General features: G+C 34.1%; 61 protein-coding genes (2 of these 61 cut by a window edge). 27 read left to right on the forward strand and 34 right to left on the reverse strand.

The window, feature by feature from the left end; all coding sequences use genetic code 11:
• Together B5X55_RS12880 and B5X55_RS12885 are read left to right on the forward strand one after the other, a co-directional pair.
• Nucleotides 1-518, forward strand: partial view of a sugar O-acetyltransferase gene (locus tag B5X55_RS12880; protein WP_079513045.1) — the 3' portion only. Its footprint begins 79 nt before the window's first position; 518 of the gene's 597 nt are visible here — the last part of the coding sequence; its start codon lies off the left edge, out of view; its stop codon occupies nucleotides 516-518.
• Nucleotides 519-528: 10 nt separating this feature from the next.
• Nucleotides 529-1,026 (forward strand): cupin domain-containing protein, encoded by a 498-nt coding sequence (locus tag B5X55_RS12885; RefSeq protein WP_234999733.1) that lies wholly within the window; start codon nucleotides 529-531, stop codon nucleotides 1,024-1,026.
• Nucleotides 1,027-1,882: 856 nt separating this feature from the next.
• Here the strand turns inward: B5X55_RS12885 and B5X55_RS12890 are convergent.
• Complete coding sequence (locus B5X55_RS12890) at nucleotides 1,883-2,395, reverse strand: lactoylglutathione lyase family protein (RefSeq protein ID WP_079513046.1); 513 nt, start codon at nucleotides 2,393-2,395, stop codon at nucleotides 1,883-1,885.
• 117 nt (nucleotides 2,396-2,512) lie between these two features.
• Between B5X55_RS12890 and B5X55_RS12895 the strand changes: the two genes are divergently transcribed.
• The 3 genes from B5X55_RS12895 to B5X55_RS12905 are packed head-to-tail and all read left to right on the forward strand — an operon-like array spanning nucleotide 2,513 to nucleotide 3,978.
• Nucleotides 2,513-2,833, forward strand: coding sequence for a winged helix-turn-helix transcriptional regulator (locus B5X55_RS12895; protein ID WP_079513047.1), 321 nt, complete (start codon nucleotides 2,513-2,515; stop codon nucleotides 2,831-2,833).
• Complete coding sequence (locus B5X55_RS12900) at nucleotides 2,834-3,247, forward strand: GNAT family N-acetyltransferase (protein ID WP_234999734.1); 414 nt, start codon at nucleotides 2,834-2,836, stop codon at nucleotides 3,245-3,247.
• A gap of 2 nt (nucleotides 3,248-3,249) precedes the next feature.
• Nucleotides 3,250-3,978 (forward strand): class I SAM-dependent methyltransferase, encoded by a 729-nt coding sequence (locus B5X55_RS12905; RefSeq protein WP_079513049.1) that lies wholly within the window; start codon nucleotides 3,250-3,252, stop codon nucleotides 3,976-3,978.
• A gap of 22 nt (nucleotides 3,979-4,000) precedes the next feature.
• Here B5X55_RS12905 and hisIE read toward each other — a convergent pair whose 3' ends face one another.
• The 22 genes from hisIE to B5X55_RS13015 all read right to left on the reverse strand — a co-directional run bounded on the left by hisIE (nucleotide 4,001) and on the right by B5X55_RS13015 (nucleotide 24,750).
• The gene (gene hisIE, locus B5X55_RS12910; protein ID WP_394332843.1) at nucleotides 4,001-4,624 is read right to left on the reverse strand and encodes a bifunctional phosphoribosyl-AMP cyclohydrolase/phosphoribosyl-ATP diphosphatase HisIE; all 624 of its coding nucleotides are present in this window, start codon (nucleotides 4,622-4,624) and stop codon (nucleotides 4,001-4,003) included.
• Between the two features lie 170 nt (nucleotides 4,625-4,794).
• Nucleotides 4,795-5,487: an aspartate/glutamate racemase family protein gene (locus B5X55_RS12915; RefSeq protein WP_079513050.1), complete on the reverse strand. Its 693-nt coding sequence runs from the start codon at nucleotides 5,485-5,487 to the stop codon at nucleotides 4,795-4,797.
• A gap of 208 nt (nucleotides 5,488-5,695) precedes the next feature.
• Nucleotides 5,696-6,451, reverse strand: a complete 756-nt coding sequence (gene hisF, locus B5X55_RS12920) for an imidazole glycerol phosphate synthase subunit HisF (protein ID WP_079513051.1) — start codon at nucleotides 6,449-6,451, stop codon at nucleotides 5,696-5,698.
• A 59-nt stretch (nucleotides 6,452-6,510) separates the two neighbouring features.
• Nucleotides 6,511-6,861: a four helix bundle protein gene (locus B5X55_RS12925; protein WP_143814498.1), complete on the reverse strand. Its 351-nt coding sequence runs from the start codon at nucleotides 6,859-6,861 to the stop codon at nucleotides 6,511-6,513.
• Between the two features lie 61 nt (nucleotides 6,862-6,922).
• A complete protein-coding gene (locus tag B5X55_RS12930) occupies nucleotides 6,923-7,438 on the reverse strand; it encodes a DinB family protein (protein ID WP_079513053.1) in 516 nt (171 codons plus the stop codon).
• Nucleotides 7,431-8,195: a 1-(5-phosphoribosyl)-5-[(5-phosphoribosylamino)methylideneamino]imidazole-4-carboxamide isomerase gene (hisA, locus tag B5X55_RS12935; protein ID WP_079513054.1), complete on the reverse strand. Its 765-nt coding sequence runs from the start codon at nucleotides 8,193-8,195 to the stop codon at nucleotides 7,431-7,433. Before hisA ends, B5X55_RS12930 begins: the two co-directional genes overlap by 8 nt.
• 4 nt (nucleotides 8,196-8,199) lie before the next feature.
• Nucleotides 8,200-8,622 carry a GNAT family N-acetyltransferase gene (locus tag B5X55_RS12940; protein WP_079513055.1) on the reverse strand — a complete coding sequence of 141 codons (423 nt, stop codon included), beginning with the start codon at nucleotides 8,620-8,622 and terminating at the stop codon, nucleotides 8,200-8,202.
• Entirely contained in the window at nucleotides 8,622-9,203 is a 582-nt protein-coding gene (gene hisH, locus B5X55_RS12945) for an imidazole glycerol phosphate synthase subunit HisH (protein ID WP_079513056.1), read from the reverse strand. The genes B5X55_RS12940 and hisH overlap by 1 nt, the downstream gene beginning before the upstream one ends.
• 84 nt (nucleotides 9,204-9,287) lie before the next feature.
• Complete coding sequence (gene hisB, locus B5X55_RS12950; RefSeq protein ID WP_079513057.1) at nucleotides 9,288-10,430, reverse strand: bifunctional histidinol-phosphatase/imidazoleglycerol-phosphate dehydratase HisB; 1,143 nt, start codon at nucleotides 10,428-10,430, stop codon at nucleotides 9,288-9,290.
• The gene (gene hisC / locus B5X55_RS12955; RefSeq protein WP_079513058.1) at nucleotides 10,420-11,478 is read right to left on the reverse strand and encodes a histidinol-phosphate transaminase; all 1,059 of its coding nucleotides are present in this window, start codon (nucleotides 11,476-11,478) and stop codon (nucleotides 10,420-10,422) included. Before hisC ends, hisB begins: the two co-directional genes overlap by 11 nt.
• A gap of 48 nt (nucleotides 11,479-11,526) precedes the next feature.
• Entirely contained in the window at nucleotides 11,527-12,807 is a 1,281-nt protein-coding gene (gene hisD, locus B5X55_RS12960) for a histidinol dehydrogenase (RefSeq protein WP_079513059.1), read from the reverse strand.
• 89 nt (nucleotides 12,808-12,896) lie between these two features.
• Nucleotides 12,897-13,754, reverse strand: a complete 858-nt coding sequence (hisG, locus tag B5X55_RS12965; protein WP_079513060.1) for an ATP phosphoribosyltransferase — start codon at nucleotides 13,752-13,754, stop codon at nucleotides 12,897-12,899.
• A gap of 228 nt (nucleotides 13,755-13,982) precedes the next feature.
• Nucleotides 13,983-14,795 carry a prohibitin family protein gene (locus tag B5X55_RS12970; RefSeq protein ID WP_079513061.1) on the reverse strand — a complete coding sequence of 271 codons (813 nt, stop codon included), beginning with the start codon at nucleotides 14,793-14,795 and terminating at the stop codon, nucleotides 13,983-13,985.
• Nucleotides 14,796-14,804: 9 nt separating this feature from the next.
• Nucleotides 14,805-16,832, reverse strand: coding sequence for a hypothetical protein (locus B5X55_RS12975; RefSeq protein WP_079513062.1), 2,028 nt, complete (start codon nucleotides 16,830-16,832; stop codon nucleotides 14,805-14,807).
• 69 nt (nucleotides 16,833-16,901) lie between these two features.
• Nucleotides 16,902-17,651 carry a 3-oxoacyl-[acyl-carrier-protein] reductase gene (fabG, locus tag B5X55_RS12980; protein ID WP_079513063.1) on the reverse strand — a complete coding sequence of 250 codons (750 nt, stop codon included), beginning with the start codon at nucleotides 17,649-17,651 and terminating at the stop codon, nucleotides 16,902-16,904.
• Nucleotides 17,652-17,758: 107 nt separating this feature from the next.
• Nucleotides 17,759-18,631: a succinate--CoA ligase subunit alpha gene (sucD, locus tag B5X55_RS12985; protein ID WP_079513064.1), complete on the reverse strand. Its 873-nt coding sequence runs from the start codon at nucleotides 18,629-18,631 to the stop codon at nucleotides 17,759-17,761.
• A 71-nt stretch (nucleotides 18,632-18,702) separates the two neighbouring features.
• Nucleotides 18,703-19,638 carry a UDP-3-O-(3-hydroxymyristoyl)glucosamine N-acyltransferase gene (locus B5X55_RS12990; protein ID WP_079513065.1) on the reverse strand — a complete coding sequence of 312 codons (936 nt, stop codon included), beginning with the start codon at nucleotides 19,636-19,638 and terminating at the stop codon, nucleotides 18,703-18,705.
• Between the two features lie 36 nt (nucleotides 19,639-19,674).
• Nucleotides 19,675-20,241 carry an elongation factor P gene (gene efp, locus B5X55_RS12995; protein ID WP_079513066.1) on the reverse strand — a complete coding sequence of 189 codons (567 nt, stop codon included), beginning with the start codon at nucleotides 20,239-20,241 and terminating at the stop codon, nucleotides 19,675-19,677.
• Between the two features lie 49 nt (nucleotides 20,242-20,290).
• Nucleotides 20,291-21,076: an acyl-ACP--UDP-N-acetylglucosamine O-acyltransferase gene (gene lpxA, locus B5X55_RS13000; RefSeq protein WP_079513067.1), complete on the reverse strand. Its 786-nt coding sequence runs from the start codon at nucleotides 21,074-21,076 to the stop codon at nucleotides 20,291-20,293.
• Between the two features lies 1 nt (nucleotide 21,077).
• Complete coding sequence (locus B5X55_RS13005) at nucleotides 21,078-22,478, reverse strand: bifunctional UDP-3-O-[3-hydroxymyristoyl] N-acetylglucosamine deacetylase/3-hydroxyacyl-ACP dehydratase (RefSeq protein WP_079513068.1); 1,401 nt, start codon at nucleotides 22,476-22,478, stop codon at nucleotides 21,078-21,080.
• A 2-nt stretch (nucleotides 22,479-22,480) separates the two neighbouring features.
• Nucleotides 22,481-23,497, reverse strand: a complete 1,017-nt coding sequence (gene lpxD / locus B5X55_RS13010; RefSeq protein WP_079513069.1) for a UDP-3-O-(3-hydroxymyristoyl)glucosamine N-acyltransferase — start codon at nucleotides 23,495-23,497, stop codon at nucleotides 22,481-22,483.
• A 23-nt stretch (nucleotides 23,498-23,520) separates the two neighbouring features.
• Nucleotides 23,521-24,750 carry an HD domain-containing protein gene (locus B5X55_RS13015; RefSeq protein ID WP_079513070.1) on the reverse strand — a complete coding sequence of 410 codons (1,230 nt, stop codon included), beginning with the start codon at nucleotides 24,748-24,750 and terminating at the stop codon, nucleotides 23,521-23,523.
• An 86-nt stretch (nucleotides 24,751-24,836) separates the two neighbouring features.
• On the opposite strand from B5X55_RS13015, the gene porX reads away from it, so the two are divergent.
• The gene (porX, locus tag B5X55_RS13020; protein WP_079513071.1) at nucleotides 24,837-26,381 is read left to right on the forward strand and encodes a T9SS response regulator signal transducer PorX; all 1,545 of its coding nucleotides are present in this window, start codon (nucleotides 24,837-24,839) and stop codon (nucleotides 26,379-26,381) included.
• A 63-nt stretch (nucleotides 26,382-26,444) separates the two neighbouring features.
• Here porX and B5X55_RS13025 read toward each other — a convergent pair whose 3' ends face one another.
• Nucleotides 26,445-26,828: a hypothetical protein gene (locus B5X55_RS13025; RefSeq protein ID WP_143814499.1), complete on the reverse strand. Its 384-nt coding sequence runs from the start codon at nucleotides 26,826-26,828 to the stop codon at nucleotides 26,445-26,447.
• A 405-nt stretch (nucleotides 26,829-27,233) separates the two neighbouring features.
• On the opposite strand from B5X55_RS13025, the gene tsaE reads away from it, so the two are divergent.
• The 5 genes from tsaE (at nucleotide 27,234) to B5X55_RS13045 (ending at nucleotide 30,518) form a co-directional block, all read left to right on the forward strand.
• Nucleotides 27,234-27,653: a tRNA (adenosine(37)-N6)-threonylcarbamoyltransferase complex ATPase subunit type 1 TsaE gene (gene tsaE, locus B5X55_RS13030; protein WP_079513073.1), complete on the forward strand. Its 420-nt coding sequence runs from the start codon at nucleotides 27,234-27,236 to the stop codon at nucleotides 27,651-27,653.
• A gap of 217 nt (nucleotides 27,654-27,870) precedes the next feature.
• Entirely contained in the window at nucleotides 27,871-28,002 is a 132-nt protein-coding gene (locus B5X55_RS19145) for a hypothetical protein (protein ID WP_262494159.1), read from the forward strand.
• Nucleotides 28,003-28,097: 95 nt separating this feature from the next.
• Nucleotides 28,098-28,757: a hypothetical protein gene (locus B5X55_RS13035; RefSeq protein ID WP_079513074.1), complete on the forward strand. Its 660-nt coding sequence runs from the start codon at nucleotides 28,098-28,100 to the stop codon at nucleotides 28,755-28,757.
• Nucleotides 28,758-28,856: 99 nt separating this feature from the next.
• On the forward strand, nucleotides 28,857-30,056 hold the full coding sequence (locus B5X55_RS13040) for an alanine dehydrogenase (protein ID WP_079513075.1): 1,200 nt from the start codon (nucleotides 28,857-28,859) through the stop codon (nucleotides 30,054-30,056).
• Between the two features lie 78 nt (nucleotides 30,057-30,134).
• A complete protein-coding gene (locus B5X55_RS13045) occupies nucleotides 30,135-30,518 on the forward strand; it encodes a DUF4258 domain-containing protein (RefSeq protein WP_079513076.1) in 384 nt (127 codons plus the stop codon).
• Between the two features lie 7 nt (nucleotides 30,519-30,525).
• Here B5X55_RS13045 and B5X55_RS13050 read toward each other — a convergent pair whose 3' ends face one another.
• On the reverse strand, nucleotides 30,526-31,692 hold the full coding sequence (locus B5X55_RS13050; protein WP_079513077.1) for a proline dehydrogenase family protein: 1,167 nt from the start codon (nucleotides 31,690-31,692) through the stop codon (nucleotides 30,526-30,528).
• A 112-nt stretch (nucleotides 31,693-31,804) separates the two neighbouring features.
• Between B5X55_RS13050 and aroB the strand changes: the two genes are divergently transcribed.
• Both aroB and B5X55_RS13060 read left to right on the forward strand, forming a co-directional pair.
• On the forward strand, nucleotides 31,805-32,866 hold the full coding sequence (gene aroB / locus B5X55_RS13055) for a 3-dehydroquinate synthase (protein WP_079513078.1): 1,062 nt from the start codon (nucleotides 31,805-31,807) through the stop codon (nucleotides 32,864-32,866).
• A 109-nt stretch (nucleotides 32,867-32,975) separates the two neighbouring features.
• On the forward strand, nucleotides 32,976-33,305 hold the full coding sequence (locus B5X55_RS13060; RefSeq protein WP_079513079.1) for a hypothetical protein: 330 nt from the start codon (nucleotides 32,976-32,978) through the stop codon (nucleotides 33,303-33,305).
• Nucleotides 33,306-33,307: 2 nt separating this feature from the next.
• Here the strand turns inward: B5X55_RS13060 and B5X55_RS13065 are convergent, their stop codons facing one another.
• The 3 genes from B5X55_RS13065 to B5X55_RS13075 all read right to left on the reverse strand — a co-directional run bounded on the left by B5X55_RS13065 (nucleotide 33,308) and on the right by B5X55_RS13075 (nucleotide 35,614).
• A complete protein-coding gene (locus B5X55_RS13065) occupies nucleotides 33,308-33,826 on the reverse strand; it encodes a DinB family protein (RefSeq protein ID WP_079513080.1) in 519 nt (172 codons plus the stop codon).
• A gap of 88 nt (nucleotides 33,827-33,914) precedes the next feature.
• Nucleotides 33,915-34,394, reverse strand: a complete 480-nt coding sequence (locus B5X55_RS13070; protein WP_027066901.1) for an Lrp/AsnC family transcriptional regulator — start codon at nucleotides 34,392-34,394, stop codon at nucleotides 33,915-33,917.
• Between the two features lie 116 nt (nucleotides 34,395-34,510).
• Nucleotides 34,511-35,614, reverse strand: coding sequence for a M14 family metallopeptidase (locus B5X55_RS13075; RefSeq protein WP_079513081.1), 1,104 nt, complete (start codon nucleotides 35,612-35,614; stop codon nucleotides 34,511-34,513).
• A gap of 261 nt (nucleotides 35,615-35,875) precedes the next feature.
• Here B5X55_RS13075 and B5X55_RS13080 point away from each other — a divergent pair, with 261 nt between their 5' ends.
• The 4 genes from B5X55_RS13080 to B5X55_RS13095 all read left to right on the forward strand — a co-directional run bounded on the left by B5X55_RS13080 (nucleotide 35,876) and on the right by B5X55_RS13095 (nucleotide 39,082).
• Entirely contained in the window at nucleotides 35,876-36,238 is a 363-nt protein-coding gene (locus B5X55_RS13080) for a helix-turn-helix transcriptional regulator (protein ID WP_079513082.1), read from the forward strand.
• 71 nt (nucleotides 36,239-36,309) lie between these two features.
• Nucleotides 36,310-36,687, forward strand: coding sequence for a hypothetical protein (locus B5X55_RS13085; RefSeq protein ID WP_079513083.1), 378 nt, complete (start codon nucleotides 36,310-36,312; stop codon nucleotides 36,685-36,687).
• Nucleotides 36,688-36,689: 2 nt separating this feature from the next.
• A complete protein-coding gene (locus B5X55_RS13090) occupies nucleotides 36,690-37,499 on the forward strand; it encodes a TerC family protein (RefSeq protein WP_079513084.1) in 810 nt (269 codons plus the stop codon).
• A gap of 113 nt (nucleotides 37,500-37,612) precedes the next feature.
• Nucleotides 37,613-39,082 carry a Gfo/Idh/MocA family protein gene (locus B5X55_RS13095; RefSeq protein ID WP_079513214.1) on the forward strand — a complete coding sequence of 490 codons (1,470 nt, stop codon included), beginning with the start codon at nucleotides 37,613-37,615 and terminating at the stop codon, nucleotides 39,080-39,082.
• A 79-nt stretch (nucleotides 39,083-39,161) separates the two neighbouring features.
• Here B5X55_RS13095 and B5X55_RS13100 read toward each other — a convergent pair whose 3' ends face one another.
• The 4 genes from B5X55_RS13100 to B5X55_RS13115 form a co-directional block, all read right to left on the reverse strand.
• On the reverse strand, nucleotides 39,162-40,118 hold the full coding sequence (locus tag B5X55_RS13100; protein WP_079513085.1) for a sterol desaturase family protein: 957 nt from the start codon (nucleotides 40,116-40,118) through the stop codon (nucleotides 39,162-39,164).
• A gap of 108 nt (nucleotides 40,119-40,226) precedes the next feature.
• Complete coding sequence (gene mscL, locus B5X55_RS13105; RefSeq protein ID WP_079513086.1) at nucleotides 40,227-40,655, reverse strand: large-conductance mechanosensitive channel protein MscL; 429 nt, start codon at nucleotides 40,653-40,655, stop codon at nucleotides 40,227-40,229.
• A gap of 8 nt (nucleotides 40,656-40,663) precedes the next feature.
• A complete protein-coding gene (locus B5X55_RS13110) occupies nucleotides 40,664-43,327 on the reverse strand; it encodes a DNA gyrase/topoisomerase IV subunit A (RefSeq protein WP_079513087.1) in 2,664 nt (887 codons plus the stop codon).
• Between the two features lie 25 nt (nucleotides 43,328-43,352).
• Nucleotides 43,353-45,215: a DNA topoisomerase IV subunit B gene (locus tag B5X55_RS13115; RefSeq protein WP_079513088.1), complete on the reverse strand. Its 1,863-nt coding sequence runs from the start codon at nucleotides 45,213-45,215 to the stop codon at nucleotides 43,353-43,355.
• A gap of 240 nt (nucleotides 45,216-45,455) precedes the next feature.
• Between B5X55_RS13115 and B5X55_RS13120 the strand changes: the two genes are divergently transcribed.
• Nucleotides 45,456-46,352, forward strand: a complete 897-nt coding sequence (locus B5X55_RS13120) for a DnaJ C-terminal domain-containing protein (protein ID WP_079513089.1) — start codon at nucleotides 45,456-45,458, stop codon at nucleotides 46,350-46,352.
• 2 nt (nucleotides 46,353-46,354) lie between these two features.
• Complete coding sequence (locus B5X55_RS13125; RefSeq protein ID WP_079513090.1) at nucleotides 46,355-46,648, forward strand: chaperone modulator CbpM; 294 nt, start codon at nucleotides 46,355-46,357, stop codon at nucleotides 46,646-46,648.
• On the opposite strand, the gene ychF is transcribed toward B5X55_RS13125, so the two are convergent.
• The gene (ychF, locus tag B5X55_RS13130) at nucleotides 46,645-47,739 is read right to left on the reverse strand and encodes a redox-regulated ATPase YchF (protein WP_079513091.1); all 1,095 of its coding nucleotides are present in this window, start codon (nucleotides 47,737-47,739) and stop codon (nucleotides 46,645-46,647) included. The two genes, B5X55_RS13125 and ychF, sit on opposite strands and share 4 nt — an antisense overlap.
• A 200-nt stretch (nucleotides 47,740-47,939) precedes the next feature.
• Between ychF and B5X55_RS13135 the strand changes: the two genes are divergently transcribed.
• From B5X55_RS13135 to B5X55_RS13150, 4 genes are read left to right on the forward strand one after another with little or no spacing between them, the layout of a single operon-like run.
• Complete coding sequence (locus B5X55_RS13135) at nucleotides 47,940-48,518, forward strand: RNA polymerase sigma factor (protein WP_079513092.1); 579 nt, start codon at nucleotides 47,940-47,942, stop codon at nucleotides 48,516-48,518.
• 57 nt (nucleotides 48,519-48,575) lie between these two features.
• Complete coding sequence (locus B5X55_RS13140) at nucleotides 48,576-49,589, forward strand: FecR family protein (RefSeq protein ID WP_079513093.1); 1,014 nt, start codon at nucleotides 48,576-48,578, stop codon at nucleotides 49,587-49,589.
• A gap of 15 nt (nucleotides 49,590-49,604) precedes the next feature.
• A complete protein-coding gene (locus tag B5X55_RS13145) occupies nucleotides 49,605-52,697 on the forward strand; it encodes a TonB-dependent receptor (RefSeq protein ID WP_262494161.1) in 3,093 nt (1,030 codons plus the stop codon).
• A 57-nt stretch (nucleotides 52,698-52,754) separates the two neighbouring features.
• A complete protein-coding gene (locus tag B5X55_RS13150; protein WP_079513094.1) occupies nucleotides 52,755-53,498 on the forward strand; it encodes a class I SAM-dependent DNA methyltransferase in 744 nt (247 codons plus the stop codon).
• 14 nt (nucleotides 53,499-53,512) lie between these two features.
• Here the strand turns inward: B5X55_RS13150 and B5X55_RS13155 are convergent, their stop codons facing one another.
• Nucleotides 53,513-53,863, reverse strand: coding sequence for a 4Fe-4S dicluster domain-containing protein (locus B5X55_RS13155; protein WP_079513095.1), 351 nt, complete (start codon nucleotides 53,861-53,863; stop codon nucleotides 53,513-53,515).
• Between the two features lie 89 nt (nucleotides 53,864-53,952).
• On the opposite strand from B5X55_RS13155, the gene B5X55_RS13160 reads away from it, so the two are divergent.
• From B5X55_RS13160 to B5X55_RS13175, 4 genes are all read left to right on the forward strand, one after another.
• Entirely contained in the window at nucleotides 53,953-55,017 is a 1,065-nt protein-coding gene (locus B5X55_RS13160; protein WP_079513096.1) for an acyl-CoA reductase, read from the forward strand.
• Between the two features lie 71 nt (nucleotides 55,018-55,088).
• Nucleotides 55,089-56,153 (forward strand): 3-phosphoserine/phosphohydroxythreonine transaminase, encoded by a 1,065-nt coding sequence (gene serC / locus B5X55_RS13165; RefSeq protein ID WP_079513097.1) that lies wholly within the window; start codon nucleotides 55,089-55,091, stop codon nucleotides 56,151-56,153.
• A 69-nt stretch (nucleotides 56,154-56,222) separates the two neighbouring features.
• Nucleotides 56,223-57,173, forward strand: a complete 951-nt coding sequence (locus B5X55_RS13170) for a D-2-hydroxyacid dehydrogenase (RefSeq protein WP_079513098.1) — start codon at nucleotides 56,223-56,225, stop codon at nucleotides 57,171-57,173.
• 68 nt (nucleotides 57,174-57,241) lie between these two features.
• Nucleotides 57,242-57,671: the 5' portion of a DUF937 domain-containing protein gene (locus B5X55_RS13175; RefSeq protein WP_079513099.1), read on the forward strand. 203 nt of this gene lie beyond the right edge of the window; only the first 430 of its 633 coding nucleotides appear in the window; the start codon lies at nucleotides 57,242-57,244; the stop codon falls past the right edge of the window.

Below are 57,671 nucleotides of genomic sequence, written 5' to 3' on the forward strand. Positions count from 1 at the left end.
CCATTTTGCCCAACGACCCGCAAGCCTATAGAATGATTGAGGCCTCATACAACACGAAAAAATTGCTTTTGCAGATGAACAACGCTTCAGACCCTAAAGAAGTCAGGGATTTGTTAAGCCAAATTACAGCTAGTGAAATTGACGAAAGTGTTGCCGTTTTCACCCCTTTGTATATTAATTACGGTAAGCACACGAAAATTGGTAAAAACGTATTCATCAACTTCGATTGTACTTTTTTAGATCTGGGAGGAATTACCATTGAAGATGGCGTGCAAATAGCGCCCAAAGTCAGCTTGCTGTCCGAAGGACATCCCATTGCTCCCGATAAAAGACATTCTCTCGTTCCGAAATCCATCCACATTAAGAAGAATGCATGGATTGGTGCCAATGCCACCATTTTGCATGGCGTAACCATTGGCGAAAACTCTGTAGTTGCCGCAGGTTCGGTCGTTTCTAAAAACGTTCCCGACAATGTTGTCGTAGGAGGTACTCCTACAAAAATCATAAAGAAAATATAAAATAGATAAAATGAAAACACTAATGACACCCGCAGTTACGCTTCTACTTTTGATAGGCCAGGCCTGCAACACCAAGACAGAAACAAAAAAAGAAACCATGAAAGCAGATAAAAATGAATTGAATACCATTTTTCCAAAAGGTAAAAAAGGTACGGAAGAATGGTTTACTGGAAACGCCTACTATATTGCCTTGGTAGAAGCGGATTCTATACACACCACACTTGCCGGTAATGTTTATTTTGAACCCAAAGCAAGAAGTCATTGGCATACACACCCTTCTGGACAAATACTGATTATTACCGATGGAGTTGGATACCACCAGATTGAAGGGCAAGAGATTGAAGTCCTCAAAAAAGGAGATGTGGTAAAATGTCCGCCAAATGTAAAGCATTGGCATGGGGCTAGTTCTGATGTTGGTTTACAGCAACTTTACATTATTCCCAATACGGAAAATGGGATTGTAGAATGGATGGAACCGGTAACCGATGAAGTCTATAATGCCAAATAGAGTCCAAAACTATTTCGGGCGGTTGAATGAAGTTTACAAAAAATGAATATGAATATTGAAGGAAAAGTAATTGTCATTGTGAGAGTAAGTAGTAGCGGTTTCGTATAGCTTTTTACATTTGGCTCATAAAAGAACGGACAAAAGCCTGTATGCAACAATGTATAAACGCAATAGCGGTTTGGGTGCAAACTCGAATCGTTATTGCGTTTTATTAAGTATATTGTTAACGGAAATTAAACCCGATTTAGTCCTCCACTACGCTTAGCCCAGACGTTATCAGAAATTTGATATACTCAAAAGACATCCATAACTTTTTTCAACTTATACCTTCAAACAAATAAAAAGCCCTAATTCCTCAGAGCTTTGTAATTCCAATAAGTACAATTAAATCTTTTATTCAAATGTATAACACTCCCTATTTACTTGGGTCAAACGAAAGTACCTATGAGCATAATTATCAGGGTTTATGAGGTTGATGCAGTTTGGTTTTACCGCTACAGGAGTGGTAGCAAAAATACCTACGCCCTCTATTTAGTCAATGGGAATAATCAATGAACTTCGCTCATTTCTGGCATACTTAAAATCGTGATTTTAAGCTCGTCAATACTACCCTCTTCGTCTTCAAAATTAGTCGATGTTATAGAGATTTTAAAATTGAATTTTTGATTCTTATTGAGTTTTATACTGTATACTTTTCAGCTAGAATATTCTTAAGATTATGTTTACTATTGTAGATTGTAATACGAGTTAAAATAGTGTTTATTATTCGAAATCATTTTAGATTGATGAATGCCGATTTACAAGTAAATTCTTATAACACACGGATACCAATAAAAATAACACTGTAGGCAAAACATCATTTTGTGTAAGCACCAGAAGAATACGTTAACTCATAACTATGCGTGTAAACTTCAAAAACGATTCCGAAAGGGTCTTCTACATAACACATTTTGTATGGTTTATCATTTGGGTAATAAGACCTAATTGGCATTCTTTGTTTGCCTCCATTTGCAATTATCTTGGCCACCAAATCTTCAATATTAGGGTCTTGTATGCAGAAGTGAAATAAGCCAGTGTTAAACGGATTAAATTCTGGAGAATCTTTAATCCCATGTGGAAATGAAAATAATTCTATTCCAATACCATCTGAGGTTGACAAATGGGCTATTTCAAATTCTTCCCAATCATCGCCAAAGACATCGATGCACATTAAGCCGATGGCTGTTTCCTTTTCTTTCGTAATTTTAGATGGCTCCATAATTACGTACCACCCCATTACCTCTGAATAGAATTTTACTGCAGCTTTTAAATCAGGCACCGTAATACCAATATGTGAAAATGATTTTGGATAATTTTTATCTGAATTCATATCTTTCTATTTATACTACAAAATAAAACTATATTTGCCTTACTAGCAATAACTTACCTAAAAGTAATATAGTTACCAAAAAGAGTTAATTGCTGATTTATAAATAGTTATAAACAAATGAACGCGATAAATTTTTGCCCATTAGATCACACAATGAATTTAATTGGAACAAAATGGAAGCCCATAGTACTATTCCATCTACTAGAAGGGCCATTACGCTCGGGAATACTACAAAAAAAAGTGCCGGGAATTTCAAATAAGATGTTTACCCAAACCGTACGTGAATTAGAGAAAGATGGGCTCGTTATACGAGAAGTATTTGCTGTAGTGCCTCCAAAAGTTGAATATGCCTTAAGCGAAAAAGGAAAATCGTTAAAAGATATTTTGAAGAGTTTAGATACTTGGGGTGCTAATAATATTGATTCAATAAAAATATAGGTGATAAGAATTGTTCAAATCACATCAGATGAAACGGTATCCATTCGACATAAAGTCATGTGGCCAAATCATCCTGTTGATTATGTGAGATTACCTAATGATCACGAGGGGAAACATTACGGATTATATGTTGACGATACATTAATTTCGGTAGTTTCATTATTCACCTCGAATAAAGAAGCACAATTTCGAAAATTCGCTACACTTAATGAATATCAGAGAAAAGGATACGGTACAATATTATTAAATGAAATTATGAGTATCGCCGAGAAAGAGCAGCTTTCTAGAATATGGTGCAATGCAAGAACGGTTAAAACGAATTACTACTCCAAATTTAATATGCGCATAACTAATACTGAATTTGTAAAAGGAGGATTAAATTATGTGATTATGGAGCGTTCATTTTTAATATAGGTATGTCAAAAGAATATGATAAAATTACCGCCTCACATTATGCTGCTTATCGACCTTCATTACATGCTAAAATATTAAAAGCGGTTTTCGATTCTAGCGAAAAATTTGAATTAGGGTTCGATGTTGGTTGTGGTACTGGTAAATCTTCAATTGCACTAGCAAACTATTGTTCAAATGTGGTTGGTGTAGACCCTAGTAATGAGATGTTGGAAAAATCGCTACAACATCCCCTAATCACCTATCAATTAATTGATTCTAACACGTTCAATTTTGATAACGATGTCTTTGATATCATTACGTTTGCCGGTTCACTATATTATGCGAAATCACAATCGACATTAGATGAAATTATAAGAGTTGCAAAGAAAAACTGCAGGATTATAATTTATGATTTTGAAATATTTCTAGAACCTATATGTATCCAATTAGGCCTCAGGAGTGATATAAAACAACCAAATGATTATAATCATCAAGCTAACTTTTCAGAGCTTGATGAACAGTTTATAACCCTGGATAATGAGCAAATTAATTTGGTTTCATTAGATATCAAAATTACAGACCTAGCTCATTTATTATTATCCTCAAAAGATAACTATGTTAGATTATCAGAAGCATTTGGTGCAATTAATCTCTATGATGAAACAACAATGCGGTTACAAACAGTTTTTAAAAATGAAATGACCACTTTGAAAGCGATGACATATTTAACTTCTTATAGCGTCATTAAATAACCTTAAAAGTAGATTAAAGCATTTACTTTTTTCTCTTCATCAATTCTGCCTCTATATCTTTTAAGGTAAACCCTTTTGCCTGCAAAAGCATTAGGTAATGGAAAAGTAAATCTGCGCTCTCATACAGGAACAAATCATCATTATTATCCATTGCCTCAATTACCGTTTCCACCGCTTCCTCCCCTACTTTCTGGGCAATCTTGTTAATACCTTTTTCAAATAGCGATGCTACATACGATTTTTCACCATCAGCAGCGGTACGTCTTTGTTCTATAGTCGCTTCTAATTCTGAAAAGAAACCAAAATTTGAATTATTTTCTTCTTCCCAACACGTGTCTGTTCCTTTATGGCAGGTTGGTCCAACAGGATGTACTGAAATAAGCAATGAATCATTATCACAATCATTCTTAATACTTACTAAGTTTAGGAAATTACCACTCTCCTCACCTTTGGTCCATAACCGTTTTTTGGAACGACTAAAAAATGTCACCTTACCCGTTTCAATGGTTTTAGTTAAGGCTTCAGCATTCATGTAACCAAGCATCAATACATTTTTAGTGCGTGAATCTTGAATGATTGCAGGCACTAATCCGTCACTCATTTTATTCCAATCAGGTGTATTATAATTCATATTCTTATTACTCATTACTTTTATATCTTTTTCTATCCTTACGGCTCTTTTGGCCGACTAAGCATTTTTGGTCGTTCTGAATGCAGTTTAAGGCCCTTTTCGTGTTTCCAAGCCTTCGACTTCGTTGGGGATAGCCTTTGGTTTATTAAATCTACATACTGAGAACTGATACTGCCAACTGAATACTAAGAAAGGGCAAACTCTACAGCAGCAAACGCATGCTCTTTAGTGGTATCAATAACCACAATATCACAATCTTCCTGTTGAATCAACAAAGGTATTTCTGTACAACCTAAAATCACTCCTTCTGCTCCTTCTTTTTTCGACTTTTTAATAATGTCCAAATATAATTGCTTGGACTCTTCAGTTGTTATACCCTTAGATAACTCTGAATAAATAATCTTATGGACTATCTCACGGTCTGCTTCATTAGGAATCAACACTTCGATACCAAATCGGTTTTTAAGAATGTCTTTGTAAAAATCTAATTCCATAGTGTATTTAGTGCCAAGCAACAACACTTTCTTACATCCCTTTTCCTTCACCGCATTACCCGCCACTTCTGCAATATGCAATAAAGGAACGGTTATTTTTTCTTTAATAGTAGGGACACTTAAATGCATTGTATTAGCACAAATAAGAATTACTTCTGCACCCGATTTTTCTAATCGAACTGCAATATCGGTCATTTGCGTATGCAGAGCATTCCAATCTCCTTTAGCTTGCTTGGTCGATATATCAGCAAAATTCACCGATTCAATAAGACACTCACAAGAATTTTGTCCACCTAATAATTCCGCAACTCGGGTATTCAACAATTGGTAATACAACTGTGTTGACTGCCAGGTTATACCTCCGATTAATCCTATTTTTTTCATTGCTTAAAATTTAATTCGATACTCTTTGTCAGTCTAATCGCTGGCGAAGACACTTTTTGTTTTCCTAGGCCTTTGACTGCGCTCAGGATTACATATCGTTCAATAAATAGAATCCAGTTACTGAGCAACAACCTTTCGTGTTCCAGTCCCTTCGACTACCCTCAGAAAGCCATTTTGTTAAACTAAAACTTTCACTGCATACTGACTACTATATACGAACCGGTATTCCATTCTCCCTTAACTCTATCTTCAACTCTTGTATACCAATCTCCTTAAAGTGAAACACACTCGCCGCCAAAGCTGCATCTGCTTTTCCTACTACAAAGGTATCGGTAAAATGTTGTTTGTTTCCTGCACCTCCCGATGCAATAATGGGTATATTCAATTCTGTTGACAACTTAGCTAAAGCTTCGTTTGCAAATCCGTCTTTAGTACCATCATGATCCATAGAGGTAAAAAGAATTTCTCCCGCTCCACGTTCTTCTACCTCTTTTGCCCATTCGAATAACTTACGTTCTGTAGGTACTTTTCCACCTACTAAATGCACAATCCATTCACCGTCTATCTGTTTTGCATCAATAGCAACTACAATACACTGTGAACCGAATTTTGCCGATAAATCATTAATTAGCTGTGGATTCTTAACTGCAGATGAATTAATGGAAACTTTATCTGCGCCATTCTGAAGCAAAATATCTACATCCTCAACTGAAGAAATTCCACCACCCACGGTAAAGGGAATATTCACTTTTTCAGCAACACGATATACTAAATCGGCAAGAGTTTTACGTTTCTGTTCAGTGGCCGATATATCCAAAAATACTAATTCATCTGCACCTTCTTTACTATATATTTCAGCCAGTTCTACTGGATCACCTGCATCTCGTAAATCAACAAAATTTACGCCTTTAACAGTCCTTCCGTCCTTAATATCTAAACAGGGTATGATTCTTTTTGCAAGCATTATTTAAAGGTAAAAGGTTAAAAGTTTGAGGTACAAGTCAAACGTTATAAACTGGTTTTTCATTTTCTATTTTTTCTAGCAGTTATAATAGATGCAACTGTTATCGCTAATAACTCTGATGCTTCATTTTTCAACACATTAATTTCAATTTCATATTCTGGTAGCACTTCTATAAATAGTTCTAACCAATACACAGACTCATCTACTTCTTCCTCTACAATTTTTAACTTATTGATAAAATCAGAAGTAGATTTTGCCCTTTGAGAAGCACGATAATTTGCACCAACGGAACTTGAACATCGAATTAACTGCCTTGCCCAAGTATCAAATTCACGAGATTTAGGAAGTTTTGCACAAAATCGCCAACAATCAACTGCAAACTTTTTAGTCCTAGATTTTAAATCTTGCATAATTTAATTTTCATTTAAAAACCTTTAAATTCCTACCTTGTATCTTTAACCTCGTACCTCCCTACTTATTTTTTTTGTTTAAATCAATTCCATCATAAAAGCCCAAATCCTTATTCTTTAACTGTTTTACCCAGAAAGCTATTTGCCCAGTATGATAGGAATAATGTTCTACCGCATGCAGAATGATGCCAACACCTGAAAATGAAAATCCTTGTACCGTTCTAATTTTAACTAATTGACTGGGAGTAGCATCGAAAATAACACGTTTTGCAGTACCGACTACATCTTCTAATTTTTTAAGCAACTCATCTTTTGTGAGTCCGCTAGTCAGTGAAAACTCACTATCTCTAAGTCTCTTGTCTTCAGTTTCACCCAAAGAAGAAATTACATATTGAGAAATATTACCACATAAATGCAAGATTAAATTTGCAATACTATTCAATGATTCATTTGGTTTTTGCCAAACTTCATCTTCTGAAATTTTAGCAAGACTCTTCTTAATCATGCGTGTACTTTCATCCATTCTGTACAATGCATTCTTAACTAATTCTTCGACTAATTGAGTTTCTTTATCCATTACTTAAAATATAAGATTCTAACTGCTTTAAACTGATTCGATTTTCATAAATAGCTTTTCCGATAATAGTACCTTCACAACCCATTTCTGCCAGTTTGGGCAACTCATCAAAAGTTGAAATTCCACCGGATGCAATTAGTTTTAGTTCACGAACAGTTTGGTCTTCGACTGCGCTCAGACTGAGATTTGTATTTTCTATTATTTTCCGATACAAATCAAACGACGGACCTTCTAACATACCGTCTTTACTGATATCGGTACAAATAACATATTGAATTCCTTTTGATTGATATGACTTAATAAACGGAATAAGTTCCTCTTTGGATTCCTCTTGCCATCCTGAAATAGCTACTTTTTCATCCATAGCATCAGCACCAAGTATAATTTTGTCAGCACCATGTTTTTCAATCCATCCAATAAAAGTTTCAGCATCTTTTACTGCAATACTACCACCGGTTATTTGTTTTGCTCCACTCTCAAAAGCGATACGTAAATCGTCATCAGTCTTTAATCCGCCACCAAAATCAATCTGCAAACCTGTTTGCGAAGCTATCTGTTCTAAAACCTTATGGTTTACAATATGTTTAGACTTTGCACCATCTAAATCTACCAAGTGTAAATACTGAATACCATGTGCTTCAAACTCTTTTGCAACTTCTAATGGATTCTCATTGTAAATTTTTTTAGTATCATAATCTCCTTTAGAGAGTCGGACACATTTACCATCAATAATATCTATAGCTGGAATAATTCGCATTTTCTTAATCTAGTTTTTGTTTATCAATACTCATCCATAAAGGAGAATCACCTATAGTTTTAAATCCATAGCGTTCATATAAACCTTGAGCGTCTTTGGTTTTTAACGCTATAGTTTTAAGGTTTTTGATTACATCATCTTTCAACATATGCTCCACTAAAATCTTACCATAACCTTTACCTTGAAATTTTTCAAATATGATAACATCCATAAAATACCCAAAATAGATATAGTCTGTAACTACGCGACCAAAGCCTATTTGTTCCTTATCCGAAGTGTATATTCCAAAGCAATAGGAGTTTTTAATGGTCTTTTCAACATCCTCCAAGGTTCTACCATCTCCCCAATATTCATCGGCTATAAAAGTTTTTATAGCATTCACATTCAATAAATTTTTTTCAGTTGAAATAAAATATTCTTGTCCCATTACATGTTTAAAAAATTCTTCAATATCTTCTCCCCAACACCACTACTTTTTTCGGGGTGAAATTGAGTACCGTAAAAATTATCTTTTTTTAAGGCGGCAGTATAATCTAATCCGTAAAAACATACTGCAATCGTTTCGGTACACAACGGTGCATAAAAACTATGAACTAAATAAATATGTTCATTTTCAGTTACCCCATGGAATAGATTTGATTTGAGTTTATTAATCTGGTTCCAACCTATTTGTGGAACTTTTACAGAAGAATCAAACTTCACCACATCAACATCAAAAATTCCGAGTCCGGCAGTATTACCTTCTTCAGATGAGTGACACATTAATTGCATACCTAAACAAATACCTAGAACTGGCTGTTTTAAAGATGGTATTAGTTTATCAAGACCGCTATCTCTAAGTTTTTTCATAGCAGAACTTGCCTCGCCCACACCAGGAAAAATCACTTTATCAGCATTTTTAATTTCAGAAACATCACTGCTCAAAACCGCTTCATAACCCAATCGTTTTATGGCAAATTTGATGCTCTGTATATTTCCGGCGCCGTAATTTATAATGACAATTTTCATTAAAACTAGTATTGAGTAGTTAGTATTAAGTACAAAGCAAATCTTAAAAGACTGAATACTTTGTACTTATTACTAAGTACAATTTTAAAGAACTCCTTTCGTACTTGGTAAAACCATTTTTTCAACATCTCTTTTAACGGCCATTTTTATACTCTTTGCAAAGGCCTTAAAAATAGCTTCAATTTTATGATGCTCGTTGGTACCTTCGGCCTTTATATTCAAATTAGCTTTAGCGCCATCGGTAAATGATTTAAAAAAGTGATGAAACATTTCGGTAGGCATGTCCCCTACCATTTCACGATTAAAGTCTGCATTCCATACCAACCAATTTCGACCACCAAAATCAATTGCTGCCTGAGCCAAACAATCATCCATTGGTAAACAAAATCCGTATCGTTCAATACCTAATTTATTTCCTAAAGCGTTATGAAAAACTTCACCAAGCGCAATACCTGTATCTTCTATCGTATGGTGCTCATCAACTTCTAAATCTCCATTAACCTTAATGGTTAAATCCATTTGGCCATGACGTGCCAATTGATCAAGCATGTGGTCGAAAAACGCTAATCCGGTTTTGATATCGCTTCTACCCGTACCATCAAGATTTAGTTTTATCAGGATATCTGTTTCGTTTGTTTTTCTATGTGTTTCCGCTGTTCTATCCTTCAACTTCAAAAACTCATAGATTTTCTCCCAGTCATTGTTTTCTATAGCTATATAAGTATCTAACTCATCTCGCTTTACCGTTATTTCAACAGTACCCAAATTGGTTTCGTCATTAATAAAAATGCCTTTAGCGCCAAGATTCTTAGCCAATTCCATATCTGTTAATCGATCACCAATAACAAAGGAATTTTCTAAATCGTATGCTTCAGAAAAATACTCAGTTAACAATCCTGTACCCGGTTTTCTTGTGTTTGCATTTTCATATGGAAAAGTGCGATCCAAAAATACCTTATCAAAAACGACTCCTTCGTTTTCAAAAGATTTCATAATAAAATTATGAACAGGCCAAAACGTATCTTCTGGAAAAACATCGGTACCCAAACCATCTTGATTGGTTATCATTACCAATTCATAATCCAATTCTTTAGCGATTTTACCAAGAAAAGTAAATGCTTTCGGATAAAATATCATTTTTTCAAAAGCATCTATCTGCTCATCAATTGTTTCTTTGATAATAGTGCCGTCGCGGTCTATGAACAATACTCGTTTCTTACTTTCCATATTCGTTTGATAGTGCTTTTAAAGCGGTAATTACAATATTATTTTCTTTAGATGTACCTACGGTGAACCTGAGTGTATTTTCACATAACGGTTGTGTAGTACGATTTCGAACTACAATTCCTTTTTTTAATAATTGATTATAACGTAGCGTAGCATTATCTACTTTCGCCAAAATAAAATTAGCGTCAGTAGGGTATATTTTAGAAACAAACGAAACTGTTTCTAATGTATTAATCAATTTTGCACGCTCCTCTAGAATAGTTGCTACTTCTGCTTGTACCGATTTTTCATCAGACACTCTTTGTATCGCTCGCTCTTGCGTTAATTGATTTACGTTGTAGGGCGGTTTTATTTTATTGATAACAGCAATGATTTCTGCGGATGCTAAACAAATACCCAAACGAATACCTGCCATACCATAAGCCTTCGATAGTGTTTGTGTAATTATCAAATTGGGGTATTTAGCTAGTTTTGAAGTCCAACTTTCTTCTAGTGAGAAATCGATATAAGCCTCGTCGATGACAACCAGGCCAGTAAACGATTTCAAAAGGTCTTCAATACTACGGGTAGAAAAACTATTCCCTGTAGGATTGTTTGGTGAACAGATGAATAACAATTTAGTGTTGCCATCTATTCTTTCTTTTATTGCAGAAACATTCGGTTGAAAAGCATCGGTAAGCAAAACTTCCCTGTTTTCAACTAAATTGATACCCGATAAGACTTTATACATACCATATGTTGGTGGCAATGTAATAATGTTGTCCTCCTTAGGCTCACAGAAAGCTCTAAACAATAAATCTAATACTTCATCACTACCATTACCTAAAAGAATATTTTCTTCCTTAATACCTTTCTGTTCTGCCAAAATAGCTTTTAAAGCTCTCTGTTGTGGATCCGGATAGCGATTCACTCCATTTTCAAACGGATTCTCATTCGCATCTAGAAACACCATGGTAGAACCATCGGAAACATATTCATCGCGTGCAGAAGAATACGGACTTAAGCCCTTTACGTTTTCTCTTGTTATGTTATCTAAATTGAAATTCATTTCTTCATAATTAGGTCTCGACTGCGCTCGACCAGACAATACTTATTTTTATAGGCTTTTTAATCTTAGGGTTATCGCATTTTTATGCGCCTGTAAACCTTCAGCTTCGGCCATTAATTCAACAGCATTGCCAATATTTTGAATACCTTCTTTTGTGATTTTCTGAAACGTCATGCTTTTCATAAAACTATCTAAATTCACTCCACTATATTGCTTTGCATAGCCGTTTGTAGGCAAGGTATGATTGGTGCCAGAGGCATAATCACCAGCACTTTCTGGCGTATAATTTCCAATAAAAACAGAACCTGCATTTTGAGTATTATCTATATAAAAATCCTCATTTGCTACACAAACAATATAATGTTCAGGACCATATTCATTGATTAAGTCAATCGCCATTTGGTCGTCTTCAACATAGATAAGTTTACTATTCGCAATTGCTTGTCTGGCAATTTCTTTACGTGGCAGTTCTTCTAATTGCAGCGCTACTTCTTTCTCTACTGCATTAATCATCGTTTTTGAAGTAGACACCAAAATAACTTGACTATCAATACCATGCTCAGCCTGACTCAATAAATCGGATGCTACAAAAGAAGCATTCGCCGTATCATCAGCCACTACTAATAATTCTGAAGGACCCGCCGGCATATCAATTGCTACACCATGTTTCGTAGCAATTTGCTTCGCAACGGTTACGAATTGATTCCCTGGTCCGAATATTTTATACACTTGAGGTATACTCTCCGTTCCAAAGGTCATCCCTGCAATCGCTTGGATACCTCCAACCTTTATAATTTTAGTAACTCCGCATAAATTCGCTGTATATAAAATAGCAGGATTTAATTGCCCTTCTTTATCAGGTGGAGAACATAGCACAATTTCAGAGCATCCAGCAATTGTAGCAGGAACCGCCAACATTAAAATAGTAGAAAACAATGGAGCCGTACCCCCTGGAATGTAAAGTCCTACTTTTTGAATAGGTCTTTTCTCTTGCCAACAAGAAACTCCCCGTGCTGTTTCAACTGCTACACGACCCGTCTTTTGGGCTTTGTGAAATACTTCGATGTTCGACTTTGCCAACTGAATAGCAGATTTCAAGTCATTAGAAACTAAAGCCTTAGCCTTTTCAATTTCTACATCTGAAACCAACATATTCTCTAAAGTGACTTTGTCAAATTCTTGGGTATACTTTTTTAATATACTGTCACCACTCGTTTTAACTTCCTCAAAAATAGTATTGACCAATCCTTCAATATCAGCCACTGTCTGAGTAGGACGTCTAAGAACATCTTTCCAATCTTCTCTTTTAGGATTATATATTTTGTTCATTTTTTTTAGTAGCTAATGCCTTGTGCTGTTTTCCCATGGCAATAAATCAATAATTTAATTAAGCCAATAGCATAAGGCTAAAGCCTTATTTACAGTACCATTTTCTCAATTGGGCAAACTAAAATCCCTTCTGCACCTGCTTTCTTCAACTCATCGATAACTTCCCAAAAAGAATCTTTATTTATTACAGTGTGAACAGAACTCCACCCTTTTTCAGCTAATGGAAGAACTGTTGGACTTCGCATTCCTGGTAATAAACTTAAAACTTCTTCTAGCTTTTCATTAGGAGCATTCAATAACACATATTTTGAACCTCTAGCTCGTAATACCGATTGAATACGGAATTGCAATTTCTCTAACAACGCTCTTCTTTCTTCAGAAATCTTTGGAGAAACGGCCAATACAGCCTCACTAGTAAGCATTACCTCTACTTCTTTAAGGTTGTTCTTAAACAAGGTACTACCACTAGAAACAATATCACAAATAGCATCTGCCAAACCAATATTTGGAGCTATTTCAACTGAACCACTAATTATATGTAAATCTGCAGTAATGCCTTTATCCTTTAAGTAATTGTTTACGGTGTTCGGATAAGAAGTGGCAATACGTTTTCCTTCAAAATCTTGTATTGATTTATATTTAAATGATTTAGGAACTGCCAATGAAACTTTACATTTCGAGAATCCTAATTTTTCGGCAATAGAAATATCTTCTCCTTTTTCAACCAGCACGTTTTCACCAATAATAGCAATATCAACTACCCCATCTCTTAGGTATTGTGGTATATCTCCATTTCTAAGGTAGAAAACCTCCATCGGGAAATTTCTTGACGAAGCTTTTAATTGGTCTTTTCCATTATCGATGGAAATCCCGCAATCTTTTAAAATTTGAAGGGATTCCTCATTAAGTCTTCCCGATTTCTGAATAGCAATTCTAATTTTAGTCATTTCTTTTATTTAATGCTTGACAACCAAAACAGAGTTAAATACAAAACCCGTTTGATTGCTCAAACGGGTTTTTAAATATGTTGTACTACTACAATACATTCCTACCTCGCCTGAGCGTGAGTATGATGATGTGTAGTTCTGTTCTTCATTATAATGTAAAAGTAAAAGGTATTTTCCATTTCACAAAACAAAAGTTTAAAATGAAACAAAAATAATTAACTCCGTGTTTTAGTTATTGCCCAAAATTAATGGAAGACCATCGCTACCACCTACAATGACAACTTTTGAATTAGGTGACTCTGCCAATTTTAGTGTAGCATCGATTCCTTTATCCTTTAAAATCTGGTCATTTAAGGAAGCACTTAAAATACGGTTGGCATCTGCTTTACCTTGTGCTTCAATAGTAACTTTTTCAGCCTCTTTCTTCGCAGTAACCAGTCTAAACTCATATTCTAAAGACTCCTGTTCTTGCTTTAACTTTCTTTCAATAGCATCTTTAATCGTTGGAGGTAAAGTTACATCCCTTACCAATATTTCATTCAATTGAATATATTGTCCTGAAACTATTTTTTGAGTCTCGTCAAAAATTTCTTGTTGAATCGCATCCCTTTTACTTGAATACAGTTGCTCTGGCGTATAACGGCCAACCACAGAACGTGCAGCAGATCGTATCGTTGGTAACAATACACGTTGAATATATTCCGTTCCCTTCTCTTGGTGTAATTTTCCTAAATCACTACGAATAGGTTCGAACCAAGCCGATGCTTCCAATTTGATATCCAAACCATTACTTGACAATACATTCATACTTTCAAGAACTTCTTGTTGTCGTACTTCATAAACAGTCACTCTATTCCATGGAGCTACCATATGAAATCCTTCACCCATTGGAGGTTCATCGGTTACTACACCTCCACCAAACGTTTTATACAAAACACCAGCCTGACCTGAGTCAATGGTAACAGTAGATTTTGATATTCCAATAATCAATACAATAAAAATAAATATTGCCGGTAATGCAATCTTTGGTAATTTGTCCATTCGTTTTTTTTAAATTAATCCGTTATATTTTCTGACAATCCATTCTGCTGCAAAAGCAAAAACTATTAAGGCCAGTAGAATTTTGAATTCTACCAAAGGTACGATATTTATAGTGCTTTTCTCTGTTGGAACATAGTTATCGTTTTCTATTAATTCTTTCTTAATAGCTTCGATTTGAGATACATAAAATTGTTTACCCCCAGAGTTAGTTGCTAATTTTTTCATTTTAGAATTATTACTTGATACAAACTGATTTTCCATATCAAATTCTGAGATTATAAATAAACCTGTTTCTGTTCTGGTATCATTATCAACCGAAACTAAAAAGTCATACTCACCGGCCAAAAGATTCGAAAGGTCTGCTTCAAAATAGCTGTTTTTTAATACCATCGGATTATCTTGACTAGACTTCGTTTTCTTATCAGTAACCCTAATTTTTATCTTCGCATTTGGGTCAAACAAAAATGCCTCATCAAAATAGGTTGCAGTTATAATGGCATTGGTACTGCCTTCATATACTTTTTCATAGTCAACATTAAGGCGCGATTTATTCTTGGTACTAGTTAAGTAGCGAATCAAATTACCCATAAATTCGTCAAAATTGATAAAATCACCCGTATTTCTAAATGTTTGCATACGCCATTTCCAAAGATTTTCGCCAACTAGCAAAGCCTGTTTTTTAGAATTATCTTCTATAACTGATAATAAAGGCTGTTGTACATTCAATCCTTTAATTTGAGAGCCAAGCATTGCCTCATAAGGTTTTTGAAAAATGATGGGTCCTGCGTCACTTATCAAAGGGGGAAATTCGGCTAAATCGAATTTAGAAATATCATACTTTGAGAATGCATTATTCAACAATGCAAAAACCTCTTGTTGAGGATAACCATTTTCAATTTCAAAACCAAGATTTGCTTCCTTCAAAAATGAATAATCTGCATGAGGGCCTGTAATAATAAAAGTGTTTCCATTTTTACTTTTAGCATAATCGAATGCGCTTTTAAAATTTGCAGTTGGCTGATAAAAAATGAATAAATCCATTTCATCTAATATACTATTAGCAACATTTGGCTTTAAAATGAATACTTCTCTTTGCTCATTACTTTCTATAGCTTTCTTAAGAGTTCCCAAATCAGGATGCAAAATATCGGCAATCAATCCAATTTTTGTCTTTTCATCAATTACCTCAATACTAGTAGACCTTCTATTGTTAGCTACATTTCGTTCTTCAGGTAATTGAGATATTTCTACAATTAAATTTTTAATACCGACGGTACTAGCATCTATTTCAATCGAGATGGCTTTAAAATTAGTTTCACTATTTAAATTTAAATTCTCGCGATGTACAATTCTATCATTCATCTTAACGGTTACGGTAGTCGAAACAGCCGTGTTACCTTGATATGATATATAGGTTTCTAAAGGGAATTTGTTTTTTAGAAAAGCATATTTATTAGTTAAAATAGGTCCGACAGATAAATCCTTATACTTAGTGGTATCTCCCAAGACTACAGTATAAAGCGTGCTATTTTCGTTAGATTTAAAATAACCATAATCTTGACCAATGGTCTGGTTACCATCAGATAATAATAGCGTTATCGTCTGTTCTCGAGCGAAAATATTTTTTAAAGCAAAAAGAGATTTATATATATTGGTGTTCTTATCTTTAAAAGTTAAGCTATCAAGAACACCTAATTCACTACCAAATAGATAATCACTTATTTTAAATCTTCTTGAAATTTCTTCCGAGGATTTTAATTCAGAAATCAGCTCTTTAATTTCATCTCCACTTTCAGAAATTGAACTTGAATTATCAGCCAAAATCACCAGATTTGGCTTTTCTAAGCTATAAGATTTTTGAGAAAACTGAGGGTTTATTAGTAAAACAAGTAAACCAAATATTCCTATAAATCTTAAAAAGGCTAAGAGCAAATATACTTTGCTTTTAGCCTTTTTTTTATATACATATTGAAGCACAACTATACCTAGAGCACCGATAGCAGCAAGAACAATATACAATACCGTTATGGTTTCCATGGATTTAGAAAATATTATGCACAATAGGAACAGACAAATAATCTGTTAACCGAATTATTCGTTTTCGGCTTAAGTTAACATACCACCGTCTACATTCAAAACCTGACCGGTTACATAACTAGAAAGGTCTGACGCAAAATAAAGGCATGCATTGGCAATATCTTCTGGAGAACCTCCTCTTTTTAAAGGAATACCATCTCGCCAGCTTTGAACAGTTTTTTCATCAAGTTTGTCAGTCATTTCTGTTTCAATAAAACCTGGTGCAATCGCATTACATCTTATATTTCGTGAGCCTAATTCAAGCGCTACCGACTTTGTAAATCCAATCATACCTGCTTTTGAGGCAGCATAATTTGTTTGACCCGCATTTCCTTTAACACCAACTACACTACTCATATTAATAATAGAGCCGCTACGTTGTTTTAGTAAAGTTCGTTGAACCGCTTTGGTCATATTAAAGACCGATTTTAAGTTGATATCGATTACCGCATCAAAATCAGCTTCAGACATACGCATTAGAAGATTATCTTTTGTAATTCCTGCATTATTGATTAACACATCAATTCTTCCACCGAAATCCACTAAAACTTTAGCAACTAATTCTTCAGCTTCTTGAAAATTAGCCGCATTACTTTTATAAGCCTTGGCATTTACACCTTTAGCCTTCAATTCTTTTTCTAATTCAAGAGCAGGAGCTTCGCTCGAGCTATATGTAAAAGCAACATTGGCTCCATGGTCAGCAAATACTTGTGCGATACCCATTCCTATTCCCCTACTTGCTCCTGTAATAATTACGTTTTTATCTTCTAATAATTTCATAAGTCAATCATTTACTTAAGGTCATTTACCAAATATACCTTTTGTTTGAATTATAGGCTAAAAAAAATCCCGCTACAAACGGGATTTTATATGAATAATATGAGTTTTTAACCCATTACTTCTTTTACTTTCAAACCAATTTCTGCTGGAGAATCAACTACGTGAATTCCACATTCTCTCATGATACGTTTTTTAGCTTGCGCTGTATCATCACTACCACCAACAATTGCACCGGCATGACCCATTGTTCTACCTGCTGGTGCAGTTTCACCTGCGATAAAGCCAACAACTGGTTTTTTACTTCCACTAGCTTTATACCACTGTGCGGCATCAGCTTCTAGTTGACCACCAATTTCACCAATCATAACTACACATTGGGTCTCAGGATCATTGATTAAAAGCTCTACTGCTTCTTTTGTTGTAGTTCCAATAATTGGATCACCACCAATACCAATAGCAGTGGTAATACCCAAACCTTGACGAACAACTTGATCAGCTGCTTCGTAAGTTAATGTACCAGACTTAGATACGATACCTACGTTACCTTTTTTGAAAACGAAACCTGGCATAATACCAACTTTAGCTTCACCTGGAGTAATAACACCAGGACAGTTAGGACCGATTAAACGACAATCTCTACTTTTTATATAATTGGCAACCATTACCATATCAGCAACTGGTATACCTTCTGTAATTGTAATAATAACTTTAATACCTGCATCAGCTGCTTCCATTATTGCATCAGCTGCAAATGCTGGTGGAACAAAAATTATAGTCGTATCTGCGCCTACTTTTTCAACAGCTTCCGAAACCGTGTTAAAAACTGGTTTTCCTAAATGCTCTTGACCTCCTTTACCTGGTGTTACACCACCCACAATATTAGTACCGTACTCAATCATTTGCTCGGCATGAAAAGTACCTTCACTACCGGTGAAACCTTGTACGATTATTTTGGAATCCTTATTTACTAATACGCTCATACTACTGTAGTTTTTATTTTTAACAGAACAAAAATATAGGTTTGTTAATGAATTTTAAAGCATTAACACGCTTATTTCTTATCCAACTTTTTAATTATTTCTGGAATCTTCTTTATATATGCTAATTGTTTCAATTTTTCGCGAGATTCTTCTATAGGTGTACCAAAATAACTCTTACCACCAGCTACTGACTTAGTCACTCCAGTTTGCCCCATTATAACGGCGTTCTTACCAATAGTAATACCGCTATTTGTACCTACTTGACCCCACAAAGTCACTTCATCTTCTATAATAACACAGCCTGCTATACCAGTCTGAGATGCTATTAAACACTTCTCTCCAATTACTGTATCGTGACCCACATGAACTTGATTATCGAGCTTTGAACCAAAACCGATGGTGGTATCTCCTGTCACTCCCCTATCTATAGTACAAAGAGCACCTATGTCTACATTGTTTTTCAAAACAACTCGTCCGCCAGAAATTAATTTATCGAAACCTTCTGGGCGTTTTTTGTAATAAAAAGCATCTGCCCCCAAAACACTACCCGCATGTATGGTCACATTGTCGCCAATAACACAATTGTCATAGATGGAAACGTTAGAATGTATTAGGCAATTATCTCCAATAGTAACATTGTTACCTATAAAAGTATTTGGTTGTATAACTGTATTCTTTCCAATTTTTGCCGTAGCTGAAATGGAATGGTTATTCGGAACAAAAGGTTGAAAGAAAGTAGTCAATTTATTGAAATCTCTAAACGGGTCATCTGAAATGAGCAGAGCCTTACCTTCTGGGCAATCAACACTTTTATTGATTAAAATAACCGTAGCCTTAGACTTTAAGGCTTTATCATAGTATTTTGGGTGATCTACAAAAACAATATCACCTTTCTCAACGACGTGAATTTCATTCATTCCCAAAATTGGAAAATCATCTTTACCCACATATGTACTCGAAATGATATCGGCAATTTGCTTTAATGAAAATGTAGTAGGAAACTTCAATTGCTAAATTTGATTAGTATTTAATTTCACGGATAATTACTCCTTAACACGTTCCATATAAGAACAATTTGAAGTGTCTATCTTAATTTTATCTCCTTCATTAATGAATAAAGGTACATTAACCTCTGCCCCAGTTTCTACTTTTGCTGGTTTAGTCGCATTAGTTGCTGTATTTCCTTTTACGCCTGGTTCTGTATAAGTGACTTCTAAAACTACACTTGCCGGCATGTCAACAGATAATGGCATACTATCTTCTGTGTTAAACAAAATAGTAACAACTTCACCCTCTTTTAATAAACCTGGTGCATCTAAAGAACTTTCCTGTAAAGTGATTTGATTAAAATCATCCGTATTCATAAAATGATACGTTTCACCTTCAGGATATAAATATTGATAAGAACGTGTTTCAACTCTTACATCTTCTATTTTATGGCCCGATGAGAAGGTATTGTCTAATACTTTACCAGAAGTAACACTTTTTAATTTTGTACGCACAAAAGCAGGTCCTTTACCAGGTTTCACATGTAAAAATTCAATTATTTTATAAATATCATTATTGTATCGAATACATAGTCCTTTTCGTATATCTGATGTAGATGCCATTAGTGTATATTATTAATGTTGTTAACTTTTTTTAAATATGAGGTACGTCTTAGTTATTGCTAAAATATCCTTTCATTATACCACGTTGCGAATCGCGTATAAACTGTAGTATTTCGTCACGTTCAGGAGTTGCTTCCATTTCCGCTTCAATAATTTGTACGGCTTGTGAATTATTGTAGTTCTTTTGGTAAAGAATTCTATAAATATTCTGAATCTCTCTAATTTTCTCAGACTCAAACCCTCTTCTTCTTAATCCAACAGAATTAATACCAACATAAGATAATGGCTCTCTAGCCGCTTTAACATATGGTGGCACATCTTTTCTAACTAAAGAACCGCCCGTAACAAAGGCATGTTGACCAACAGATACAAATTGGTGCACTGCAACCAAACCTGCTAGAATAACATTGTCACCAATTGTAACGTGACCTGCTAATGTTGAATTGTTAGAGAAAATGCAATTATCTCCCACCAAACAATCATGAGCAATATGGCAATACGCCATTATCAGACAATTTTTACCGATAACCGTTTTCATACGGTCAGATGTTCCTTTGTGAATTGTGGCACACTCTCGAATAGTGGTGTTATCACCAATAACTACAGTGGTTTCTTCTCCATCGTACTTTAAATCTTGTGGAGATGCAGAAATTACGGCACCTGGAAAAATATTACAATTTTTCCCGATACGAGCACCTTCCATAATGGTTACGTTAGAACCAATCCATGTACCATCACCAATTGTTACATTGTTGTGAATGGTAGTAAATGGTTCAACAACGACATTTTTAGATATTTTAGCGCCCGGATGAATATAGGCTAAAGGTTGATTCATTCTAAGTTCTTTTAACTATTTGCGCCATTAATTCTGCCTCACTTACCAATTTATCATTTGCATAGGCATATGCTTGCATATGACAGATACCTCTTCTAATAGGAGTAATTAAACTACAGTGAAATATTAACGTATCGCCTGGCAATACTTGTCTTTTAAATTTCACTTTATCTATTTTCATAAACAAAGTCAAATAATTTTCTGGATCAGGAACGGTACTTAAAACTAAAATTCCACCCGTTTGTGCCATAGCTTCTACTTGAAGTACACCTGGCATTACTGGAGCCCCTGGGAAATGACCAACGAAAAAAGGTTCGTTCATCGTCACATTTTTCATACCCACTACATGCTCTTCAGAAAGTTCGATAATACGGTCTATTAATAAAAAAGGAGGCCTGTGAGGTAGCATATCCATTATCTTATGAATATCCATCAACGGAGGCAAGCTTAAATCGTACTTCGGAACTTTATTACGTTTTTCTAATTTGATAATTTGAGAAAGCTTTTTCGCAAATTGGTTATTTACATAATGACCAGGCTTATTAGCAATTACCTTACCTCGTATACGTGTTCCAATTAAGGCTAAATCACCAATAACATCTAAAAGCTTGTGTCTTGCTGCTTCGTTAGGCTGGTGTAATGTTAGGTTATCTAAAATACCATTAGCCTTTACAGAAAGCTTCTTTTTATCAAAAGCCTTCTCTAATTTCGTCATTGTGGCTTGAGATATTTCTTTATCTACATAAACGATAGCATTGTTTAAATCCCCTCCTTTTATAAGTCCATTTTCCAAAAGCATTTCTAACTCGTGAAGGAAACTAAACGTACGGGCATTTGAAATTTCAGATTTAAAATCAGAAATTTTATCTAATGTAGCATTTTGAGTTCCTAAAACTTTAGTCCCAAAATCCACCATTGTCATTACTTGATATTCGTCTGAAGGAATAATTGTTATTTCACTACCGGTATCCTCATCCTTAAAAGAAATAACTTCTTTAACAATGTATTCTTCACGAACTGCATCTTGCTCTACAATACCTGCATTCTCCAATACTTCTACAAAAAACTTAGAGGAACCATCCATAATTGGTGGTTCTGCAGCGTTTAGCTCTATTAATACATTATCAATTTCAAGACCTACCAAAGCCGCCAAAACGTGCTCTGAAGTTTGAATTTTCACACCATTTTTCTCCAAATTGGTACCCCTTTGTGTATTCACCACAAGGTTAGCATCAGCTGGGATAATAGGCTCACCTTCTAAATCTACCCTTTTAAATGCATAACCATGGTTTTCACTTGCGGGTAAAAATTTAATGGTAACATTGCTGCCAGTATGTAAACCAACTCCGGTTAGACTTACCTCTTTACTAATTGTTCTTTGTTTATTTTTTGTTGTACTCATCCTCAGTCCTTCTTTTCTAAAGTGTCGATTCTACTAATTATTTTTGATAAGTTCTTAAAATGAACATATGATTTATTGTAATCACCGTAATTTAAAGCTGGTGAACCTTGTAAAACCTCACGGTCCTTTACATTTCTACCAATACCAGACTGGGCTTGTATTTTAACAAAATCACCAATAATGATATGGCCTACAATACCAACTTGACCGCCAATCATGCAATGCTTACCAATTTTAGTAGAGCCTGCAATACCTGTTTGAGCAGCAATTACTGTGTGTTCACCAATCTCAACGTTGTGGGCAATTTGAATTTGATTATCTAACTTTACTCCTTTTCTCAAAATAGTAGACCCTAAAGTCGCTCGGTCTATAGTTGTACCAGCCCCTACATCAACATTATCTTCCAAAATAACATTACCTGTTTGTGGTACTTTAATGAATTCTCCATCTTCGTTTGGCGTAAACCCAAATCCATCTGCTCCTAATACCACTCCACTGTGAACAACACAATTATCACCTATAATCGTTTCCGAATAAATTTTAGCACCTGCAAATATGGTCACATTATTACCAACCTTTACATTATCACCAATGTACACATTCGGATATACCTTTACATTATCTCCAAGAGTTACATTATTTCCTAAATACGCGAAGGCACCTAAATAAACATCAGCACCATAGGTTGCCGTATCCGATTTAAAAATAGGCTCCTCTATTCCTAATTTATTGTTTTTAACCTGGTTATAGTACTCCAATAATTTAGAGAACGATTTATAAGCATCCTCTACCTTAATTAAAGTAGTATTTAATTTCTGTTCAGGAATAAAAGTTTTATTCACTATAGTAATAGAAGCCCTGGTTTTATATATAAACGAAGTATATTTCGGATTTGCCAAAAAAGTAAGAGAGCCTTCTTCGCCTTCCTCTATTTTAGCAAGTTTATGCACGGCTATATCTGGATTTCCATGTACTTCTCCTTCTAAAATACCTGCAATCTGACCTGCTGTAAATTTCATGAGCGTAAAAGTAAGAAAAATAGTTAAACTGCTTCTTTTGGGTAGCACATATAATATTTGGTCACCGTTTTAGAAAGTGCATTCAAATTAAGGTGATCCGATAACTTAGCAACATCTGTTATTTTTCCATTTTTTCTCAAGATATTAATATTCTGGTGCTCTCTATCATAAGCCTTATTCTTTAACTCACCGGTAAAAACAAAATATGAAGTTTCCTCATCTGTTAACTTATAAAGCTTCTTGATCTTATTGAATTTATTTTTAAACTTGGTTTCGTTTATGGGCTCTTTTTTAAGTTTTATATCCAAAAGCTTTCTATTCAATATCATTTCACAAAGTGTAGAGAGCACAAAATCATCAGCATATTGCCATTCTTTTAAAGCGGCTAATATATCGACATCATCTAGTTTAGCAAACTTTGCCAAGGTAACTCTATCAAAATTACTTTTATCGATATGTTGCGATAAGAAATAAAGTAATGCTTTACTACAATTTAAAGTTGTTCCATTTTTAATTAAAAAACGTGCTCTTTTCAAAATGCTGATAAGCAACTGCTCGGCGACCACACCTGTCTTATGTAAATAGACTTGCCAATACATAAAACGCCTTGCCATTAAAAATTTCTCGACCGAGTAAATTCCTTTTTCCTCGACCACAAGATTACCATCAACAACATTCAACATCGTAATTAAACGCTCTGCATTGGTATTGCCTTCAGCCACGCCAGTATAAAAGCTATCTCTTTTTAAATAGTCTAATCGGTCCATGTCTAACTGACTTGAAACCAATTGGTTTAAGAACTTTTTAGGGTGCTTACCAGTGAATATTGAGATAGCTTCCGTTAAACTTCCGTTAAATCGTTCATTGAGTTCTTCCATAAATTGAAGTGAAATGAACTCATGACTTACACCTTCAACGATACTATGCTCCATGGCGTGAGAAAAAGGACCATGACCTATATCGTGCAAAAGAATAGCCCCAAGCAGTCCATCAGATTCAGGCTCCGTTATTTCAACTCCCTTGAAACGAAGTACTTGTATCGATTTTTGCATTAAATACATGCAGCCTAGTGCATGATGAAAACGAGTATGATGTGCCCCAGGATAGACTAAATACGACAACCCCATTTGCGATATTCTACGTAACCTTTGAAAGTAAGGGTCGGCAATGAGGTCAAATACTAGCGTATTGGGGATTCTAATAAATCCGTAAATTGGATCATTAAAGATTTTCAATTTGTTTGATGTCTTCAAGATAAATTTGTCTTTTCTGAAATTAACATTTCAAAGTTATACAAAAGCATCAGCATAGAATTTGATTATCGTCAAATAATAATACAATGAACAAGATTAAAATATTATGGGTAGATGATGAAATCGATTTACTCAAACCTCATATCATCTTTTTAGAAGCTAGAAACTATGAAGTAATCACCTGTCAAAGCGGTCAAGAAGCATTAGAAGAATTAGCGGAAACAAGAGTAGACATTGTTTTTCTTGACGAAAACATGCCAGGTATATCTGGTTTAGAAACCCTTTCTGAAATAAAAATAATTGACGGTTCTATACCTGTAGTAATGATTACTAAAAGTGAAGAAGAATTTATTATGGAAGAAGCTATTGGTTCTAAAATAGCTGATTATCTAATTAAGCCTGTAAACCCGAATCAGATACTGCTTTCTCTTAAAAAGAATTTAGACCATTCTAGGTTAATTTCTGAAAAAACGACTAGCAATTACCAACAAGAATTTAGAAAGATTGCCATGGATCTTTCTATGGTGAATAGCTACCAAGAATGGGCAGATTTATATAAAAAATTAATTTATTGGGAATTGCAATTAGAAGAAATTGAGGACAGTGGAATGTTCGAAATACTTGAATCTCAAAAAATTGAAGCCAATCAACAATTCGGAAAATTTGTAGAACGTAATTACCCAGATTGGTTCACCGATGTTGATGCCCCTGTAATGTCTCATACGCTTTTTAAGGAATGGATTGCACCAGAGATAAAAGACCAAAAAACATTACTAATTGTTGTAGACAACTTACGTTACGATCAGTGGTATGCCTTTGAAGATACTGTGAATTCATTTTACAAAAAGAAGAAAGAGGACTCTTATTATAGCATTTTACCGACAGCAACACAATACGCTCGTAATGCCATATTCTCAGGATTGACACCGCTAGATATGGAGAAAAAGTATCCGAATTGGTGGAAAAATGATACTGAAGAAGGCGGAAAAAATTTATTCGAAGACAAATTTTTAGGCGAACAACTTAAAAGACTTGGACTTGATTTAAAATGGGAGTACCATAAAATAAGTAGTCTAAAACAAGGGAAGCATTTAAGCCAAAATTTTAAGGCTCAAAAAGATAACGACCTTACCGTAATCGTGTACAATTTTGTAGATATGCTTTCGCACTCCAAAACTGAAATGGAAGTAATAAAAGAATTAGCTTCTAACGATAAGTCTTATCGGTCTTTGACCACAAGTTGGTTTAAGAACTCACCCATGTTAGAAATTATTCAGCAAGCGCAGACATTAGGAATGAAGTTGATTATTACCACGGATCATGGTACTATAAATGTAAAGTCTCCTTCAAAGGTAGTCGGAGATCGTGAAACAAGCTTAAACCTTAGATACAAAACAGGAAGAAGTCTCACCTACGAAAAGAATGAGGTACTGGCAGCCAAAGACCCTAAATCAATTTATTTGCCTAGTATAAATATGAGTAGCTCTTATATTTTCGCGAAAAATGATTTTTTCTTTGCATACCCTAATAACTACAATCATTATGTAAGTTATTACAGAAACACCTATCAACATGGTGGTGTTTCATTAGAAGAAATGATTATACCTTTTGTAGTTTTGGAGCCTAAATAAGCTTGAAATATTGAAGCCTTTTAAATTTATTCTCAAGTGAAAACATACTTAATTTAAAATATGTTAAACGTTGGTTTTATGTAGTTTTTTGTCAAGGTATTCGCATAAAAAATAAGTTAATATGGCTGCAACTAACGAAGCAATAATATCTCTGTAATCAAAAATAGCGTTGTAGATATACTTCTGAATCCAAATTTCATAAACCACTAAACCTAATAAAGAGCCTAAAGCCAATCTTATGTTACTTGGAGACTTCTTAAAAGACTTTTTAAAAAAGAAATACATGGCTACTGCCCAAAAATTAGGGGCTACATCAGCAATATATAAATCATAAATATTGTTTTCATAAATAAATTCCCTGTACGGAAATCTAAAAATTATGAATATAATAATGGATACTATAAATAATAATATATAATTTTTTTGTTGAATTCTCTTATCAGCCAAAATAATATCAAGTTTAAACAAATCGATGCATCCAACAATATTGTTAGAGCTAATTAATTACAGCATATTTAATAACAGTCAACCACTCACCCTACTCTTAGTAAGAGTAAAATTTCTAAATAAAACAACTGCAACTAAACTTTGCTATTTCTTTTTAAACATAGTTTTGTGTTTAAATACCATATAAAATGGGAACGTTTAGTTCTCTCATAGTTACCAAATATAAAGATTAGCGCTCTTAATAATCAAATTGGCTCAAGACACAACTATGTTTAAGATCATTAAATAATCCTAAATGCAAACGCTACGAAAGTTGTAATAAAAATACATATCAACATGGTGGTGTTTCTTTAGAGGAAATGATTATACCTTTTGTAGTTTTGGAGCCTAAATAAATTTAAGCATATGGAATTCATATATCGTGAAAATGAGTTGAAGAAAATTGCTCATGAGATAATTCATAATTCAAAAAGCAAAATACTAGCATTTTATGCGCCAATGGGTACGGGTAAAACAACACTGATAAAAGCACTGGTTAAGGAATTGGGAGGTAAGGATAATGTAAGTAGCCCCACTTTTGGTTTGGTAAATGAATATGCTGACAAAAATGGTGAATTATTAGGGTACCATTTCGATTTTTATAGACTAGAAGATGAAAACGAAGCCATGGACATGGGTTTAGAAGATTATCTTAACACAAAAGGTTGGATTTTTATGGAATGGCCAGAAAAGATACCTAATCTAGTTCCAATTGATGCCCAAATAATAAAAATTGAAATTTTGAATGAGAAAACTAGAAAGTTACAACTTCTTGATATTATTTAAATCTTCTGATTTTCAAGGTTTAATATTTTTATAAATTTTCACATCGTTTCTATTAAGTTTTTATTGTAATTTTTCGATGAAATACCTATAAATCGATAACATGCTCATAAAATCAGTTGAAATGCACATTTTTAACGTTTAATAGCATTTTATTTGTGCATTATTTCTTACGTTTGTAGGGAGAACTAATTCTTGTATAACCAAAAATCCCTTGAAAATGAAGAACAAAAGGACTTTTCTTGCCTCTTTGGCATTAGGTGTATTTCTTTTCGCAATGGCTGCACCGATTATTAATGTTGATAATCACCAAGTAGGTATTGATAAAAGAAAATTGAAAGAAAAAATTTAAGATTTAAACTTAAATTGAAAAGGGTGTATGCAAATACACCCTTTTTTTATACTATTTCTCCATAACGGTCGTTAAAACTTTATACATTAAAGTTAATGGCGCAAAAAATTAAAAGCAAAAAGGCTCAAAGAAAGATTCTTTTAGAATCGATAATGGTATTTTTTATAGCAATATCTCCCTTTTTATACAAAGTTTACGAATACATACCTGGCGCTTCAGAAGATTCTGTTTCTATTCTAGGTATTACTATATGGAGTCATGGTTTCGAAGATGTTTCTACATTTGTATGGTTTATGATGGGTAAAATCGTACCCTTATATCTATTGATTTTTTGGTTTTTAACTGTAAAAAATTGGTGGTATCATATAATTCTGATTCCTATTGCAATGTATGCTTTTCAAATATTTGAGGTACTTTATAATTATGATAACGAAATAGATACAGAAAATTTATTATGGTTATTACCTATTTGTATAATAATTATTCCTTTCGTTTATTTTCTGAGAATTAAAATCTATGATAAACACGTTTTAGGTATCGACTTAGATGCTATGGATGCTGAGCTTAAAGAATTAAAGAAAAAAGATTTAACTGCTGATAGCTCTACTTCTTATGAAACAATGGATACTGACGAAGAATCTGAAATTTCTTCTATATCCGATGAACTTAATACAAAAATGTCAACAGGCAACATCGAGCATATATTAAAAGGATTCCAAGAACGTATTCAGGGCTGGTTAAATTTCAAGTTTTAAATACTTACCCCTACAAATACTATAGTTGATTATTCATTTCCTTAAAAATTGTACATTTGAGTTTCAAGTACTTGATTTGAAAAACGTACATTTTTAGTTATGAGCCAACCCACTTCGCCATTTAGTAAGCATCAATTACTTCCACAAGAAGAAACACTAGAAGTTTTTAGACAAAAAGGAGAATTATTTATTGGCATTCCTAAAGAAAATCAATATCAAGAAAAACGTATCTGCCTTACTCCAGATGCTGTAAATGCAATTACTTCAAATGGTCATCGTGTATTAATTGAGTCAGGTGCTGGTGAGGGTGCTCATTTCACCGATTTAGATTACACACAGGCTGGTGGTGAAATTACCAAGGATACTAAAAAAGTGTTCGCATGTCCGCTAATTTTAAAAGTGGAGCCCCCTACCCTAACCGAAATAGAATTCATTAATCCGCAGACCGTCATTATTTCAGCCCTTCAAATAAAAACGCAATACAAAGAGTATTTTGAAGAATTAGCAAGAAAACGAATTACGGCAATTGCTTTTGAATATATTAGAGATGATGAAGGTAATTACCCAGCAGTACGTTCGCTCAGTGAAATAGCGGGTATATCATCTGTTCTAATCGCAGCAGAACTAATGGCTGCAAACAATAATGGCAACGGACTAATGTTTGGTAACATTAGTGGTGTACCACCTGTAGAAGTTGTTATTATTGGTGCAGGTACCGTAGGTGAATTTGCTGCAAGATCAGCAATTGGTATCGGCGCCAACGTAAAAGTTTTTGATAATTCTATAACTAAACTTAGAAATATACAGACGAACTTAAAGCAGACCGTTTATACATCAACAATACAACCTAAGAACCTCTTAAAAGCTCTTAAACGTTGTGATGTTGCAATTGGTGCTACTCGAGGAAAAGATAGGTCACCTGTAGTTGTATCTAGTACTATGGTAGAGCATATGAAAAAAGGTGCTGTTATCATAGATGTAAGTATTGATACCGGTGGTTGTTTTGAAACTAGTGAAATAACTAGTCATAATAAACCTACAAGAAAGAAGTTTGATGTAATTCATTACGGTGTGCCTAATATTCCGTCTAGATATCCTAAAACAGCTTCAGTTTCAATAAGTAATATTTTCACACCCTATCTTTTAAAAATTGGTGAGGATGGCGGACTGGAGAATTCTCTTCGATTTGACAAAGGCTTACGAAACGGACTCTACATGTATCATGGAATTCTTACCAACAAATCAGTTGGTGAATGGTTTGATCTACAGTACAGTGATATTAATTTTTTGATTTTTTAGAATACTAACGCTATTCCTTTTCCTATCCTTTTAAAAAGGTATAATTTCGCGTTCTTAATTAATTCAATAAAGAACTAAATGGATTTTCTAAAAAGGTTAGGTTTTTTCTTAGTAGGCTTGTCTATCGGCATCGTTTTTCTAACCATGTTCTTAAAAAAGAAGTCAGAGGAAACAGGTGTATACTTTTGTTATCTACCAAATTGTCGTACCCTAAAAGATATTCGCTCTAAACCTATGCATTACAGCGATGAGGCTAAATTAAAATTAGTTGAGTATCAATTAGATTCTGTAGATGTAAAGTATATACTAACTGAAGGTGATGTAGATTTCAGTAGTAGTGATACCAAATCAGTTCCTTGCAAAACCTACATCGTAGAATCTGAATTAAAGGAACGTGAATGGAAATTTACTGTTCAAAATTGCAGAAACAAAGCCACTCTTCAACAAATAGAAATACAATAGGATATTCTTAAATTTTTCTACGCTTTCTTTCTTTTTTAAGCAACTTCAATTCCCTACTAGTTTGCCCAGCTACTGAGGTATTCTCATCTGCTCTTCTTATTAAGTATGGCATAACATCGCGAACAGGTCCGAAAGGTAAATATTTAGCAACATTATATCCATTTGCTGCTAAATTGAAAGAAATATGATCACTCATACCATATAATTGGCCGAACCAAACATGTTCGTTATTCTTATCTATTCCATTGTCGGCCAGTAATTGCATTAAGCGATAACAGCTATCTTCATTATGTGTTCCTGAAAATATTGATATCGTATCAAGATTTTCAATCATATACTCAATGGTCGCATTGAAATTCTCATCTGTCTCTGCTTTAGTTTTACAGATAGGCGAAGTATATCCTTTTTCTTTAGCTCTGTCATTTTCCTTTTCCATGTATGCCCCTCGCACTACCTTCATTCCTATTTTAAATCCTTCTTTCTCAGCACGTTCATGCAACGATTTTAAATAAGGTAAACGATCCCATCTATAGGTTTGAAGCGTATTAAATACAATTCTTTTCTTTTTATTGTATTTACGCATCATGTCTTCAGCTAAATCATCAGCTGCATCTTGCATCCAGCTTTCCTCACCATCGATTAACAATGACACTTCAAGGTCGTGTGCTTTTTTACAAACTTTATCGAACCGGTTTATTACCCTTTGCCATTCAGCTTGTTCTTCTTTAGTAAGTTCTTTTTTCTCACTTACTTTCTGGTATAGAGCAAATCGACCAAACCCGGTTGGTTTAAAAACCGCATATGGTATAGCTTCTTTTTCTTTTACGAAATCTAGTATGGTCAATATAATTTCAGTGGCAGTATCAAAAGGATCTTCCTCTTCTTTACCTTCTACAGAATAATCTAAAACAGAACACACCCCTTTCTCCCACATTTTATCTACCACAGGTAGACAATCTCTTTCATTAACACCACCACAAAAATGGTCAAAAACCGTTGCCCTAATTAAACCTTCTACTGGTAAATGTACTTTAATTGCAAAATTTGTAATTACCGAACCCATTTTCACTAAAGGTTCATTCGAAATCATTTTAAAGAGAAAATAAGCTCTTTCTAATTCCGAATCTGATTTTAAAGCAAATGCCGTTGCGGTATTTTCAAATATTTGGTCCATTTTTTGTTATTTCTATAGCCGACAAATATAATCACAGATTTTATAATCCTAAGACTAAAAATAACCTTTATTTTGTGTTCAATTAGAAACCAATACTTAGTCATACCATATTATGGAATCTATAATTTCAGACTCTTACGCAGTACATTTTAATGAAAATGCTTTTAATTCACTTAATGCCCATTTAGCGAAAAAAGCATACTCGATTATTTTTATTTTAGTAGATGAAAATACACATGAACTTTGTTTACCACAGTTTATGGCAGAGATAAATGGAGACTATCAATTTGAAATCATTGAAATAGAATCTGGTGAGGTTAATAAAAATATAGAGACATGTGTAGGTGTTTGGGAAGCCCTATCTGAACTTGGTGCTGATAGAAAAAGTATTTTACTTAATCTAGGCGGTGGAGTTTTAACCGATTTGGGTGGTTTTGTAGCTTCTACATTTAAAAGAGGAATAGACTTCATTAATGTGCCAACAACTCTATTATCTATGGTAGATGCCTCTGTTGGCGGTAAAACTGGTGTAGATTTAGGATCCTTAAAAAATCAAATAGGCGTAATAAACCAGCCAATTATGGTACTTGTGATACCAGATTTTCTAAACACTTTAGATAATAGACAAGTTAGAAGCGGATTTGCTGAAATGCTTAAACACGGACTTATTCAAGATAAATTGTACTGGGAAGCTCTGAAACATGCCGAAAGTTTAGAGGACATGAAAAAACACATTCTTTCATCAATTAAGATTAAGAACAATGTTGTTTTACAAGATCCAACTGAGCAGAATATTAGAAAAATATTAAACTACGGGCACACTTTAGGTCATGCCATAGAATCTTATTTTTTAGAAAATGATTCAAAAGAAACCTTGCTGCATGGTGAGGCTATTGCCATTGGAATGATTTTGGAAGGATATTTATCCAATAAATTAACAAATCTACCATTTGCAACTTTAGAAGATATTAAAACCACTTTTTTAAGTAAATATGAAAAAGTGGAATTCTTAGAAGAGGATTTTGAAAACATACTCAAACTTATGAAGTACGACAAGAAAAATTCGCATGGAAAAGTGAATTTTGTTCTCTTAAAAGAGATTGGTAATCCTGTTTTTGACATTGAAATTCCTGTAGAATTATTTGCTAAAGCTTTCGCTTACTACAAAGTTTAAAAACTTCATATACCTAAAACACCACTTTCACAACTATACAAATTTAATTGACTGTTTAATTACTAGTTTAGGTTAAGAAATTAAGTAACCTTCTTAAAACAAATTAGTTATGACCAGAAGACTTATCGATTATCGCAAACTAGACCACCAATTAGCGGCACTTTTAATTGAAACATACCCATATGGATATGGTGATGAGGATATTATATCCTTTAAAAATATTCAGGGTGATTATGTTGAAGCTGTTCAAATAAAAACCGCCGACACTCTTTATCTTGTAAAAATCAGTAAAAGCCTTTCAAACTTTATTGCGAATTTTGAGGGAAATTTAGAAAAAGAGCTTGAGCCTAAAACACCTGAAGAAGTTATGCGATCAGAAGAAATGACCAATGCATTATATCTGAATTTCGAAAGGGAAGTGGAACCAGACCTAGACTAAATTTACAAATAGCGTTCTTTTAGTATAATTTCATGATGTCTTTGATGAGCACTTATGGCAAGTCCTAAAGCGGCAACTGACCAAGGCAAACCACTAGCTGTACCCATTCGTCTTAATTCAACCTCAGATAAGTTTTTAAATAAATTAATTGTCGCATTTCTAACTGAAAGATATTCTTCTAATATTTCCTCTTTAGTGCGTTGATTACAATTACTCGCTATAATATAATCATCTTGCTCAAAACCTGGCAAAGGTGTTTTATCATTTCTAGATATTCTAAAAGCGCGGTACTGAAAAATACGTTCTGTATCAATTAAATGCACAAGAACCTCTGCTACTGTCCATTTCCCTACCCCATAGCTAAATGCTAATTGCTCAGCAGACAATTCAGCTACAAAATTCTTAAACCATTCTTTACCTGTTATTAAAGCTGACTTTAAATCTTCTTGATCTTCAAGTTTTCTTAAGTAAGTAGCATAGAAGAAATCCAATTCCTCTTTATGTAAATCTGTAATTGTCATAATTAAGTCTATCTCTAAGTTAATTAAAAATCAAAAAAGCCCAATCATAAAAATAACTGGGCCTTTTGAGTTAGTTGAAGTTAAAAAATTATAACTCGTTAAATATGGTATGCATTAATCGTTTCTTATCATTGAAACTCTCCTCTAATGAAATCATTGTTTCAGTTCTACTTATGCCATCAATATCATCTATTTTAAAAATGATGTTTTTTGCATGAGTAGTATCCTTCGCTCTAATTTTACAAAAAATATTGAATTTACCAGTAGTAATATGCGCTATGGTAACATTTGGAATTTGATTTAAACGCTCTAATACAAATTTTGTCTGATGGGTTTTTTCTAAGAAAATACCAACGTAGGCAATAAATGCATAACCTAACTTCACATAATCTAATGTAAGTGAAGAACCTTTTATAATTCCTGCTTCCTCCATTTTCTTAACTCTTACATGAACAGTACCTGCAGATATAAGAAGTTTTTTAGCAATATCGGTAAAAGGAGTTCTGGTGTTGTCAATTAACATATCCAGAATTTGGTGGTCTATTTCGTCTAATTTGACTTTGCCCATAGTTGTAAAATTTTTGCCAAAAATAAAAAATAATCACATTAAATTCATTGAATATGAACTTTTTTTAATGAAAATGTAAACATTTTTATGTTTTTAAAGAAATAAGGCAATGAAAATCAATCCAGTAGTTTTAATATATCATTCTTTTTAAGCCACTCTAAATCTTCTTTTACCTCTAGATTAAAGGTTTTATGGCCAAAGATTTCCGCAGGTCTTGTTTCGAAAATATGCTTAACGGGACTAAAAACGACCTTGTCGACTTCAAGAACCTCCTTGTATTGAATTGAAAATAAGCTTTTTATGATTTTGGTGTTATCTAAATCCTTTTGGTTTATAATAGAAATATCTACAAACTGTTTTCCATTTTCCGGAATAGCTAAATATTGCTCTACTGTAAAATTTTCAATTTGACTTAAGACAATAGTATTTATACCTTTTAGTAAGGAGTGAAAAATAAACTCTCTACTCTTTTCACGCTGATAATCTTCATAATAATGTCCTGCTTCAAATAAAATAGTAGGGGTTTCTCTCATTTGAAATGCATCACCAACACAATTAGGATTAAAGCCATCATCATATCTACCTACCTGGCCAGGTATTAGCTCTTGTAATTCAGAGTTCATAGCAGCAATTAATTGCATGCTTAATTTACGCGAAGCCGAATTATTTCTTTCAACGTCAAAAGCAGGGGCTAAAAAAGATACTGTCGCTGGTTTATTGGTTTTGCCAACATTGAAAATAGTGCGTTGGTCATGCAGGTTAAAACAAAAATCTGGACGAAAAGAATCATACTCTTCTTTAAGTATTCGACTTTCTGGTTGCGTTAAATCTTGAGCGTCTCTATTTAGATCTATTTGGTTTGCATTCACCCTAGTATAATCTCTAGCACCATCTGGATTAAGAATTGGGATAATTTCTAAAGTACATTGATTTGCAATTTCTAAAGCATTTACAGAATCATGTTTCAAATAATTCAATAAATCAATTACGGCTTTTGTGGTTGTAGATTCATTACCATGCATTTGAGACCACATTAAAATACGCACAGGCCCATGGCCAAAAGTGATACTCTTTATCGGTTCATCGCGTACAGATTTTCCTATAGTAATAACTTTAAAACTTTTAGAAAGACCTAAAATAAACCTGTTCAGATGATCATAAGTAATGTATCTACTCTGAATACTCGATACATATATTTCACTATAATCAATTGCCTTCATATTCCTCTATAAATTATTAATCACAAAAATAACACAGCTTTAGTTTACAATTGTAAACAATTGTAACTGTTATTTACTAGCGTAATGCACCTGAAATGTTTACAAAACTAACCGCTGCTTAATTTACATATTTAATATGTTATATATCAGTTATTTAACTGAATATATCTAAACCATAACTATTAAATATATCAACGAATTTTATAGGTTTTATTATAATTTTATTAAAGTACATACTAATAATACATTAGTTTTGTAAACATGTTAGATTCCACTTCTTTTATTACAAGGTTGAAAACTATTTTAAATCATCACGAACTTTCATCAGCTTCTTTTGCTGATTTAATTCACGTGCAACGTTCTAGTATTTCTCATTTATTAAATGGTAGAAATAAACCAAGTTTAGAATTTATAATGAAAATTAATGAAGCTTTTAAGGAGGTTGAATTACAATGGCTTTTGTATGGCGAAGGAATATATCCAAATGAAGATTTGGAAAATAACAGCAAATCAATAGAGCAATCAAACGGCAATACAATTACTAAGCCATCTCAAAAAAAGAATGTTGAGCGTATCGTAATCTTCTATACCGATGGTACATTTAAAAATTATGTAGAGCAATAAGAATATGTTATAGCTTAAACTATTATTGTATTTTTCAAACAACTTTCCTCCTATTTTCTTTATTTTGCATCATGGTAAAAAAAATAGCTGCTCTTATAATTACATGCCTACTTTTCAGTTCATGCTACCAACCAGAACGTGATTGCGAAAAGTACAAAACAGGCTCTTTTAAGTTTACATATGAACTAGGGGAAACTGTTAAAGAAGGTAAATTTACGAGAGACGAAAAGTATAGTGTTGATTATTATGAAAACAAAATTGATAGCGCTACAGTGCGTTGGTTTAATGACTGTGAGTTTGTTTTACAAGATATTCACAGCAAAACAGCCATTCATTATAAAATAATTAGCACTACAGATTCATCTTACACCTTTCAATACAAAAGTGCAGTTAAAGACCCAAACAAAGAACTAATCGTTAAAACTGGAACTGCTTTTAAAATTAAATAACCATGTTCGATATTTTCGCTAACCCCGATGCGTGGGTCGCTCTACTCACCCTTACATTTCTTGAAATTATTTTAGGAATAGACAATATTATATTCATTTCAATTGCGGCAGGAAAACTTGAACCCGGTCAACGAAAAAAGGCCACAAATTTAGGCTTAGTTCTAGCAATGGTAATGCGTATTTTACTCCTTTTTGGTATCTCATTACTCACTTCTATGAAAAAACCTTTCTGGGTATTCGATAGTGATTGGATTACGGGAGGTATTAGTGGTCAAGGAATTATATTATTCCTAGGCGGCTTGTTTCTACTATATAAGAGCACAAAAGAAATTCACGAAAAAGTAGAAGATAAAGGTCATGACGAACGCGAAGTAAAGAAAGCAAGATCCACTTCATTAATGAATGCTATTCTTCAAATTACGGTTATTAACATCGTTTTCTCCTTTGACTCTATTCTTACCGCGATAGGAATGACAAATGGCATTTCACCCAACCCTAATGAAGCCTTAGTGCTAATGATTGTTGCAGTTGTTATATCTGTGGTAATTATGATGCTATTTGCAAATCCTGTGGGAGAGTTCGTGAACAGACACCCATCTATTCAAATTCTTGGATTATCCTTCTTAATATTAATTGGCTTTATGCTAATTGCAGAATCGGCTCATTTATGTCATCTTATTGTATTTGGTAATGAGGTAGGAGTGATACCTAAAGGTTACCTCTACTTTTCTATTGCATTCTCACTTATGGTTGAATTCTTCGACCTGCGTATGAAAAAAAATAAAGACGATATTGTCGATATCGAAGATTAGAACACAATAATCTTAAGTATTTAGACCCCTGTATCTCAATTGTTTTGCAATTGTTTTATAGGGGTCTTTTCATTACCTTAGGTTTACCAATCAACCTTAAATCAAGTGCAAGTATGAAAAAATCTGACAAAAACAAATCCACCAAAATTAACCGACGAGATTTTGTTAAAAAAACCGCATTAGCTTCTTCAGTATTTATTATCCCTAGACATGTTTTAGGTGGCCCCGGCTATATTGCCCCTAGCGACCGTCTTAACATCGCAGCAATTGGCGCTGGAGGCAAAGGCATAAGTGATATTAAAAACGCCTCTGTAATGGGAAGAGAGCGAGTAGCAGCTTTATGCGATGTCGATTTTACAGGCACTGCAGCAAAAAGTGTAGAGAATTTCCCCAAAGCCAAGCTTTACGATGATTTTAGAGTCATGCTAGATAAAAAGAAAAATATTGACGCTGTCACCATATCAACCCCAGACCATGTTCACGGGCCTGCAGCTAAATGGGCAATGGAAAGAGGAATTCATGTATATGTGCAAAAACCCATGACACATAACATTAAAGAAGCCCGTACCTTAACGCAAATGGCACGTACCAATAAGATAGTAAGTCAAATGGGAAACCAGGGTGGCTCCAATCCTCTTTTAGGCATGGTACAACGTTGGATAGATGAAGATAAAATTGGAGCGGTATCTAAAGTACAAGTATGGACAAATAGACCTGTATGGCCGCAAGGCATTGAAATGCCTAAACCAGATGCCAGCCTAAAGCCGGCTGGTTTAAATTGGGATTTATGGCTAGGACCAGCAACAGAGCGAGAGTTTGTACCTAATCTACACCCTTTCAATTGGAGAGGATGGTGGGATTTCGGTACAGGTGCCTTAGGAGATGTTGGATGTCATTTAATAGACATTCCTTTCAGAACATTAAATTTAAAATACCCAACCGATGCAGAATGTAGCGTCGCCTCAGTATTTTCAAAGATGTGGACTCCCGATTATTATCCAGAAGGTTGTCCTCCATCCTCATTTATAACATTACACTTTGATGCAACCGATAAATCAAAATCACCCATAGAAATGACATGGAGCGATGGCGGTATTCGACCATCACATCCAGATATTATTCCTGCAAACGACGATATAGGCGGTAAGAATAGCGCAAACGGTGTGTTAATCATAGGTGAGAAAGGAATTATCTCTACCAACATCAATGATAGCTCACCGTTGATGCCAAAATTATACTTAAACGATGGCACTACCGAATTCGGACCAGAAGTAGAGGAAGATTTAGAACCAGAATATGGTCATCAACGTAAATGGGTCGATGCCTGTAAAGCTGGTTTTGGTAGCCCTGAGCATTTAGCACTTACCTCTTCGTTCGATTATGCGGGACCTATGACAGAAACTGTTCTAATGGGTAACTTAGCCATAAGAAGCTATATGCTTCAAAAAGAAAACGCTGAAGGCGCTATGGAATTCTTTGCTCGCAAAAAATTATTGTGGGATGGAGAAAATATGAGAATCACCAATATGGAAGAAGCCAACCAATTTGTTGGTAGAACATACAGAAAAGGTTGGGAGGTTTAATACCTCTCCTTGTTGAAAGTAAATACAAAAAAAAGGGGGGAGGTATAATACCTCCCCCCTTTTTTTGTATAACAATTCTTTAATTCGGTCTATTGAAAGCAACCTTAGGATTTGCCTGTTTTTGCTCTTCAAACAATCGTTGTTGCTGCTTAACAGTCATGGTGCTACCATCATGACTCCAACCTGGAGGTCCGAAAATATACATTAGTTTGTGGCCAAATTTCTTAGACTTCTTCATATCCGCCCAAATATCTTTGAATTCGTGAGTTAGAATTACAATAGGATTGTTAGAGTTAGGCGCGTGAATTACACCGAATTTTACATCTATTTCTTCATCATATTCTTTCCAAGTTCCAAATATCTTATCGAAGAAATTTAAAAATCCGCCGTGGTTCTTATCTAAGTATTCAACATTCTGTGCGTGATGAACTTGATGCATTGTATGTGTATTGAATATTTTTTCAATGAATCCCATTTTAGGCACATATTTAGAATGTAATTGAAATTGCCAAAATGACTCAATAGCCAAACACACTACAACCATTTCTACCGGAAATCCAATAATTGGCATCCATACGTAGAAAAAAGGCTTGTAAAGCAACGTAAACCAGCCATTACGTATAGCCGTACCAAGATTAAAATTATCTGATGAATGATGCACTATGTGTGCCGCCCAAAGAATACGAATTTCGTGATTAGCTCTATGAAACCAGTAATATGTAAAGTCATCTGCCAATTGACATAGCAACCAAACATACCAAGCGTAACCAAATGATTTATAACCCATTATATTTGTTCTCACACCATCGACCATAGGGTTAAATAGCTCATAAGCATATTCAAAAAGAACAATTAATAATATCACTTTTAACAAAGGCCCTATTATAGCCGAGCCAATACCCATTGCACTACTTGCCGCAAAATCTTTCCAATCATAAAGATCATCATCACCATGAGTTTTACTGTAGGTTAATTCTAATAAAATAAAGGCTATAAAAGCCGGTGCGCCGTATACCAGAGGGTTGGTGAAATCCATTAATTAAAAATTTTTGTAAATGTAGTTATAAAAGCATTTATAGTAAGAATTGTCCAATCTTAACTTTCTATTTTATAATAAGACAATTCAATTCTTAAACAGATTGCATTATTGCTTACTTCTAAGGATTTCGTTCTGTTCTTTTAACAAACTCTCAACACTTGCAAGCAAAGCAATGTTTTTTGGTGTCTCCACCTCTTTATTAGCCGGGTCTTCAGATTTTTCTTTAAATCGATTTATAAACTTAACCACAACAAAAATTGTAAAGGCTATAATACTAAAATCAATCAATGACTCTATCAATTCACCATAACCGACAGCTACCTCCTCTACTTTTTCACTAGCCTCTCTTAAGACCCATTTTTTGTTGGATAAATTCACATCATCTGTCAACAATGAAAGTGGAGGCATAATAACTTTAGACACCAAAGCACTTACCACCTTATTGAAGGCTGTTCCTATAATAATACCAATGGCCAAATCAATCATATTGCCTTTAATGGCAAAATTCTTAAACTCTTCAAAGAATTTTTTCATATCAATAATTAATCAAACAAGGTTTTAGGATCATCTGGTGGTAGTACATTTCCTGAATCTTCACTATCATTTTCGTCATTAGATTCAATAGCCTCTTCATCCACTACTTCAATATCCTCTGCCTTTTCAGGAACCACAGGCTCATAAGGCAATGGATCTAATAAATTAATGTTTTTAACCTTTTCGGTAATGAATTGATTACCTAAAGCTTTAATTCCTTTTATTGATATAAAATCTTCTATATCAATAGATTCATTATCTTTCGCCTCTTTACCTCTAGGCTTAGGAAATTCAATTTCAACCAAAGGCCTCCAGTCAGTCGAAACTATTTCTAAATATGATTTAGGATGCTCTGAGATAAACAATTCCTCTCTATTTTCGTTCTCGATAACAAACCTTTTAACATAGAAACGCTCTTTTTCACCCTCCCAATAAATAGCTGAAATTGGCTTCTCTGGAATCCATTTTTCAAGCACAATCATATCATCATCGAAGTGAGATGTCAACACTGGTAAAAATGTTTTAGCAACACCTTTTTGATTGATTACCAACAACAAGTCATCACCTTTAAATTCGCCAAGAAGCTCTCCTCTACCATCTACATTTAACCTACGAACAACATCGTCGAACCAAATTTTTCGTGGCTTTAAAGTAGAAACACCTTTCTCTTTTAACTCAATTCGTTTAACCGAATACTTTGTGACTATATTTCCTTTTGATGCTCTTCCCTTAATTATTACATCAGTAAAGTCAATATCCCATTTCAACTTCTTAATACTACCGACCTGTCTTAATAATACTGTAATTACTTCAGCCTCACCATTAGGATTAGCGGAAAAATATAATACCTGAGACCCAGGTTTACCAGGTATTAAGTCATAAATTCTATCTCTAGTTATACTAGTAACATTAAATCGCTTAATATATGTAGGGCCACCCTTACCATCTTTATAAACCAAGTTATAAGTTGTCCGCTTATCCTTTTTCTTAAAAACAGCAACGTGAATAATACCTTTACCAACGAAAATCTTGGAATCTACTTTAGACACCATCATTTTCCCTTCATTGGTTATCACTATAATATCGTCTATGTCACTACAATCAGTAACATATTCATCTTTTTTAAGCGATGTACCTACAAATCCCTCATCTTTATTTACATACAGTTTAGTATTTCTAATAGCTACCTTAGTTGCTTCAATATCATCGAATACTCTAATTTCCGTTAAACGACCTCTATCCTTACCGTAAGTTTCTTTTAAATTCTTAAAATAATTTATCGCGAACTCGATTAAATTAGCAAGATGGTTTTTCACTTCGGCAATTCGCTCTTGTAGACTCTCTAGATATTGCTGAGCTTTATCTAAATCAAATTTTGAAATTCTTTTAATTCTAATTTCTGTAAGCCGAGTAATATCTTCCTCAGTTACCGCTCGTTTTAAATGCTTGGTAAAAGGAGCCAATCCTTTATCGATAGCGCTAATTACACCCTCCCAAGTTTCTTCATCCTCAATATCTCGGTAGATTCGATTTTCAATAAATATTCTTTCTAATGAAGTAAAATGCCACTGTTCTTCTAATTCACTCAATTGAATCTCAAGCTCCATTTTCAAAAGCTCTACAGTTGAATCGGTAGACCTTTTAAGCATTTCTGTTACACCGATAAACAATGGTTTGTTATCCTCGATTATACAACCTAGTGGAGATATTGACGATTCACACGCCGTAAAGGCATAAAGTGCATCAATGGTTTTATCTGGCGAAATCCCAGACGGAAGATGAATTAAAATTTCAACATCAGCAGCCGTGTTGTCTTCAATTTTTTTGACTTTAATCTTGCCTTTGTCATTAGCCTTTAAAATGGAATCTATTAAACTACTAGTATTAGTTCCATACGGTATCTCATTGATTACCAATGTATTCTTATCAAGTTGAGCTATCTTAGCACGAACCCTAATTTTCCCTCCTCTTAATCCGTCATTATAATTTGTAATATCTATAATACCTGCGGTTGGAAAGTCAGGGTATATTTTAAATCGTTGCCCTTTTAAATGCTTGATAGTAGCATCAATAAGTTCAATAAAATTATGAGATAAGACTTTCGTTGAGAGTCCAACAGCAATACCCTCGGCTCCTTGCGCCAATAATAACGGGAACTTCACTGGTAAATTTACGGGCTCTTTCTTTCTTCCATCATAGGAAGATTGCCATTCAGTAATTTTTGGACTAAAAACAACTTCAAGCGCAAACTTAGAAAGCCTTGCTTCAATATATCTAGATGCAGCAGCCCTATCGCCTGTCAATATATTACCCCAGTTACCTTGGGTATCTATAAGCAAATCTTTCTGTCCGATTTGGACCATGGCATCAGCAATACTCGCATCACCATGCGGATGATACTGCATCGTATGCCCTACAACATTTGCAACTTTGTTATAACGACCATCGTCCAACTCCTTCAAAGAATGCATTATCCTACGCTGCACTGGCTTAAAACCATCTTCAATCGCAGGTACTGCTCGTTCTAAAATCACATACGAGGCATAATCCAAAAACCAATCTTTATACATACCACTAACCCTAGTTAAGGCATCAGAAGAATCTGAATTAGTATTATTCTCTTCAGAAAGGTTTTCGTTAATATCCTCGTTCAAATCGTCATTTTCCTCCATTCAGAAGCAATCGTATTTATTTAGTTTATACTACTTTATCCTTAATTAAGTCAACTTCAACTTTAAGATTATTGATAATGAATTTTTGTCTATCAGGAGTGTTTTTTCCCATATAAAAACTTAATAATTCCTCTATAGACATTGCCTTATCTAGCATTATAGGTTCTAATCGAATATCATCACCAATGAAGTGTCTAAATTCATCAGGTGATATTTCTCCTAAACCTTTAAATCTCGTGATTTCTGGTTTCCCTGTCAATTTATTTATGGCATGTTGACGCTCTTCATCGCTATAGCAATAAATAGTTTCCTTTTTATTACGCACCCTAAATAGAGGTGTCTGCAATATATAAAGGTGATTTTCTTTTATCAACTCTGGAAAAAATTGCAAAAAGAAGGTGATTAGTAACAATCTAATATGCATACCATCTACATCGGCATCGGTAGCTATAATAATATTATTGTAACGTAAATCTTCAATAGTCTCTTCAATATTCAATGCAGCCTGTAACAGGTTGAACTCCTCATTTTCGTAGACAATCTTCTTAGACATGCCATATGAGTTTAAAGGTTTTCCTTTTAAACTAAAAACTGCCTGTGTATTTACATCTCTAGATTTAGTTATAGAACCTGATGCGGAATCTCCCTCAGTTATGAATAAAGAGCTTTCTAGCCTACGATCATTCTTCATATCACTTAGATGAACTCTACAATCTCGCAGTTTCTTATTATGTAAACTTGACTTCTTTGCTCGGTCACGCGCTAACTTACGAATACCCGAAAGTTCTTTTCGCTCCTTCTCAGCCATCATAATTTTTCGCTGAAGCTTATCTGCAGTATCTGTATTCTTATGAAGATAATTATCTAAATATTTACCAATGAAATCATTGATATACGTCCGTACAGTAGGAAATTCTCCGCCCATATCGGTAGAACCTAATTTCGTTTTAGTTTGACTTTCAAAAACTGGCTCTGTAACTTTTAATGCAATAGCGGAAATTATAGACTTTCGAATATCGGATGCATCGTAATCTTTCTTGTAAAATTCTCTTATAGTTTTTACTATAGCTTCTCTAAATGCAGCTTGGTGCGTACCACCTTGTGTCGTATGCTGCCCGTTAACAAAAGAATGATACTCTTCGCTATATTGTGTTTTGCTATGTGTCATGGCAACTTCAATATCCTCTCCTTTTAAATGAATAACAGGATAAAGCATATCATCCATATTATTATTATCTTCAAGAAGATCTTTTAATCCGTTTTCAGAGTAGAATTTTTCACCATTAAATACTATTGTAAGACCTGGATTTAGATACACATAGTTTTTAAGCATGCGTTCTACATACTCATTTCTATACTTATAATGTTTAAAGATCGCTTCATCAGGAATAAAAGTAACCTTGGTGCCTTTTCTTTTGGTCGTTTCTTCTGGACCAACTTCATTTTCTAAATTACCTGAACTAAACTGAGCTGTCTTTATTTGGTTCTCTCGCGAAGATTGAACTTCAAAAAAACTAGATAAAGCGTTTACGGCTTTAGTACCTACACCATTAAGACCTACCGATTTTTTAAATGCTCTACTATCATATTTACCACCAGTGTTCATTTTAGAAACTACATCTACAACTTTTCCTAGCGGTATACCACGACCATAATCACGCACCTTAACAACCTTATCTTTTATGGTGATTTCAATAGTCTTACCAGCGCCCATTACAAACTCATCGATACAGTTATCGATAACTTCTTTCAATAAAATATAGATCCCATCATCTGCTGAAGAACCATCTCCCAATTTACCGATATACATACCAGGCCTTAATCGGATATGTTCTTTCCAATCAAGCGAGCGTATGTTATCTTCAGTATATTGAGTGTCTTGGGACATTTAATAAAATTTTATGAAAGTGCTGCTAAAGATAGTACCACTCGGCAAAAGATAAAACCCCTAAACGTTAAAGTAATTAACAATGAATTCCACATTTTTGTTGATAGCAGTCACAATAGAGAATAATCACCAACAAATTCATCATTATGAAACTTACTTTAAATTGGTAACTATTTGGTGATATCTATCATAGGAAACACCTCAATGTTTTTATATCTTTAGTTTAGATTTTTAAGACCTATGGAATTTATTGATTATTATAAAATTCTTGAAATAGACAAGAAAGCTTCTCAAGCAGACATTAAAAAAGCCTATAGAAAATTGGCCCGAAAACTGCATCCAGATTTAAACCCTAATGATAAAAGCGCACAACAAAAGTTTCAGCAGGTAAATGAGGCAAATGAAGTTCTAAGTGATCCTGAAAAAAGGAAGAAATACGACCAATACGGCAAAGATTGGGAGCATGCAGATGCTTTTGAAGAGGCGAAAAGAAATCAACGCAGTTCATCAGGAGGTCGTAGAAATACATACAGTACATCAGGCGGTGGCAGTGAAGATTTTTCTGATTTCTTCGAGTCGATGTTCGGTGGAGGAGGTTACAGCGGTGGAGGAAGAAGATCAACTCAATTTAAAGGTCAGGATTTGAATGCCACCTTAAAATTAAATATGCTCGATATCTTAGAAGATCAAAAGCAAACATTGGACCTTGGAGCTAAGAAAATAAGAATCACTATACCTGCTGGGGTTGAAGATGGCCAAACAATTAAAATTACTGGTTATGGTGGCGAGGGAGTTAATGGAGGCCCCAAAGGAGATTTATACTTAACATTTGAGATAAATAACAATACGCCTTTTAAAAGAGTCGGAAATGATTTGTATAAAAATCATATCATCACTCTATATGATGCCATACTAGGTGGTGAAATTGAAGTGGAAACTTTAACCGGAAAAGTAAAATTAAAGGTTAAGCCAGAAACTCAAACTGACACAAAGGTTAAGTTAAAAGGAAAAGGTATGCCGGTATACAAGAAAAAAGGCGCTCATGGAGATTTATATATAACCTACAAAGCATCAATGCCAACAAACCTTTCAGCGAAGGAAAAAGAATTATTCAAACAACTTTCAGAATTACAATAAATATGGATTCAGAAAATTTTATACTAATAGAACACTACTGTGAACAGACACAAACCCCAATAGATTTTATTGACGATTTATTGGAATACGGTATGATTGAGGTTCAATTAATTGAGAACAAAACTTATGTTCAATCACATTACATAATAGAAATTGAAAGAATCTATAGATTACGCCAAGATTTAGGCATTAATATGGAAGGAATAGATTCTCTCAACCATATGCTGGAAAAAGTCAACCGATTAGAACGAGAATTAAAATTGTTAAGAAACCGCTTAACTATTTATGAGCATTAAACATTAAACCTGAAATGCATTACATCGCCATCTTTAACGATGTATTCCTTGCCTTCAACTCTCATTTTACCAGCTTCTTTTACTTTTGATTCACTACCAAAAGCAACGTAATCATTATAGGCTATTACCTCTGCCCTAATGAATCCTTTTTCAAAATCAGTATGTATAACACCTGCCGCTTGAGGTGCTGTTGCTCCAACTGGAATAGTCCAAGCACGAACTTCTTTAACACCAGCAGTGAAATACGTTTCAAGATTTAATAATTTATAAGCTCCACGAATCAATTTTGCAGAACCCGGCTCTTCTAAACCTAAGTCCTCCAAAAACATATGACGCTCTTCATAAGTCTCTAATTCTGTAATATCAGCTTCGGTACCTACTGCAAGAAAAATAACTTCAGCATTTTCATTGGCAACCATTTCTTTCACCTTTTCCACATAAGCATTCCCCTTCACAGCTGCATCTTCATCTACATTACACACATACATCACTGGCTTATCTGTAATAAACTGTAGTGGTTTCACAAATTCAAGTCTAGACTCTTCATCAATTTGAATTGCCCTTACAGACACCCCTGCTTCTAATCCACTCTTTATAGCCAGTAAAGCAGCCTCTTCTTTTTGAGCTTCTTTATTACCTGTTCTTGCCGCTCTTTTTACTTTTTCAAGTTTTTTATCTACGGTCTCCAAATCTTTCAATTGAAGCTCCATATCTATAGTCTCCTTATCCCTTATCGGATCCACACTACCATCTACGTGTACTATATTGTCATTATCAAAACAACGTAGAACATGTAAAATGGCATCCGTTTCACGAATATTACCAAGAAACTGGTTTCCTAAACCTTCACCTTTACTTGCTCCTTTTACCAATCCTGCAATATCCACTATTTCAACAGTTGCAGGCAATACCCTTTCAGGGTTGACTAATTCTTCTAATTTCTCTAATCTGGCATCAGGCACATTAACAACCCCAATATTTGGCTCAATAGTACAAAATGGAAAATTTGCACTTTGCGCCTTAGCATTAGACAAACAATTAAAAAGTGTTGATTTACCCACGTTTGGTAATCCTACTATACCTGCTTTCATAATAAAGAATATTTAAAGGGTGCAAATATAGTTTTTACTTCAACATTCTACATTCAATTTCTACTCTTATGTTGATTAAAAATGCATAGTGAATATTTACATTATCTTCAAACTTTTTAGACCGATAACAACTAATGTTTGGTATTTTAACATTTTTTAAGAAATATTTTAATACTTTACGCCAAGAACTGTAAGAATAAATGGAACTTCACTCTGATGAGACGCTTTGGTATTTTTTTAAAAAGGGAGAGGTCAATGCTTTTTCACTTCTTTTTAAAAAGTATTACCCCCAATTACATGTGTATGGAATAAAATTGAGCAATGCTCCTAGTCTCACAGAAGATTGCCTTCAAAACTTTTTTATTCAACTCTATGAGGATAGGGAGAAAAAAGGAACTATAAAGAATCTTAAAGCTTACTTATTTGTTTCTTTCAAAAGGAGACTGATAAAACAACTTCAAAAAAATCAGAAAAACATTCCTATTTCAGAAGCTCAATTTTTTAAATCAAATTTCACATTTTCAACTGAAGAAATTGCCATTCATCAAGAAATTCAATTTCTATGTACCACTACGCTGTCACAATTAATAAATCAACTATCTCCAAGACAAAAAGAAGTTATCTATTTAAAGTACTACAGTAACATGAATAGTAAAGATATAGCCGAGGTAATGGATATGAATTACCAAAGCGTATTAAATGTCCTTCAAAAAGCATTATCAAAATTAAGATTAGCCTCTGAAAATCAACAACTTAAATCTATTTTAAAAAAAAGTTGAAAATAGTAGGGTATATTTTATAAGAAAAAACCTCTTATAAATGGAACACCTTACTAAATGGACAATACAAACAAATTCGACTTACAGTATTTTTTATCAGATATGTCATTTAAAAATTGGGCTAAAGGCTTAAATAAAAATGATATAGCTTACTGGAATAGTTGGGTACAGCATAACCCAAAACATATTGAAACTGTTGAAAATGCAAAAGCCATTGTTGTTGGCATAAATTTCAAGCCACAATTTCTAAGTAATGAAAAGGTTGACCAAGAGCTTTCTAAAATTCTACCTAAAATAGGATTAAAAACTTCTACGAAACAACCTTTAACAAAAACACGACCATTAAACAAGACAATATATTTTTCAGCCGCTGCCATAGTCCTAATTTTATTAAGCTGGACAAGCCTATCTCTCTTAAATGATCACAACACAATTACACATAAAACGAATTTTGGTGAAATCATAGATCTAAAGTTACCTGACGGTACTTCTGTAGTATTAAATGGCAACTCAGAAATATTTTATGAAAAGGATAATCCGCGATTGATAAATCTTAAAGGTGAAGCATATTTTAAGGTAAAATCTATACCGAGCACCAATGCAAAATTCTGGGTTACTACCAATGATCTTAAAGTAGAGGTTCTTGGAACTCAGTTTCATGTAAATACTAGAGAACAAAAAACAAATGTTGTTTTAGATGAAGGATCCATTCATTTAGAATTTAAAAACGGTGATGTCACTAAAATGATTCCTGGTGAAATGGTATCATTTTCAAATAAAAGCAATGAGGTTGTTCATAAAAAAGTTACTGTCGAAACACCATATGCTCTATGGCGCGGCGGAACCTATGCCTTTAATGAAATTCCACTTAAAGATGTAATGTTGAATTTAGAGCTCACTTATGGCCTTGAAGTTAGATATTCATCTGATCATTTAAAAGATATACCCATTTCAGGAGGTATCCCTAATCAAAATTTAAAAATATGTATTGCCGCAATTGAAAAGGCAACTGGAACTAGAATCATTAACAAAGGAAATATTTTACAAGTACAAGAGAACCCTATTTATTAACTAAACTATTTATTTATGAAAACAAACAAACTAATGAGAATGCTGCTTGCAGTAATGCTTTTTTCAAGCATCACCAGTATCATGGCGTCTAATGAACTCAAAAAAGAGGTGACTCTAAGTGAGTTTCTAAATGAGATTAGTGCAAAGCACGAAGTGTTTTTCACGTACAACCCTACGCTGGTTTCTACTACCAGTTTAAATCCTGAGGAATATGAATTTCCTTTATTGGATAAGATTATCAATAAATTGGAACGTAAAACTAGTTTCGATTTTGAATATTTAGGCAATAAATATTATGTGGTTTACCATAAGAAGCCAGAAAGAGCGAAGATTTTAAAAGTGAATTCTGTTAATAATGGTATTACTGCCCTAACCTTAAACGAGGTAATTCAAAATACTATTTCTGGTAAGGTTACGGATGATTCTGGAATGCCTTTAGCAGGAGTAAATATTATTGAAAAAGGAACCACCAACGGTACTACATCAGATTTTGATGGTAATTACTCAATAAATATTACCGATGATACAAATTTAGTATTTAGCTATATAGGTTTTGCTACTCAAGAGGTATCTACTGCTGGCAAAACTACTATTAATGTTCAGTTATCTGAAGGAATGCAATTAGACGAGTTCATCGTTGTTGGTTCTCGTACAGCTCCAAGAAGTAATGCTGACACACCTTTACCTGTTGATGTTATTGGCGCTAAAGATTTGAGTTCAACTGGTCAAGCTACTTTTGATAAAGCTTTACAGTATAGAATTCCTTCCTTTAACACGGTACAAACTCCGGTAAACGATGCGACCTCTTTATTAGATCCTTATGAAATTAGAAACATGGGACCTAGTAGAACGTTAATTCTAATTAACGGAAAACGTAAAAACTTAAGTGCTTTATTATACACTCAAACTTCTCCAGGACGTGGTGAAACTGGTGCAGATATTTCTGCAATACCAACAGATGCAATCAAGAGAGTTGAAATTCTTCGTGATGGTGCTTCTGCTCAATATGGTTCAGATGCCATCGCTGGTGTAATGAATATTATTCTTAAGGATTCTCCAAATGAAGGTTCAGCTACAGTAAGAACAGGTATTACTTCTGAAGGTGACGGTGAAATGTTTGGAGTAGCTTTAAACAATGGCTCTTCTATTGGAGAGGATAATGGTTTTATAAATTATACTGTTGACCTGTCAAAAGTTAACCAAGCAAATAGACCAGGTACTGTAAATGCAGCTGGTGAAGCAGGTGATTTTGGAGCAGATATTGCAGATGTACAATCATTTTTATCAAGAAAGCCTGATGCTGGTAACATAAACGGTTCTCCAGAAACAGCTGCAGCTAAATTTTCTGTTAACTTAGGGTATGACCTAAGTGATAATACTTCTCTTTATGCTAATGCTGCATATGTATACAAATCGGTGAATAGTTTTGCTAACTACAGAACTCCTTACTGGAGAACAGAAGCTGACTTTCCTTATTTAGCAGATTTCTTTCCAAATGGTCCAGGTGGAAGTTACGATGGTTATGTACCAACATTTGAAGGATTATTAAGTGACTACAATGGTACAGTTGGATTTAAATCTACTATTAACGATTGGAATATCGATGCAAGTTTTACTACAGGTGGAAACACTCAGACGTACAAAGTGAACAATACTCACAATAGAAATGTAGTTTATTCTCCATCAACTTGGGTTGATGCGAATGGCAATGGTTCTGTTGATGATGGTGAAATTAGTGAAGGTTCAGAATTGTATCGAGAAAATAGTCAACAATCATTTGATCCAGGAGGAACTAAGTTCACCAACAATATTGGTAACATTGATATCTCTAGAATACTTTCTGATAAAGTTAGTATTGGTGTTGGTGCAGAGTTTAGAACTGAAACTTTCGAAGTAATTGAAGGTGAATTGGCTTCTTATGATGGTGGTGGTGCAGATTCATTTGCAGGTGCTTCTCCTCAAAATGCTGGTAAATTCAACAGATATAATATTGGTGGGTATTTCAGTTTAGATTATGATGTGTCTGATGCCTTTTTATTAAGCGGTACTATTAGAACAGAAAATTATTCTGATTTTGGTAATGCTTTTGTTTACAAATTTAGCTCAAGATATAAAGTTAACGATGCTTTCACCTTAAGAGGTTCTATTTCTTCAGGATTTAGAGCTCCTACCCTACACCAAATCTATACTCAAAAAGCACAATACAGTTTTGTGCCAGGACAAGGTATTCAAGTTGGTGGTTTAATCAACAACGTGTCTACACAAGCTAAATTATTAGGTATACCTCAATTAGATGCTGAAACATCAACTAACTTCACAATTGGTTTTGGAGGTAAAATTGAAAACAAATTCAGCTATACTTTTGACTACTATAACATAGCAGTAAAAGACAGAATCGTATTAGGTTCTGAAATAGGTCCGAGTGGAGACGCAGCAAACCCATTAGATATTCTATTGGCGAATAACAATTTAACTGATGTAAGTTTCTTTTCAAATGCAATAGACACTAAAACTTCTGGTATTGATGTTGTTCTTGCCTACAAAGGCATAGAACTTGGAGAAGGTAACCTTGATTTAAATTTATCTGGGAACTACACTATTCAAAACGAAAGAGATGGGGATGTAAAAGATGTGCCATTAGTAGCAAATTCAGGTCAGTCTGTAGTTAATGAAACTCAAGAGGCTTTATTCTTTACTTCTAGACCTAAGACAAAGTGGATTTTAGGTGCGAACTATGACATTAATAAATTTGGTTTTTCTTTGAATAACACATACTTCGGAAAAACAACTTTTCAACAACAAGGTTTGGATAACAATTTATTTACAGAGTTTACCCCAAAAATTGTTACAGACTTAGGTATTAACTTTAGTCCAACCGACAAATTAACATTAGCATTAAACATCAACAACTTGTTGAATGTGTTGCCTGAGTGGAGTTTTCAATCTAAAAATGCAGCAGGTAATGCTATATTGGCCGATCCAGCTCAAACACAAAACCAGTCTAACTTAATTACTTTCAACCAACGTTATTCTCAAATGACGTATGATGGTTATCATTTTAGCCAATTAGGTACAATGTTCAACTTATCGTTGAATTATAAGTTCTAGTTTGATTTAGTTTATTGGAAGAAAGCTACCTATATTTAGGTAGCTTTTTTTTGTACTATGGGTGAGTTATACAATGAAAACCTAGCCTGGGTTTACGATGAAATTTATCAAGGTTTTATTGATTATAAGGCTGAATATGAATTTTACAAGAATTTGTGCAATGGCTCTAATTCAAAACGAATATTAGAAATTGCATGTGGCACTGGTAATTTAGCCAAATCTTTTACTACAGATTTCAGCACGTATGTTGGCTTAGATTTTAGCGAATCAATGCTCAATATTGCAAAGAAAAAATTTCCAGCAGGAAATTTCATTCAAGGTGATATGCGGCAGTTAAACTTTGTTAAACAGTTTGACAACATTCTTATAACAGGAAGATCAACTAGCTATCTACTCAATAGTACAGATTTAAAACAAACTTTTAAATCTGCACACACGGCGCTTGAAGATAAAGGCCTTTTTATGTTTGATTGTATCCATGCAGATTTATTTATCCCCTATATTCTAAAGAATAGCAGTGTGGTTCATAAATCAACCTACAATAAGAAACAATTTGAAAGAGATTCTTATTGGGTTAAAAACAAAAACAATAATTATCATCTAATTGATTGGAAATCTACCTATTACCAATTAAAAGATTCCGAAAAAATTGTATTGGGTGAAGACTCAACTCTATTTAGAGTTTTTACCGTAAAAGAAATAACCGAAGCATTACAGCATTCCGGATTTAAAATTTTAGAAATTATGGATAGAGAAACCTATGCTTTTGATACGAATGTATATGTCTGCCAAAAAAAATAGTTGAAAAATACTCCTTATTCAGGATGCATAAAGCGTTGCTTAGCTAAAAGCACTTCCTCTGATTCTACATGATCATCATCAGGCACACAACAGTCAACCGGGCATACAGCAGCACACTGTGGCTCTTCATGAAAACCCACACACTCTGTACATTTATCTGGCGATATATAGTAAACTTCATCACTAATAGGCACTTGAACTTCATTTGCATCTACCCCTTTACCATTAGGCAAAACCACATTACCTTCTAATGATGTACCATCGCTGTAACGCCATTCATCAGCACCTTCATAAATTGCGGTATTCGGACATTCTGGCTCACAAGCCCCACAATTGATACATTCGTCAGTTATTATAATTGCCATAATTTCTTCTACATTAAAATGCCCAAAAAAGAACGGGCATGCTTATTTTTGCACAAAGGTAATCCCTACTAATTGAGTATACAAATATAATGACCCATCACAACCTTACTATAGAAGCTTTTGTTAAACTTGGAGATTTTCTAAGAACATTTTGTGAATTTATAACATCAGACAACAATTCTGAACATTTAAATCATAAATGGACCGCAAGATTTAAAACTGAAATTGAAATGGCCCAACATTATAATGGGTGGTTCTCAGAAGAGAATTGCATTCATGCATTTCAAGAATGGGGAAATTTATTGACAAGAGAAAATCTCGAAGCATGGTGTGAAAATTACAACCTAACCATCAACAAAGAAAAAGTCGTTGCCCTAATTATGGCTGGCAATATTCCTCTAGTTGGGTTTCATGATCTTTTATGTGTGCTAGTTACTGGTAATAAGGCATTGGTAAAACTGTCAAGTAATGACCAAAAGTTAATTCCATTATTAATAGATTATGTAAAAAGTATAGAGCCATACTTTGAAGGAAGGGTAACTTTCACAAAAGAGAAGCTTGAACATTATGATGCTGTTATTGCAACAGGTAGTAATAATACAGCAAGGTATTTTAAATACTATTTTGGTAAAAAACCACACATTATTAGAAAAAATAGAAATTCTGTTGCCGTTTTGAATGGAAAAGAATCGGGGGAAGAGCTGACCGCTTTAGGTGAAGATATTTTTAGATATTTCGGTCTTGGTTGTAGAAGTGTATCTAAAATATTTATTCCAAACGATTATAACATAGATACTTTTTTCAAAGCAATGTTTCCTCATAACGATATTATCAATCATAATAAATATGCTAATAATTATGATTATAACAAGGCCGTGTATCTAATGAGCGAGTTTAAAATACTGGATAATGGCTTTCTTATTTTAAAGGAAGAAAAAAGCTATGGCTCCCCTATTGCATCGCTTTTCTATGAGCATTATAACAATTCAGAAGAATTAAAAGCAAAACTGAAATTAGAAGAAGATAATATACAGTGTATTGTATCTTCAGGATTTATAGATAATGAAATAGTATTCGGGCAAACCCAAAAACCATCGTTAAGTGATTATGCAGATGGAATCGATACGGTTAATTTCCTGTTGAGAACATCATAGAATTAAATACCTTTCTGTATCGCAAAATCTTGAAAAAATCCTGACATTTGCATCCTTAAATTACATTCAAAATGAAAATACATAATTTTAGCGCTGGCCCTTGTATATTACCAAAAGAAATATTGTTAAAGGCTTCTGAAGCCGTTATGGACTTCAATGGCTCTGGACTTTCACTTATAGAAATTTCACACAGAAGCAAAGATTTTGTTGCAGTAATGGAAAACGCAAGATCATTAGCATTAGAATTACTTGATTTAACCGATAAGGGATATCAAGCCCTTTTTCTGCATGGTGGTGCAAGTCTTGAATTTTTAATGGTAGCCTATAATCTTTTAGAAAATAAAGCAGGTTATTTAAATACCGGTACTTGGAGTGACAAGGCAATTAAAGAAGCTAAATTATTTGGTGATGTTGTTGAGGTTGGTTCATCTAAAGACGAAAATTTCAAATACATACCAAAGGGTTATTCAGTACCTGATGGTCTTGACTATTTACATATTACATCTAACAATACCATATTCGGAACCCAATTCAAGAAATTTCCAAAAACTGATGCTCCATTGGTTTGCGACATGAGTTCTGATATATTTTCAAGAAGCTTAGATTTCTCTCAATTCGACTTAATTTATGCTGGTGCCCAAAAGAATATGGGTCCCGCAGGTGTTACCTTAGTTGTTGTAAAGGAAGATATATTAGGTAAAGTTTCTAGAAAAATCCCTTCTATGTTAGATTATAAGGTACATATAAGCAAAGACAGCATGTTTAATACGCCTCCTGTTTTTCCTGTGTACACTTCAATGTTAACACTAGAATGGCTTAAAAATCTTGGTGGTATCGCTGCCATTGAGGAGATTAATGAAAAGAAAGCCAGATTGTTATATTCTGAAATTGACTTAAACCCTGTTTTTGAAGGATATGCCAATATTGAAGATCGATCACTAATGAACGCAACTTTCAACTTAACCGATGAAAGTTTAAAAACTACTTTCGAAAATATGTTGAAGGAAGCTGGTATTAATGGCCTAAACGGTCATCGTTCAGTTGGTGGGTACAGAGCTAGCATGTATAACGCACTTTCTTTAGAAAGCGTAGGTGTGCTGGTAGACGTAATGAGTGAAATGGAACGAAAAGGATAATTAACTAAACTGTTAATCATTGAAATCGTGAACCGACTTTCACTCAATCATTAAATAAGAAATAATAATATGAAGATTTTAGCTAATGATGGTATTTCCACTAATGGTATTTCCATGATGGAAAAGGCCGGATTTGAGGTTTTAACTACCACTGTGGCACAAGAACAATTAGCCAATTATATAAATGAACATAAAATTGATGCTTTATTGGTTCGTAGCGCAACTAAAGTTAGAAAAGAATTAATTGACGCTTGTCCTACATTAAAACTTATTGGTCGTGGTGGTGTTGGTATGGATAATATAGATGTTGCCTATGCAAAGTCTAAGAATATTCATGTAATCAATACTCCTGCAGCATCATCAGAGTCAGTTGCCGAATTAGTATTCGCTCACCTTTTCGGAGGTGTTCGATTTTTATACGATGCCAATAGAAATATGCCATTAGAAGGTGACAGTAATTTTAAAGAGTTAAAAAAATCCTATTCAAAAGGCACCGAATTAAGAGGTAAAACTCTAGGTATTTTTGGATTTGGAAATATAGGTCAAGCCACTGCAAAACTTGGTATTGGGGCAGGTATGAATGTTGTTTATTGTGATCCTGAAGTTTCGAATGCAACTATTGAGCTAACATTTTTTGATGGGCAAAAAGTAACCTTCGCATTGAAGAACACTGAAAAGTCTGAATTGATAAAAAATGCCGATTATATATCATTACACATACCTGATCAAAAAAGCTATGTTATCGGCAAGGAAGAATTATCACAAATGAAAAAAGGCGTGGGCATTGTAAATGCTGCTCGTGGTGGTGTAATTGATGAAGTAGCTTTAGTAGAAGCACTTGAAAATGGAACGGTATCATTTGCTGGCCTTGATGTCTACGAGTCAGAACCAAAACCTGAAATGAAAATTCTTATGCACCCTAGTATATCTCTTTCTCCTCATATTGGTGCTGCCACATTAGAAGCTCAAGAGAGAATTGGATCAGAATTGGCTGAACAAATTATCACATTATTAAAATAGGTGCTTTATAGCATATTTTAATAACTCTTTTCGTATTTTACAGCATAAACATTAAATTAACTATTAGAATGGCAGGATTATTAGATTTATTAAACAGCCCAATGGGCAAGCAATTGATTAGTGGCGTTGCAGGACAAACAAATCAACCTGAAAACAAAACCGCTGATGTATTGAGCATGGCAATGCCATTAATACTAGGTGCAATGAAAAAGAATGCATCTTCACCAGAAGGAGCCGCAGGATTGATAAATGCGCTTTCAAGCAAACACAATGGTAGCATCTTGGATAACCTTGGTGGACTTTTCAATGGTGGTGTAGATGATAATGTAATGCAAGACGGTGCTGGTATCTTAGGACATGTTTTTGGCGGTAAACAAGCAAATGTTGAAAATGCCCTAAGTCAAAAATCTGGACTTGATGCAGGTTCAATAGCTCAAATACTTAAAATTGCCGCTCCAATTGTAATGGGTATGATTGGTAAACAAACGGCTCAAAGTA

The organism is Maribacter arcticus, assembly GCF_900167935.1.
GTDB lineage: Bacteria > Bacteroidota > Bacteroidia > Flavobacteriales > Flavobacteriaceae > Maribacter > Maribacter arcticus.

Coding starts and splice junctions, on each gene's coding strand:
- B5X55_RS12885 (WP_234999733.1), top strand. CDS start 529: ATGAAAACACTAATGACACCCGCAGTTACGCTTCTACTTTTGATAGGC.
- B5X55_RS12890 (WP_079513046.1), bottom strand. CDS start 2,395: ATGAATTCAGATAAAAATTATCCAAAATCATTTTCACATATTGGTATT.
- B5X55_RS12895 (WP_079513047.1), top strand. CDS start 2,513: ATGAACGCGATAAATTTTTGCCCATTAGATCACACAATGAATTTAATT.
- B5X55_RS12905 (WP_079513049.1), top strand. CDS start 3,250: ATGTCAAAAGAATATGATAAAATTACCGCCTCACATTATGCTGCTTAT.
- hisIE (WP_394332843.1), bottom strand. CDS start 4,624: ATGAGTAATAAGAATATGAATTATAATACACCTGATTGGAATAAAATG.
- B5X55_RS12915 (WP_079513050.1), bottom strand. CDS start 5,487: ATGAAAAAAATAGGATTAATCGGAGGTATAACCTGGCAGTCAACACAG.
- hisF (WP_079513051.1), bottom strand. CDS start 6,451: ATGCTTGCAAAAAGAATCATACCCTGTTTAGATATTAAGGACGGAAGG.
- B5X55_RS12925 (WP_143814498.1), bottom strand. CDS start 6,861: ATGCAAGATTTAAAATCTAGGACTAAAAAGTTTGCAGTTGATTGTTGG.
- B5X55_RS12930 (WP_079513053.1), bottom strand. CDS start 7,438: ATGGATAAAGAAACTCAATTAGTCGAAGAATTAGTTAAGAATGCATTG.
- hisA (WP_079513054.1), bottom strand. CDS start 8,195: ATGCGAATTATTCCAGCTATAGATATTATTGATGGTAAATGTGTCCGA.
- B5X55_RS12940 (WP_079513055.1), bottom strand. CDS start 8,622: ATGGGACAAGAATATTTTATTTCAACTGAAAAAAATTTATTGAATGTG.
- hisH (WP_079513056.1), bottom strand. CDS start 9,203: ATGAAAATTGTCATTATAAATTACGGCGCCGGAAATATACAGAGCATC.
- hisB (WP_079513057.1), bottom strand. CDS start 10,430: ATGGAAAGTAAGAAACGAGTATTGTTCATAGACCGCGACGGCACTATT.
- hisC (WP_079513058.1), bottom strand. CDS start 11,478: ATGAATTTCAATTTAGATAACATAACAAGAGAAAACGTAAAGGGCTTA.
- hisD (WP_079513059.1), bottom strand. CDS start 12,807: ATGAACAAAATATATAATCCTAAAAGAGAAGATTGGAAAGATGTTCTT.
- hisG (WP_079513060.1), bottom strand. CDS start 13,754: ATGACTAAAATTAGAATTGCTATTCAGAAATCGGGAAGACTTAATGAG.
- B5X55_RS12970 (WP_079513061.1), bottom strand. CDS start 14,795: ATGGACAAATTACCAAAGATTGCATTACCGGCAATATTTATTTTTATT.
- B5X55_RS12975 (WP_079513062.1), bottom strand. CDS start 16,832: ATGGAAACCATAACGGTATTGTATATTGTTCTTGCTGCTATCGGTGCT.
- fabG (WP_079513063.1), bottom strand. CDS start 17,651: ATGAAATTATTAGAAGATAAAAACGTAATTATTACAGGAGCAAGTAGG.
- sucD (WP_079513064.1), bottom strand. CDS start 18,631: ATGAGCGTATTAGTAAATAAGGATTCCAAAATAATCGTACAAGGTTTC.
- efp (WP_079513066.1), bottom strand. CDS start 20,241: ATGGCATCTACATCAGATATACGAAAAGGACTATGTATTCGATACAAT.
- lpxA (WP_079513067.1), bottom strand. CDS start 21,076: ATGAATCAACCTTTAGCCTATATTCATCCGGGCGCTAAAATATCTAAA.
- B5X55_RS13005 (WP_079513068.1), bottom strand. CDS start 22,478: ATGAGTACAACAAAAAATAAACAAAGAACAATTAGTAAAGAGGTAAGT.
- lpxD (WP_079513069.1), bottom strand. CDS start 23,497: ATGAAATTTACAGCAGGTCAGATTGCAGGTATTTTAGAAGGAGAAGTA.
- porX (WP_079513071.1), top strand. CDS start 24,837: ATGAACAAGATTAAAATATTATGGGTAGATGATGAAATCGATTTACTC.
- tsaE (WP_079513073.1), top strand. CDS start 27,234: ATGGAATTCATATATCGTGAAAATGAGTTGAAGAAAATTGCTCATGAG.
- B5X55_RS19145 (WP_262494159.1), top strand. CDS start 27,871: ATGAAGAACAAAAGGACTTTTCTTGCCTCTTTGGCATTAGGTGTATTT.
- B5X55_RS13035 (WP_079513074.1), top strand. CDS start 28,098: ATGGCGCAAAAAATTAAAAGCAAAAAGGCTCAAAGAAAGATTCTTTTA.
- B5X55_RS13040 (WP_079513075.1), top strand. CDS start 28,857: ATGAGCCAACCCACTTCGCCATTTAGTAAGCATCAATTACTTCCACAA.
- B5X55_RS13045 (WP_079513076.1), top strand. CDS start 30,135: ATGGATTTTCTAAAAAGGTTAGGTTTTTTCTTAGTAGGCTTGTCTATC.
- B5X55_RS13050 (WP_079513077.1), bottom strand. CDS start 31,692: ATGGACCAAATATTTGAAAATACCGCAACGGCATTTGCTTTAAAATCA.
- aroB (WP_079513078.1), top strand. CDS start 31,805: ATGGAATCTATAATTTCAGACTCTTACGCAGTACATTTTAATGAAAAT.
- B5X55_RS13060 (WP_079513079.1), top strand. CDS start 32,976: ATGACCAGAAGACTTATCGATTATCGCAAACTAGACCACCAATTAGCG.
- B5X55_RS13065 (WP_079513080.1), bottom strand. CDS start 33,826: ATGACAATTACAGATTTACATAAAGAGGAATTGGATTTCTTCTATGCT.
- B5X55_RS13070 (WP_027066901.1), bottom strand. CDS start 34,394: ATGGGCAAAGTCAAATTAGACGAAATAGACCACCAAATTCTGGATATG.
- B5X55_RS13075 (WP_079513081.1), bottom strand. CDS start 35,614: ATGAAGGCAATTGATTATAGTGAAATATATGTATCGAGTATTCAGAGT.
- B5X55_RS13080 (WP_079513082.1), top strand. CDS start 35,876: ATGTTAGATTCCACTTCTTTTATTACAAGGTTGAAAACTATTTTAAAT.
- B5X55_RS13085 (WP_079513083.1), top strand. CDS start 36,310: ATGGTAAAAAAAATAGCTGCTCTTATAATTACATGCCTACTTTTCAGT.
- B5X55_RS13090 (WP_079513084.1), top strand. CDS start 36,690: ATGTTCGATATTTTCGCTAACCCCGATGCGTGGGTCGCTCTACTCACC.
- B5X55_RS13095 (WP_079513214.1), top strand. CDS start 37,613: ATGAAAAAATCTGACAAAAACAAATCCACCAAAATTAACCGACGAGAT.
- B5X55_RS13100 (WP_079513085.1), bottom strand. CDS start 40,118: ATGGATTTCACCAACCCTCTGGTATACGGCGCACCGGCTTTTATAGCC.
- mscL (WP_079513086.1), bottom strand. CDS start 40,655: ATGAAAAAATTCTTTGAAGAGTTTAAGAATTTTGCCATTAAAGGCAAT.
- B5X55_RS13110 (WP_079513087.1), bottom strand. CDS start 43,327: ATGGAGGAAAATGACGATTTGAACGAGGATATTAACGAAAACCTTTCT.
- B5X55_RS13115 (WP_079513088.1), bottom strand. CDS start 45,215: ATGTCCCAAGACACTCAATATACTGAAGATAACATACGCTCGCTTGAT.
- B5X55_RS13120 (WP_079513089.1), top strand. CDS start 45,456: ATGGAATTTATTGATTATTATAAAATTCTTGAAATAGACAAGAAAGCT.
- B5X55_RS13125 (WP_079513090.1), top strand. CDS start 46,355: ATGGATTCAGAAAATTTTATACTAATAGAACACTACTGTGAACAGACA.
- ychF (WP_079513091.1), bottom strand. CDS start 47,739: ATGAAAGCAGGTATAGTAGGATTACCAAACGTGGGTAAATCAACACTT.
- B5X55_RS13135 (WP_079513092.1), top strand. CDS start 47,940: ATGGAACTTCACTCTGATGAGACGCTTTGGTATTTTTTTAAAAAGGGA.
- B5X55_RS13140 (WP_079513093.1), top strand. CDS start 48,576: ATGGACAATACAAACAAATTCGACTTACAGTATTTTTTATCAGATATG.
- B5X55_RS13145 (WP_262494161.1), top strand. CDS start 49,605: ATGAAAACAAACAAACTAATGAGAATGCTGCTTGCAGTAATGCTTTTT.
- B5X55_RS13150 (WP_079513094.1), top strand. CDS start 52,755: ATGGGTGAGTTATACAATGAAAACCTAGCCTGGGTTTACGATGAAATT.
- B5X55_RS13155 (WP_079513095.1), bottom strand. CDS start 53,863: ATGGCAATTATAATAACTGACGAATGTATCAATTGTGGGGCTTGTGAG.
- B5X55_RS13160 (WP_079513096.1), top strand. CDS start 53,953: ATGACCCATCACAACCTTACTATAGAAGCTTTTGTTAAACTTGGAGAT.
- serC (WP_079513097.1), top strand. CDS start 55,089: ATGAAAATACATAATTTTAGCGCTGGCCCTTGTATATTACCAAAAGAA.
- B5X55_RS13170 (WP_079513098.1), top strand. CDS start 56,223: ATGAAGATTTTAGCTAATGATGGTATTTCCACTAATGGTATTTCCATG.